Origin of the sequence: Pseudomonas sp. PDM24 (assembly GCF_019218905.1) — a bacterium.
Taxonomy (GTDB): domain Bacteria; phylum Pseudomonadota; class Gammaproteobacteria; order Pseudomonadales; family Pseudomonadaceae; genus Aquipseudomonas.
On the sequence record NZ_JAHUWR010000005.1, the window covers coordinates 456,478 to 513,738 of the forward strand.

Annotated in this window: 51 protein-coding genes and 2 pseudogenes (2 of these 53 cut by a window edge); 27 read left to right on the top strand and 26 right to left on the bottom strand. The window is 59.9% G+C overall.

The window, feature by feature from the left end; all coding sequences use genetic code 11:
• Positions 1–22, bottom strand: the 5' portion of a protein-coding gene (argJ, locus tag KW837_RS19160) for a bifunctional glutamate N-acetyltransferase/amino-acid acetyltransferase ArgJ (protein ID WP_008015216.1). Its footprint begins 1,196 nt before the window's first position; 22 of the gene's 1,218 nt are visible here — the first part of the coding sequence; its start codon is at positions 20–22; its stop codon lies beyond the left edge, outside the window.
• A gap of 120 nt (positions 23–142) precedes the next feature.
• Positions 143–2,878, bottom strand: a complete 2,736-nt coding sequence (gene secA, locus KW837_RS19165) for a preprotein translocase subunit SecA (protein ID WP_192343859.1) — start codon at positions 2,876–2,878, stop codon at positions 143–145.
• A 307-nt stretch (positions 2,879–3,185) separates the two neighbouring features.
• Between secA and KW837_RS19170 the strand changes: the two genes are divergently transcribed.
• Positions 3,186–3,641 (top strand): DUF721 domain-containing protein, encoded by a 456-nt coding sequence (locus KW837_RS19170; RefSeq protein ID WP_007906612.1) that lies wholly within the window; start codon positions 3,186–3,188, stop codon positions 3,639–3,641.
• Between the two features lie 113 nt (positions 3,642–3,754).
• Here the strand turns inward: KW837_RS19170 and KW837_RS19175 are convergent, their stop codons facing one another.
• Positions 3,755–5,242 carry a helicase HerA-like domain-containing protein gene (locus tag KW837_RS19175; RefSeq protein ID WP_218397938.1) on the bottom strand — a complete coding sequence of 496 codons (1,488 nt, stop codon included), beginning with the start codon at positions 5,240–5,242 and terminating at the stop codon, positions 3,755–3,757.
• A gap of 184 nt (positions 5,243–5,426) precedes the next feature.
• Between KW837_RS19175 and KW837_RS19180 the strand changes: the two genes are divergently transcribed.
• From KW837_RS19180 to KW837_RS19195, 4 genes are all read left to right on the top strand, one after another.
• On the top strand, positions 5,427–7,316 hold the full coding sequence (locus KW837_RS19180; RefSeq protein WP_218397940.1) for a methyl-accepting chemotaxis protein: 1,890 nt from the start codon (positions 5,427–5,429) through the stop codon (positions 7,314–7,316).
• A gap of 196 nt (positions 7,317–7,512) precedes the next feature.
• Positions 7,513–8,634: a glycosyltransferase family 1 protein gene (locus KW837_RS19185; protein ID WP_192343856.1), complete on the top strand. Its 1,122-nt coding sequence runs from the start codon at positions 7,513–7,515 to the stop codon at positions 8,632–8,634.
• Positions 8,627–9,403: a DUF2334 domain-containing protein gene (locus KW837_RS19190; RefSeq protein ID WP_218397942.1), complete on the top strand. Its 777-nt coding sequence runs from the start codon at positions 8,627–8,629 to the stop codon at positions 9,401–9,403. The genes KW837_RS19185 and KW837_RS19190 overlap by 8 nt, the downstream gene beginning before the upstream one ends.
• Entirely contained in the window at positions 9,400–10,395 is a 996-nt protein-coding gene (locus KW837_RS19195; protein WP_218397944.1) for a lysylphosphatidylglycerol synthase transmembrane domain-containing protein, read from the top strand. The genes KW837_RS19190 and KW837_RS19195 overlap by 4 nt, the downstream gene beginning before the upstream one ends.
• Before the next feature lie 79 nt (positions 10,396–10,474).
• On the opposite strand, the gene KW837_RS19200 is transcribed toward KW837_RS19195, so the two are convergent.
• A complete protein-coding gene (locus KW837_RS19200) occupies positions 10,475–10,651 on the bottom strand; it encodes a hypothetical protein (RefSeq protein ID WP_185022263.1) in 177 nt (58 codons plus the stop codon).
• 82 nt (positions 10,652–10,733) lie between these two features.
• Positions 10,734–11,582, bottom strand: a complete 849-nt coding sequence (purU, locus tag KW837_RS19205; protein WP_008072448.1) for a formyltetrahydrofolate deformylase — start codon at positions 11,580–11,582, stop codon at positions 10,734–10,736.
• A 326-nt stretch (positions 11,583–11,908) separates the two neighbouring features.
• Between purU and mvaT the strand changes: the two genes are divergently transcribed.
• Entirely contained in the window at positions 11,909–12,286 is a 378-nt protein-coding gene (gene mvaT, locus KW837_RS19210) for a histone-like nucleoid-structuring protein MvaT (RefSeq protein ID WP_007933316.1), read from the top strand.
• Between the two features lie 98 nt (positions 12,287–12,384).
• Here the strand turns inward: mvaT and sbcB are convergent, their stop codons facing one another.
• Entirely contained in the window at positions 12,385–13,815 is a 1,431-nt protein-coding gene (gene sbcB / locus KW837_RS19215) for an exodeoxyribonuclease I (RefSeq protein ID WP_218397945.1), read from the bottom strand.
• Between the two features lie 171 nt (positions 13,816–13,986).
• Between sbcB and KW837_RS19220 the strand changes: the two genes are divergently transcribed.
• The 8 genes from KW837_RS19220 (at position 13,987) to KW837_RS19255 (ending at position 21,949) form a co-directional block, all read left to right on the top strand.
• Positions 13,987–14,712, top strand: a complete 726-nt coding sequence (locus KW837_RS19220) for an RDD family protein (RefSeq protein ID WP_218397947.1) — start codon at positions 13,987–13,989, stop codon at positions 14,710–14,712.
• Positions 14,709–15,686, top strand: a complete 978-nt coding sequence (locus tag KW837_RS19225; RefSeq protein WP_218397949.1) for a stage II sporulation protein M — start codon at positions 14,709–14,711, stop codon at positions 15,684–15,686. The genes KW837_RS19220 and KW837_RS19225 overlap by 4 nt, the downstream gene beginning before the upstream one ends.
• Positions 15,673–17,217 carry a DUF4129 domain-containing protein gene (locus KW837_RS19230; RefSeq protein WP_218397952.1) on the top strand — a complete coding sequence of 515 codons (1,545 nt, stop codon included), beginning with the start codon at positions 15,673–15,675 and terminating at the stop codon, positions 17,215–17,217. The genes KW837_RS19225 and KW837_RS19230 overlap by 14 nt, the downstream gene beginning before the upstream one ends.
• Positions 17,214–18,377 carry a DUF4350 domain-containing protein gene (locus tag KW837_RS19235; protein ID WP_218397954.1) on the top strand — a complete coding sequence of 388 codons (1,164 nt, stop codon included), beginning with the start codon at positions 17,214–17,216 and terminating at the stop codon, positions 18,375–18,377. Before KW837_RS19230 ends, KW837_RS19235 begins: the two co-directional genes overlap by 4 nt.
• Positions 18,374–19,375 carry a MoxR family ATPase gene (locus tag KW837_RS19240; protein ID WP_218397956.1) on the top strand — a complete coding sequence of 334 codons (1,002 nt, stop codon included), beginning with the start codon at positions 18,374–18,376 and terminating at the stop codon, positions 19,373–19,375. Before KW837_RS19235 ends, KW837_RS19240 begins: the two co-directional genes overlap by 4 nt.
• 169 nt (positions 19,376–19,544) lie before the next feature.
• Complete coding sequence (locus KW837_RS19245) at positions 19,545–20,876, top strand: DUF58 domain-containing protein (protein ID WP_218397958.1); 1,332 nt, start codon at positions 19,545–19,547, stop codon at positions 20,874–20,876.
• A gap of 137 nt (positions 20,877–21,013) precedes the next feature.
• On the top strand, positions 21,014–21,262 hold the full coding sequence (locus tag KW837_RS19250) for a hypothetical protein (protein ID WP_218397960.1): 249 nt from the start codon (positions 21,014–21,016) through the stop codon (positions 21,260–21,262).
• A 300-nt stretch (positions 21,263–21,562) separates the two neighbouring features.
• Positions 21,563–21,949: a DUF6124 family protein gene (locus tag KW837_RS19255; RefSeq protein WP_218397962.1), complete on the top strand. Its 387-nt coding sequence runs from the start codon at positions 21,563–21,565 to the stop codon at positions 21,947–21,949.
• Positions 21,950–22,080: 131 nt separating this feature from the next.
• Here the strand turns inward: KW837_RS19255 and KW837_RS19260 are convergent, their stop codons facing one another.
• Complete coding sequence (locus KW837_RS19260; protein WP_218397964.1) at positions 22,081–22,440, bottom strand: PilZ domain-containing protein; 360 nt, start codon at positions 22,438–22,440, stop codon at positions 22,081–22,083.
• Between the two features lie 221 nt (positions 22,441–22,661).
• The gene (locus tag KW837_RS19265; protein ID WP_008069622.1) at positions 22,662–23,045 is read right to left on the bottom strand and encodes a tol-pal system YbgF family protein; all 384 of its coding nucleotides are present in this window, start codon (positions 23,043–23,045) and stop codon (positions 22,662–22,664) included.
• Between the two features lie 188 nt (positions 23,046–23,233).
• Here KW837_RS19265 and pyk point away from each other — a divergent pair, with 188 nt between their 5' ends.
• A complete protein-coding gene (pyk, locus tag KW837_RS19270) occupies positions 23,234–24,685 on the top strand; it encodes a pyruvate kinase (protein ID WP_218397966.1) in 1,452 nt (483 codons plus the stop codon).
• 209 nt (positions 24,686–24,894) lie between these two features.
• Here the strand turns inward: pyk and KW837_RS19275 are convergent, their stop codons facing one another.
• The 3 genes from KW837_RS19275 to KW837_RS19285 form a co-directional block, all read right to left on the bottom strand.
• Positions 24,895–25,644 carry an enoyl-CoA hydratase-related protein gene (locus KW837_RS19275; RefSeq protein WP_218397967.1) on the bottom strand — a complete coding sequence of 250 codons (750 nt, stop codon included), beginning with the start codon at positions 25,642–25,644 and terminating at the stop codon, positions 24,895–24,897.
• Positions 25,645–25,778: 134 nt separating this feature from the next.
• Positions 25,779–26,714, bottom strand: coding sequence for an iron-sulfur-binding ferredoxin reductase (locus KW837_RS19280; protein WP_218397969.1), 936 nt, complete (start codon positions 26,712–26,714; stop codon positions 25,779–25,781).
• On the bottom strand, positions 26,707–27,813 hold the full coding sequence (locus KW837_RS19285) for a diguanylate cyclase (RefSeq protein WP_218397972.1): 1,107 nt from the start codon (positions 27,811–27,813) through the stop codon (positions 26,707–26,709). The genes KW837_RS19280 and KW837_RS19285 overlap by 8 nt, the downstream gene beginning before the upstream one ends.
• A 550-nt stretch (positions 27,814–28,363) precedes the next feature.
• Between KW837_RS19285 and KW837_RS19290 the strand changes: the two genes are divergently transcribed.
• From KW837_RS19290 to KW837_RS19310, 5 genes are all read left to right on the top strand, one after another.
• Positions 28,364–29,887, top strand: coding sequence for a fumarate hydratase (locus KW837_RS19290; RefSeq protein WP_019693298.1), 1,524 nt, complete (start codon positions 28,364–28,366; stop codon positions 29,885–29,887).
• 239 nt (positions 29,888–30,126) lie between these two features.
• Positions 30,127–31,887, top strand: a complete 1,761-nt coding sequence (locus KW837_RS19295; protein WP_218398035.1) for an ATP-binding protein — start codon at positions 30,127–30,129, stop codon at positions 31,885–31,887.
• Complete coding sequence (locus tag KW837_RS19300) at positions 31,887–33,212, top strand: sigma-54 dependent transcriptional regulator (protein ID WP_218397975.1); 1,326 nt, start codon at positions 31,887–31,889, stop codon at positions 33,210–33,212. Before KW837_RS19295 ends, KW837_RS19300 begins: the two co-directional genes overlap by 1 nt.
• Positions 33,213–33,514: 302 nt before the next feature.
• Positions 33,515–34,834, top strand: a complete 1,320-nt coding sequence (locus tag KW837_RS19305) for an MFS transporter (protein WP_218397978.1) — start codon at positions 33,515–33,517, stop codon at positions 34,832–34,834.
• A gap of 260 nt (positions 34,835–35,094) precedes the next feature.
• Complete coding sequence (locus tag KW837_RS19310) at positions 35,095–35,724, top strand: flavin reductase family protein (protein WP_218397980.1); 630 nt, start codon at positions 35,095–35,097, stop codon at positions 35,722–35,724.
• On the opposite strand, the gene KW837_RS19315 is transcribed toward KW837_RS19310, so the two are convergent.
• Both KW837_RS19315 and KW837_RS19320 read right to left on the bottom strand, forming a co-directional pair.
• Positions 35,725–35,955 carry a hypothetical protein gene (locus tag KW837_RS19315; protein WP_008010028.1) on the bottom strand — a complete coding sequence of 77 codons (231 nt, stop codon included), beginning with the start codon at positions 35,953–35,955 and terminating at the stop codon, positions 35,725–35,727.
• Between the two features lie 41 nt (positions 35,956–35,996).
• On the bottom strand, positions 35,997–36,350 hold the full coding sequence (locus tag KW837_RS19320; protein ID WP_218397982.1) for a putative quinol monooxygenase: 354 nt from the start codon (positions 36,348–36,350) through the stop codon (positions 35,997–35,999).
• Positions 36,351–36,685: 335 nt separating this feature from the next.
• On the opposite strand from KW837_RS19320, the gene KW837_RS19325 reads away from it, so the two are divergent.
• The gene (locus KW837_RS19325) at positions 36,686–37,615 is read left to right on the top strand and encodes an AraC family transcriptional regulator (RefSeq protein WP_218397985.1); all 930 of its coding nucleotides are present in this window, start codon (positions 36,686–36,688) and stop codon (positions 37,613–37,615) included.
• A gap of 153 nt (positions 37,616–37,768) precedes the next feature.
• On the opposite strand, the gene KW837_RS19330 is transcribed toward KW837_RS19325, so the two are convergent.
• The 6 genes from KW837_RS19330 to KW837_RS19355 form a co-directional block, all read right to left on the bottom strand.
• Positions 37,769–38,824 (bottom strand): ABC transporter ATP-binding protein, encoded by a 1,056-nt coding sequence (locus KW837_RS19330; RefSeq protein WP_008069588.1) that lies wholly within the window; start codon positions 38,822–38,824, stop codon positions 37,769–37,771.
• Between the two features lie 15 nt (positions 38,825–38,839).
• Positions 38,840–39,688 carry an ABC transporter permease gene (locus tag KW837_RS19335; RefSeq protein ID WP_218397988.1) on the bottom strand — a complete coding sequence of 283 codons (849 nt, stop codon included), beginning with the start codon at positions 39,686–39,688 and terminating at the stop codon, positions 38,840–38,842.
• The gene (locus KW837_RS19340) at positions 39,685–40,593 is read right to left on the bottom strand and encodes an ABC transporter permease (protein ID WP_007898367.1); all 909 of its coding nucleotides are present in this window, start codon (positions 40,591–40,593) and stop codon (positions 39,685–39,687) included. The genes KW837_RS19335 and KW837_RS19340 overlap by 4 nt, the downstream gene beginning before the upstream one ends.
• A gap of 195 nt (positions 40,594–40,788) precedes the next feature.
• Entirely contained in the window at positions 40,789–41,892 is a 1,104-nt protein-coding gene (locus KW837_RS19345; RefSeq protein WP_008010017.1) for an ABC transporter substrate-binding protein, read from the bottom strand.
• Between the two features lie 218 nt (positions 41,893–42,110).
• The gene (locus KW837_RS19350; RefSeq protein ID WP_218397990.1) at positions 42,111–43,559 is read right to left on the bottom strand and encodes an aldehyde dehydrogenase family protein; all 1,449 of its coding nucleotides are present in this window, start codon (positions 43,557–43,559) and stop codon (positions 42,111–42,113) included.
• Positions 43,556–45,193: a 5-guanidino-2-oxopentanoate decarboxylase gene (locus tag KW837_RS19355; RefSeq protein ID WP_218397992.1), complete on the bottom strand. Its 1,638-nt coding sequence runs from the start codon at positions 45,191–45,193 to the stop codon at positions 43,556–43,558. The genes KW837_RS19350 and KW837_RS19355 overlap by 4 nt, the downstream gene beginning before the upstream one ends.
• 159 nt (positions 45,194–45,352) lie before the next feature.
• Here KW837_RS19355 and KW837_RS19360 point away from each other — a divergent pair, with 159 nt between their 5' ends.
• On the top strand, positions 45,353–46,234 hold the full coding sequence (locus KW837_RS19360) for a LysR substrate-binding domain-containing protein (protein ID WP_218397994.1): 882 nt from the start codon (positions 45,353–45,355) through the stop codon (positions 46,232–46,234).
• Positions 46,235–46,348: 114 nt separating this feature from the next.
• Here the strand turns inward: KW837_RS19360 and KW837_RS19365 are convergent, their stop codons facing one another.
• Positions 46,349–46,963 carry an NAD(P)-dependent oxidoreductase gene (locus tag KW837_RS19365; protein WP_218397996.1) on the bottom strand — a complete coding sequence of 205 codons (615 nt, stop codon included), beginning with the start codon at positions 46,961–46,963 and terminating at the stop codon, positions 46,349–46,351.
• A 213-nt stretch (positions 46,964–47,176) separates the two neighbouring features.
• Positions 47,177–48,058, bottom strand: coding sequence for an MBL fold metallo-hydrolase (locus tag KW837_RS19370; RefSeq protein WP_218397998.1), 882 nt, complete (start codon positions 48,056–48,058; stop codon positions 47,177–47,179).
• Between the two features lie 114 nt (positions 48,059–48,172).
• On the opposite strand from KW837_RS19370, the gene KW837_RS19375 reads away from it, so the two are divergent.
• Both KW837_RS19375 and KW837_RS29135 read left to right on the top strand, forming a co-directional pair.
• Entirely contained in the window at positions 48,173–49,078 is a 906-nt protein-coding gene (locus tag KW837_RS19375; protein ID WP_218398000.1) for a LysR family transcriptional regulator, read from the top strand.
• Between the two features lie 8 nt (positions 49,079–49,086).
• Positions 49,087–49,215: pseudogene (locus tag KW837_RS29135) on the top strand (metal ABC transporter ATP-binding protein); the annotation flags it as partial.
• 303 nt (positions 49,216–49,518) lie between these two features.
• Here KW837_RS29135 and KW837_RS19380 read toward each other — a convergent pair.
• Entirely contained in the window at positions 49,519–50,415 is an 897-nt protein-coding gene (locus KW837_RS19380; RefSeq protein ID WP_218398002.1) for a helix-turn-helix domain-containing protein, read from the bottom strand.
• A gap of 188 nt (positions 50,416–50,603) precedes the next feature.
• Here KW837_RS19380 and pobA point away from each other — a divergent pair, with 188 nt between their 5' ends.
• Positions 50,604–51,788 carry a 4-hydroxybenzoate 3-monooxygenase gene (gene pobA, locus KW837_RS19385; protein ID WP_218398037.1) on the top strand — a complete coding sequence of 395 codons (1,185 nt, stop codon included), beginning with the start codon at positions 50,604–50,606 and terminating at the stop codon, positions 51,786–51,788.
• A gap of 78 nt (positions 51,789–51,866) precedes the next feature.
• On the top strand, positions 51,867–53,384 hold the full coding sequence (locus KW837_RS19390; protein WP_218398004.1) for an MDR family MFS transporter: 1,518 nt from the start codon (positions 51,867–51,869) through the stop codon (positions 53,382–53,384).
• A gap of 102 nt (positions 53,385–53,486) precedes the next feature.
• Here KW837_RS19390 and KW837_RS19395 read toward each other — a convergent pair.
• From KW837_RS19395 to KW837_RS19410, 4 genes and pseudogenes are all read right to left on the bottom strand, one after another.
• Positions 53,487–53,714 (bottom strand): annotated as a pseudogene (locus tag KW837_RS19395) (cache domain-containing protein); the annotation flags it as partial.
• Between the two features lie 330 nt (positions 53,715–54,044).
• Complete coding sequence (locus tag KW837_RS19400; RefSeq protein ID WP_218398006.1) at positions 54,045–54,911, bottom strand: ATPase; 867 nt, start codon at positions 54,909–54,911, stop codon at positions 54,045–54,047.
• A gap of 116 nt (positions 54,912–55,027) precedes the next feature.
• Positions 55,028–56,020, bottom strand: coding sequence for an NAD(P)-dependent oxidoreductase (locus KW837_RS19405; protein ID WP_218398008.1), 993 nt, complete (start codon positions 56,018–56,020; stop codon positions 55,028–55,030).
• Positions 56,021–56,102: 82 nt separating this feature from the next.
• Entirely contained in the window at positions 56,103–56,996 is an 894-nt protein-coding gene (locus tag KW837_RS19410) for a LysR family transcriptional regulator ArgP (RefSeq protein ID WP_123500717.1), read from the bottom strand.
• Positions 56,997–57,092: 96 nt separating this feature from the next.
• Here KW837_RS19410 and KW837_RS19415 point away from each other — a divergent pair, with 96 nt between their 5' ends.
• Positions 57,093–57,261: the beginning of an ACT domain-containing protein gene (locus KW837_RS19415; RefSeq protein WP_218398011.1), read on the top strand. It continues 233 nt past the right edge of the window; only the first 169 of its 402 coding nucleotides appear in the window; its start codon is at positions 57,093–57,095; the stop codon falls past the right edge of the window.

The window sequence follows — 57,261 nt, forward strand, 5'->3', positions numbered from 1 at the left end:
AAGGACCAAGACCAACAGCCATGAATGCGCTCCTTAATAAATGATGTCTGCACCGCCGTCGGGGCGTCGGTGGTTTAAATGGCAAAACGCCGCGACGGCATAAGCCGGTCGCGGCGCGGGTATTTCAGCGTATGAAACGGGTTTACTGGATCTGCCCGTGGCAATGCTTGAACTTCTTGCCCGAACCGCAGTAGCACAGCTCGTTACGGCCCAGCTTCTGCTCGTTGCGCACCGGTGCGGTGGCGAGGGCTACGTCGACCTCTTCACCCAACACTTCCGGTTGCTCCAGGCCAGGTGCTTCGTCGTGCTGGAACTGCATGCGCGCAGCCAGTGCTTCGGCCTCCTGACGCAGGCGAGCTTCTTCTTCGATCGGATCTTCGCGGCGAACCTGAACGTGCGACAGCACACGGATCGAGTCGCGCTTGATCGAATCCAGCAACTCGGAGAACAAGGTGAAGGACTCGCGCTTGTATTCCTGCTTCGGGTTCTTCTGCGCATAACCACGCAGGTGGATGCCGTGACGCAGGTGATCCATGGTCGACAGGTGGTCTTTCCACAGGTCGTCCAGTACGCGCAGAACGATTTGCTTCTCGAAGGTGCGCAGTGCTTCGGCACCGGCCTGGTCTTCTTTCTCGTTGTACGCGGCGATCAGCTCGTTCATCAGCTTCTCGCGCAGGGTCTCTTCGTAGAGGTGATCGTCTTCGTCCAGCCATTGCTGGATCGGCAGCGCTACACCGAAGTCGCTCTGCAACGCCGCTTCCAGACCGGCCACGTCCCACTGCTCTGGCAGCGATTGCGGTGGAATGTGCGCGCTGACGGTTGCGTTGAGCACGTCCTGACGGAAATCGGCGATGGTTTCGCCGATGTTGTCGGCGGCCAACAAACTGTTACGCATGTGATAGATCACTTTACGTTGTTCGTTGTTGACGTCGTCGAACTCGAGCAGTTGCTTACGGATGTCGAAGTTGCGGCCTTCAACCTTGCGCTGAGCCTTCTCGATGGCGTTGGTCACCATGCGGTGCTCGATCGCTTCACCGGACTGCATGCCCAGCGCCTTCATGAAGTTCTTCACCCGGTCAGAGGCGAAGATGCGCATCAGGCTGTCTTCCAGCGACAGGTAGAAACGGCTGGAACCGGCGTCGCCCTGACGACCGGCACGACCGCGCAACTGGTTGTCGATACGGCGCGATTCGTGACGCTCGGAAGCGATCACCTGCAAACCGCCCGACTCCAGCACTTGCTGGTGACGTTTCTGCCAGTCGGCCTTGATCTGGGCAATCTGCTCAGGGGTCGGGTCTTCCAGCGAAGCGACTTCCACTTCCCAGTTACCGCCCAACAGGATGTCGGTACCACGACCGGCCATGTTGGTGGCGATGGTCAGTGCGCCCGGACGACCGGCCTGAGCAATGATTTCGGCTTCTTTTTCGTGGAACTTGGCGTTCAGAACCTTGTGTTCGATGCCTTCCTTCACGAGCAGGCTGGACATGTGCTCGGACGTTTCGATGGTGGCAGTACCCACCAACACCGGACGGCCCTGAGTCATGCACTCCTTGATGTCGTTGATGATCGCCGCGTATTTCTCTTCGGCGGTCAGGAACACCAGGTCGTTGTAGTCTTTACGCGCCAACGGTTTGTTTGGCGGAATCACCATGACTTGCAGGCCATAGATCTGGTGGAATTCGAACGCTTCGGTGTCTGCGGTACCGGTCATGCCGGACAGCTTGTTGTACAGACGGAAGTAGTTCTGGAACGTGGTCGACGCCAGGGTCTGGCTCTCGGCCTGGATGTTCAGGTGTTCCTTGGCCTCGATGGCCTGGTGCAGGCCTTCGGACAAACGGCGACCCGGCATGGTACGGCCGGTGTGTTCGTCGACCAGTACGACCTGACCGTCCTGCACGATGTATTCGACGTTGCGGTTGAACAGTTTGTGCGCACGCAGGCCAGCATAAACGTGGGTCAGCAGACCGAGGTTATGCGCCGAATACAGGCTCTCGCCTTCAGCCAGCAGGCCGACGCGGGTGAGCATGTCTTCGATGAACTGGTGACCGGCTTCGTTGAGTTCGACCTGACGGGTCTTCTCGTCCACGGTGTAGTGGCCAGCCTTGGTGACTTCGCCTTCGACTTCTTCGACGTGCAATTCCAGCTGCGGGATCAGTTTGTTGATCTCGATGTACAGCTTGGAGCTGTCCTCGGCCTGACCGGAGATGATCAGCGGGGTACGGGCTTCGTCGATGAGGATGGAGTCGACTTCGTCGATCACGGCAAAATTGAGTTCGCGCTGGAATTTTTCTTCCATGCTGAACGCCATGTTGTCGCGCAGGTAATCGAAACCGAATTCGTTGTTGGTGCCGTAGGTGATGTCGGCGGCGTAGGCGGCACGCTTCTCTTCCGGCGGCTGGAATGGGGTCACCACGCCGACCGTCATGCCGAGGAATTCGTAGAGCGGACGCATCCAGTTGGCGTCACGGCGGGCCAGGTAGTCGTTCACCGTCACAACGTGCACGCCCTTGCCGGACAGTGCGTTGAGGTAAACGCCCAGTGTCGCCACCAGGGTCTTGCCTTCACCGGTACGCATTTCCGCGATCATGCCTTCGTGCAAGGTCATGCCGCCGATCAGCTGGACATCGAAGTGGCGCATACCCATGACGCGCTTACCGGCTTCGCGGGCGACCGCAAAGGCTTCTGGCAGCAGCTTGTCGAGGGTTTCCCCTTTGGCGAGGCGGGCCTTGAACTCGTCTGTCTTGGCACGCAATTGATCGTCCGAAAGGGCCACCATTTGCTCTTCGAAGGCATTGACGAGCTGCACCGTCTTGAGCATGCGCTTGACTTCACGCTCGTTCTTGCTTCCAAAAAGTTTCTTTAACAAAGGCGCAAACATATCGGCAGGATCTTCCACACTAAAGGGATGGAGGGCGGCCCCGTGAGTCGCCCGTGCAGCCCTCATGGCCGCATGCGAACGAGTATTCTACCCGGAAACGATGGTGAGGAAAGTGGCGTTATTCCACGATGCATGCACTGCGCTATGACGGGGCTCACTTAAAATAAGGGCATTTTGCTGAACTTCAACCCATCAAGGGCACAAGTTACTTGTTGATTTAATGGGTAAAGCGCTCGCAAAGCAATGGGTCGGGGGCAGCGGGTGCTTTCTGTTACCATGGCCGCTCTGTTACTTCAGGTGTCTGATCATGGCATTTCGCCCTCTCACGGCCAGAGCACCCGCCGTTCTGCTTCGCGAAGCCAAACCGCTGAAAGCCATTTTTGGCCACGCTCAACGCCTGGGTCATTTACAACGTCTGGTGGAAAGTCAGTTGCAGCCAGCTGCCCGCGAGCATTGCCATGTGGCGTCGTGGCGCGAAGGCAGTTTATTGCTGATTGTCACCGACGGCCATTGGGCCACCCGCCTGCGTTATCAACAAAAGCGTCTGCAACGGCAGTTACAGCTGTTCGACGAGTTCGCCAGCCTGACGCGGATTCTGTTCAAGGTTCAACCGCCTACCGTTCAGCAAGGGGCTGCGGGGCATACGATAAATTTGTCGACCGATGCGGCGGCGACCATTCAGGCGACGGCTGACGGGATTACCGACCCGAACCTGCGGGCGGCCCTCGAACGGCTGGCGGCTCACGCCAAACCCAAAACCTGAAATTGACACATACCCCGTAGGAGCGAGGCTTGCCCGCGAAGAGGCCCTTGAGGCCGCCAAAAGCTTCGCGGGCAAGCCTCGCTCCTACGGGGGTTGTGTTCAATCAAAGGTTTTTAGCGGCGTTTGCTGCCACCGAGCAATGAGCCCATCAACCCGCGTACCAATTGTCGGCCCAATTGATTCGCCGCCTGTCGCATCGCTGATTTCAATTCCTGGCCTGCCGCTGTGCCGAGGAATTCCCCGGCCTGCTCGGTGAAACTCGGCTCTTCAGGTGCAGGTTTGCCCGGCACTGCTTCGGGCTCCGGCGCCAGGCCTTTGCGCCCCATCAGCACTTCATAAGCCGATTCGCGATCGACCGGTTTGTCGTAACGCCCCTTGAACGGCGAACCGGCAATCAGCACGGTGCGCTCGGTCTCGGTCAGCGGGCCGATCCGCGATTGTGGCGGTGCAACCAATACACGCTGGACCATCCCGGGTGTGCCCTTGTCCTGCAAGGTGCCGACCAGCGCCTCGCCGATCCCCAACTCGGTCAAGACCGACAAGGCGTCAAATGCCGGGTTCGGCCGAAAACCGTCAGCCACCGCACGCAGGGATTTCTGCTCTTTGGCGGTAAACGCGCGCAAACCGTGCTGAATGCGCAGGCCCAGTTGAGCCAGTACATCATCCGGCAAATCACCTGGCGATTGGGTGACGAAATACACCCCCACGCCTTTCGAGCGAATCAGTCGCACCACTTGTTCCAGACGCTCCTGCAACGCTTTGGGCGTACCGGCGAACAACAAGTGCGCTTCGTCGAAAAACAGCGCCAGCAGCGGTTTCTCGGCATCGCCACGCTCCGGCAGTTGCTCGAACAGTTCGGCCAGCAGCCAAAGCAGGAACGTCGCATAGACCTTCGGCGCTTCGTGCACCAGACGACTGGCATCGAGCAAGTGAATGCGCCCGCGACCATCCACGGCCGGTTGCAACATGTCTTCCAGTTGCAGCGCCGGTTCGCCGAACAACGCTTCAGCGCCTTGCTGTTCCAGCGTTGCCAAACGGCGCAACAGCGCCTGGCTGGAACCGGTGGTCATCAACGCGGCGTCATCCCCCAGCAGTTCGGGGCTGTCGCGCAGGTGATTGAGCAGCGCCTTCAAATCCTTCAAATCCAGCAGCAACAGCCCTTCGCGGTCGGCCACCTTGAATGCGGCATAGAGTGCCGACTGCTGACTGTCGGTCAGCTCCAGCAGACTGCCGAGCAGCAACGGGCCCATTTCGCTCAAGGTTGTACGCAGTGGATGACCGGACTGACCATTAATGTCCCACAGGGTCACCGGATACGCCTGAGGCTTATGGTTCAACCAAGGCATGCCGGCGATCCGCTCGGCGACTTTGCCTTGAGGGTTGCCGGCAGCGCCCAGGCCGCACAGGTCGCCTTTGATGTCCGCCGCGAACACCGCCACGCCGGCATCGCTGAAGGCTTCGGCCAGGCGCTGCAAGGTGACGGTTTTGCCAGTCCCGGTAGCGCCCGCTATCAGGCCGTGACGGTTGGCCAGGCGCATGGCCTGGGCGATGGACTGGCCCGCGAGATCGGCGCCGATAACGAGTTGCGATGAGTCAGGCATTTTGTCACCCATGGTTAATCTTTGATCCTTCATGGCCGATAACAAGCGAGAGACCAGACTGAAAATAGCGTCGGTAATTCCCTAAGGAGAGGTGGAAATATCAGCTTACTTTCAACACTGCCCATTTTGCGCGCCTTTATAAAAGCACGCCCTGGACATTAAGACTTTAGCGGACCCCCAAGCCATGAATAAAAATCTGCGCTTCAGCCATAAAATACTGCTTGCCGCCGCCCTCATCGTTATTGCTGCCTTCGCCTCGTTCACGTTGTACAACGACTATCTGCAGCGTAATGCGATACGCAACGACCTGGACAACTACCTGCAAGAAATGGGCAGTGTAACGGCCAACAATATCCAGACCTGGCTGGCCGGACGCAGCCTGCTGATCGAGAACCTGTCACAAAACGTCGCACTGAACGCCGACACCGACAACGTCTCCAAACTACTCGAACAGAAGGCGGTAACCTCGACCTTCATGGGCGCTTATCTGGGCAACAAGGATGGCACCTTCATCATCCGCCCTGACAGCAAGATGCCCGACGGCTATGACCCTCGCGCCCGGCCTTGGTACAAGAGCGCCCAAAGCACCGGCGGCTCGGCACTGACCGAACCGTACATCGACCTGGCGTCCGGTCAACTGGTCATTTCCATCGTCAACAGTGTGCTCAAGGACGGTCAAAGCATCGGCGTGGTCGGTGGCGACTTGAGCTTGCAGGTGATCGCCGACAGCCTCAACGCGCTGGACTTCGACGGCATGGGTTACGCCTTTCTGATCAGCGCCGATGGCAAGATCCTGGTTCACCCGGACAAATCCCTGGCGATGAAGTCCCTGAGCGAGGCGTACCCGAAAAACACCCCGCGCATCGGCAGCGAACTCAGTGAAATCGACGTCGACGGCAAGACCCGCATCGTCACGTTCACTCCGATCAAAGGCCTGTCCTCGGTCAATTGGTACATCGGCCTGTCGGTGGATAAAGACAAAGCCTTCTCGATGCTCAGCGAGTTCCGGACCTCGGCAGTCATCGCGACCATAATTGCCGTGGCGATCATCATCGCCTTGCTCGGCATGCTGATCCGCCTGCTGATCCAGCCGCTGCACGTCATGACCCGCGCCATGGAAGACATCGCCGACGGTGAAGGCGACCTGACCAAGCGCCTGACCATCCAGAATCAGGACGAATTCGGCATCCTCGGCACGGCGTTCAACCGTTTCGTGGAACGGGTTCATACCTCGATCCGCGAAGTGTCCTCGGCCACCGGCCAAGTCAACGAAGTAGCCCTGCGTGTGGTGGCAGCCTCGAACTCGTCGATGTTCAATTCCGACCAGCAAGCCTCGCGCACCAGCAGCGTTGCCGCGGCAATCAACCAACTCGGCGCCGCGGCCCAGGAAATCGCCCGCAACGCCGCACAAGCGTCAAGTCAGGCCAGCGACGCGCGCAGCCTGGCCGAAGATGGCCAGCAGGTGGTGGATCGCAGCATTGCCGCGATGAATCAGCTGTCGACCATGCTCAGTGCCTCGAGCACCAACATCGAATCGCTGAACAGCAAAACCGTGAACATCGGGCAAATTCTCGAAGTGATCACCAGCATCTCCCAGCAAACCAACCTGCTGGCGCTGAACGCCGCCATTGAAGCGGCACGGGCCGGTGAAGCCGGGCGCGGTTTTGCCGTGGTGGCCGACGAAGTGCGCAACCTGGCGCACCGCACACAAGAGTCGGCGCAACAGGTGCAAACCATGATCGAGGAGCTGCAAGTCGGCGCCCGGGAATCGGTCAGCACCATGAGCGACAGCCAGCGCCACAGCCAGGACAGCGTGGAAATCGCCAACCTGGCCGGCGAACGCTTGAACAGCGTGACGCTGCGCATCGGCGAAATCGACGGCATGAACCAGTCCGTGGCCACGGCGACCGAGGAACAGACGGCGGTGGTTGAATCGATCAACGTGGACATCACCGAGATCAATACGCTGAACCAGGAGGGCGTGGAAAACCTGCAATCGACGTTGCGGGCATGCTCGGACCTTGAACAGCAGGCTTCGCGATTGAAGCAGTTGGTGGGTAGTTTCCGGATTTAAGTCGCTCTTGAGGGCCCCTTCGCGGGCAAGCCTCGCTCCTACGGGATCATCACTGGCCCTGTAGGAGCGAGGCTTGCCCGCGAAGACGGTCTGCTAATCCCCGCAAAACCTCGCTGACACCCTCCGCCGCAAAACCCCAAACGAACATCTATCCTTCATATAGGTCAACCCAAGGGAGAACAAACGGACCGGAGGGATGTTCATCGTGCATATCGCTGACATAACCATGTTCTACGCCCCTGCCAGCGGTGGCGTGCGCACTTATCTGGATGCCAAACACCGTCGCCTGGGCAGCAAGCCAGGCATTCGTCACAGTCTGCTGATTCCTGGGGCTCATTTGAGTGAACAGGATGGTATTTACACGGTTCCGGCCCCTGCCCTGCCCTTTGGCAAGGGTTATCGCTTCCCCCTCCGTCTCGCGCCGTGGCGCAATGTCCTGCAGGATTTGCAGCCTGACCTGATAGAAGCCGGCGACCCTTACCTGACTGCCTGGGCCGCTTTGGACGCCAAGCGGCAGCTCGATGTGCCGGTGATCGGTTTTTATCACTCGGACCTGCCACTGCTGGTGAGCAATCGCATGGGCAATTGGGTTACACCCAATGTCGAAGCTTATGTCAGCAAGCTTTATAGCAACTTCGACCGGGTTCTGGCACCGAGTCAAATCATGGCCGATAAACTGATCGGGTTGGGCGTAAAAAACGTTTTCGTACAACCGCTGGGCGTCGACCTGCAAACGTTCACCCCCAATGCACGGGATCCAGATTTGCGGGCCGAATTGGGCATCGATGAAAATACACACCTGCTGATCTTCGCCGGCCGTGGGTCCAAGGAAAAAAACCTGCCGGTGCTGCTCAAATGCATGAAACGCCTGGGTCGTCGTTACCATCTATTACTGGTGGGCTCATCAATGCCGACCCTGGTACCGCGCAATGTCACCGTCCTCGATGAGTTCTACCCGGCGGCGCAAGTCGCGCGCTTGATGGCCAGTGCCGATGCGCTGGTGCATGCCGGTGATCAGGAAACTTTTGGCCTGGTGGTCCTTGAAGCCATGGCCAGTGGCATTCCGGTGGTGGCCGTGGCGGCTGGGGCTTTTCAGGAAATTGTCACCGATCAATGCGGCCTGCTTTGCGCGCCGAACAATCCAGCAGCGATGGCCAACGCGGTGCGCGAACTGTTCAGTCAGGGCAGCGCCGCGCTGGGCAAACAAGCCCGTAGCCATGTCGAGCAGCATTACTCTTGGGATATCGTGGTCGACAGCCTGCTGGGGCACTATCACGCGGTACTCGGCACTCAATGGCCACTGATCGCCAATGGTTGAGCCCATGAACGCGCCCAGCCTGATACTGGTATTGCACGACGTTGCGCCGCAAACCTGGCCCGATTACCAAGCCTTTGTCGAAGCCGTCGACGCATTGGGTAAGGTGCCGATCACCTGGCTGGTGGTGCCAAATTTCCACAAACATAACGACCTGGCTGCGTATCCGGCGTTTCGACGTTTGCTGACCCGCCGCGTCGCTCGCGGCGACGAACTGGCACTGCACGGTTATTTCCATTGCGATGAAGGGCCAATCCCCATCACGCCCCGAGACTGGTTCATGCGCCGAATCTACACCCATGAAGGCGAGTTCTACGACCTGCCTCTGGAAGCCGCCCTCTCCCGCCTGCGTGCCGGAATCGAGGTGTTTCACCGTTATAACTGGCCACTGGAAGGTTTCGTCGCCCCGGCCTGGCTGATGAGCGAAGGCACCCGCCAGGCCTTGCGCCAGGTACCGCTGCGCTACACCAGCGACTCGCAGCATCTGTATCGTTTGCCGGATTTCACCGCAATCGATGCCCCCGGTCTGGTCTGGAGCGCACGCAGCGCCTGGCGCCGCGGTCTGTCGAAAATCGTCAGCGATCAGCGCGAGCAACGTTGGCGCCAGGCGCCGGTGATTCGTCTCGGCCTGCACCCCGTGGACATGCGCCATGAGTTTTCGCGTCACTACTGGCTGCACACCCTCAAACGCTTGCTCGACGAGGGACGTGTGCCGATGACCAAGGCCAACTGGCTGACACAGCAACGCGACGTCGTCGGTCGCGCCGCATGAGCCGCGGGATTCTGCTGGTCGTCGCCCTGCTCGCTGCGGTGCTCATCCCGTCGTTGCTGGGCGGCGGCGAGACATGGTCGCGGTTGCAAAGCTTTCCGCTGAAATGGTTGCTGGTCATGTTCGGCATGATCCTGCTGTGCTGGATGCTCAACACCCTGCGCTTGCGCCTGTTGCTGGGAGATCAGCGCGGCAAGATCAGTCACGTCAAAAGCCTTGGGGTGGTGATGTCCGCCGAATTCGCTTACTGCGCCACTCCCGGTGGCAGTGGCGGACCGCTGACCATCATGGCCCTGCTGGCACGCCACGGCGTACGACCGGCCAGGGGCAGCGCCGTGTTCGCCATGGATCAGTTGAGCGATCTGCTGTTTTTTCTCTGCGCACTGAGCGGGATTCTGATTTATGCACTGTTCCAGCACCTCAGTCAGCGCATGGAATGGCTGCTGACCGTCAGCGCCATCTCGATGTTTGGCGGACTGTTTAGCTGCGTATTGGCGGCTCGCTACCACCGCTCGCTGATTCGTCTGAGCGGTCGGTTGCTCGCTCATATCAATGTCAAAGGCACCACCCGGATGCGCTGGGCACGAAAACTCCTGCACTTCCTGGCGGCGTTCACTGACACACTGAAGTTGCCCTTTCAGACATTGATCACGGTGTTTGCACTGACCTGCCTGCATTGGCTTTTGCGCTATAGCGTGTTGTATCTGGCGTTACGTGGGCTGGGCATGGACTTGCAGTGGGCCTGGTGTTTTCTGATCCAGATGCTGTCGCTGAGTGCAGGGCAGTTCAGCCTGTTGCCGGGCGGGGCCGGAGCGGCGGAATTGACATCGGCGGCGCTGCTGGCGCCTATGGTCGGGAAGTCCACCGCGGCGGCGGCGATTCTGATCTGGCGGACAGTGACTTATTACTTCTACCTGGTGGTCGGTGGTCCGGTGTTTTTGCTGATGCTCGGGCGGCCATTGCTCAGGAAGCTGATGAAGTTCAAACGGGCTTAAAAGATCGCAGCCTTCGGCAGCTCCTACATTAGGGTATACACCGCGCCCTTGTAGGAGCTGCCGAAGGCTGCGATCTTTTTCAGGCGCCCCCGACCGCATCGTCGCAATCGCCCTGCAACTGCTCCCACAACTCGGCGGCACCGGGAAACTCCGTGCCGTCTTCGGCGCTCAGGTCATCCGGGTCATAGCGACTCAAACAGCCCTCACCCAATGTGGCGGGTGCTTTGGAAGTGGCTTTGTCCAATGGATCGGCCATGGTCATGTTCTCAGTGCAAAAAACGGCGAAGGGCCTGCAGCGATTGAACGCTCAGGCCCTTCGAGTTTCAACCGTATCGCTATCAGAACACCACGGTTTTATTGCCATGCACCAGCACCCGGTCTTCCAGGTGATAACGCAGACCACGGGCCAGCACCATTTTCTCGACGTCACGACCGAAGCGCACCATGTCTTCAATACTGTCGCTGTGACTCACGCGTACGACGTCTTGCTCGATGATCGGACCGGCGTCCAGCTCTTCGGTGACATAGTGGCAAGTGGCGCCGATCAACTTCACACCGCGCATCGAAGCCTGGTGATACGGCTTGGCACCGACGAACGACGGCAAGAAGCTGTGGTGAATATTGATGACTTTATGAGCATATTCGCTGCACAACTCGGGCGGCAGAATCTGCATGTAACGGGCAAGTACCACCACTTCCGCTTCGTGCTGTTTGACCAGGCGCGAGACTTCGGCGAAGGCCGGTTCCTTGTTCTGTGGGTTGACCGGGACATGGTAGTAAGGAATACCGTGCCACTCGACCATGCTGCGCAAATCATCATGGTTGGAAATCACGCAAGTGATTTCACAGTCCAGTTCGTCGCTGTGCCAGCGGTGCAGCAAGTCGGCCAGACAGTGAGATTCACGGCTGGCCATCAACACCACGCGTTTCTTCTGCTCGGTGTCGGTGATGCGCCAATCCATCGAGAACTCTTCGGCGATCGGTGCAAACGCTTCACGAAAGGCTTCGATACCGAAAGGCAGCGAATCGGCACGAATTTCGTGACGCATGAAGAACCAGCCACTGAGATTATCCGAGTGATGGCTCGCTTCAGTGATCCAGCCATTATGTGACGCCAGAAAGTTACTGACTTTAGCAACGATGCCGACGCGGTCCGGGCAAGCAATCACCAGCCGAAAAGTGCGCATGAGGGGGAAACTCCAGAACTTCGCAAAGGCCGCCATTCTAGCGATTGCGCAGCAAAACTGCAGTATTGATGACGTATGGCCTTACCCGCAGGTCTGGTACAGGTTCTGCAAGCACACGCGGCCCCACGCGATGGTGTTCTTGCGGGCAATCTTCAAGAGGTCAACTGTGAATATTTGTGACGCTATTTAACTGTCCCTCCAATGTGTGTCTTGTTCCGCAACTAATTTAAATAAAACTCCGGTTAAATGTTTACTTGATGAAACACCCTGACTATTATTGTCGCACTGTCACCCTGCCATCCAGCGCCCAACATAAGGTAGTCCTCATGTCCTTGATCAACGAATATCGCGCCACCGAAGAAGCTATCAAAGAGCTGCAAGCCCGTTTGAAGAATCTGTCCCAAGACGACAAACTGCAAACCGAGCTGGAATTCGAAGGCAAACTGCGCACCCTGATGGGCGAATACTCCAAATCCCTGCGCGACATCATCGCGCTGTTGGATCCAGAGTCCAAAACCAAGGCTCCACGTGGCGGCGCAGTAAAAACTACTGGCACCAAGCGTGCTCGCAAAGTTAAACAATACAAAAACCCGCACAATGGCGAAGTCATCGAAACCAAAGGTGGCAACCACAAGACTCTGAAAGAGTGGAAAGCCAAGTGGGGCGGTGATGTGGTTGAAGGTTGGGCTACCCTGCTGGGCTAAGCCGCAAGCGTGTCGCAGACTGATCCGCGACCAAAAAAACGCCAGCAAATGCTGGCGTTTTTTTATGCCTGAAATTCAAGCGCAAATTATTTTCGTTTTCAAAGATTCAAACGTTTGCGTAATGACTGGACATGATTTTGCCATTCATCCAGAACCTCTCGCTGAAACGATGTAGCACTAGTCGTCAATTGAGCCGCCGCCTCCAGAAAACTATCCAGCGTATTTGGCGCGCCCCACTCAGGTGCACACAAACGTTTCTGACAGAATATTCGCCAGCGTTCTTGCTCTTCCAGGCTCAACGTATCGGGAAAGTTGCGTGCGCGATAACGAAACAATAATTCAGGCAAACGTTCATCATCGAAAGGCCACTGTTCTTGTGCTAATTGCGCAGGGTCGGCAGACCTGACTTGCTCACATAGGCGCCGGTCCCGATCACCGATAAAACCGTCGTATAACTGTTGCTCGGGGTCTTGGCTCGGAGAGAAATCGTCGCTGGCGTAAATGTCTGCCACTTTATCTCGCCAAACTTGTTGTGCGTCACTTAGCCGCAGCGCCCGCTCCTGATAAAGCGCCATATCCAGCCCCAGACGTTGCTGATCTACAGGACGGATTACCGATAACGGCGCCACTACCGGGCACTTGTTTATGTGTATGAGCTTGAGCGGCACCGGCAGTTCGCCTTCGGCCAAGTCATCGCGGCGGGTATAAAGCCGCTGACGCAAGGTTTCGGCATCCAGATCAAGCAGCCCCTGAGGGTCCAGGTGCAGGTCACAGACAATCAGCGCGTTGCGATTACGTGGATGCCAGGCCAATGGCAGTACCACACCCACATAGTTGCGGGCCGCCGAGAAGCGCCCGGAAATATGCACCATCGGCTGCAACAGCCGAATTTGATCCATGACCTTTTGTTTACTGCGCAGTTGAAACAGCCAGTCATATAACTTCGGCTGTTTTTCCCGAATCAGGCGTGCCAAAGCGATAGTGGCGCGCACATCCGACAGCGCCTCGTGCGCATGCCCATGATCGATACCATTGGCGGCAGTCAGACGTTCGAGTTTGAGCGTGACCCGCCCCTCGTCGTCCCTGGGCCAGACGAGGCCATCGGGACGCAAGGCATAAGCGGCGCGCACCACATCGATCAAGTCCCAGCGGCTGTTGCCGCCCTGCCACTCCCGTGCATAGGGGTCGAAAAAGTTTCGATACAGGCTGTAACGGGTCATCTCGTCATCGAAACGCAGCGTGTTGTATCCGGCCCCACAGGTGCCGGGCGCCGCGAGCTGGGCATGAACCCGAGTCATGAAATCGGCTTCGCTCAAACCTTGTTTGGCCAGACGCGTGGGCGTAATACCGGTGATAGCACAAGCCGCCGGATGAGGCAGGATGTCGTCACTGGGCTGGCAATAAAGGTTGACCGGTTCGTCTATTTCATTGAGATCGAAGTCGGTGCGAATCCCCGCCACTTGCAGCGGGCGGTCGCAACGGGGGTTGATGCCAGTGGTTTCATAGTCGTACCAGAAGATCGAGGTCACGGGCTGTTCCTGAACTGAAGACCGGCGAAGTCTAGGCGCACATAGGCCGCCCCGACCAGAAATCTTGTCATTCAATCACCTCTGACCACGCACCGTGCAATACATAGTTATGTCGTTTTCCCCCGAGAGGCTGCTAGCATCCGACGGACCAGGCCACATCAAGGTTTGCCCATGCTCGACACCACAGCACTGCCAGGGAAAGCGACGCTGTCCCGGCCACTGGACACGCGGTATCACGTCGAAACGCCCGAAGGCATCGACTTGCCGCTGCGCCCGGCCGGGTTGATGGTACGTGCGCTGGCGTTCGCCATCGACCTGGGCCTGCGCGGGATGATGCTGGGCCTGCTGTTCATTGTGTTGGCGTTTCTCGGAAAACTCGGCGCCGGGCTGGGTTCGATTCTGCTGTTCGTGGTGAGCTGGTGGTACATGGTGCTGTTCGAGGTGCTCAATCAGGGCCGCTCGCCGGGCAAGCAATGGATGGGATTGCGCGTGGTGCATGACGATGGCACGCCGATCGGCTGGTCCGCGTCCTTGCTGCGCAACCTGCTGCGATTTGTCGACATGTTGCCATTCGGCTACTTTCTCGGAGCAATCAGCTGCCTGCAACATCCCACCTTCAAACGCCTCGGCGACCTGGCCGCCGGTACGCTGGTGATCTACCGCGAACAACCGCTCACCCGACCGCAATTGCCCGACGTCCCGCCACGGCGCGCAGCCTTCACGCTGACGCTGACCGAGCAGCGCGCCATCCTCGGGTTTGCCGAGCGCCAGGGTGAACTCTCCGAGGCGCGGGTCAACGAGCTCGCCTCGATACTCGCGCAACCGTTGCAGGTATCGAAGCCGCAGGCGGTGGCCGAACTCAACGGCATCGCCCGCGGACTGTTGGGCCCCACATGAAGCAAAGCCTTTTCGAAAGTCGCCACAGTGCCGAATGGGAGCAGTTTGCACTCATGCTTGAACGGCTGGAACGCGGCAAGAACGCCTCAGGAGTCGCCAGTTTCCCCAGCGATTATCGACGGCTCTGCCAACACCTGGCCCTGGCTCAGGAACGCGGCTATAGCAGTTTCCTGATCGATTCATTGCAGCAACAGGTCCTGCGCGGGCATCAACAGCTTTATCGGCATCGCAGTCGACTGGGTGCCAACGTGTTGAGTTTCATCCTCGCCGATTTCCCGCGACTGGTGCGTGAGCAGTGGCGTTTCGTGCTTGCCGCCAGCCTGATGTTTTTTGGCAGCCTGATCGGCTTCGCGTTGCTGGTGTACCTGTTCCCCGACCTGATCTACAACCTGATCCCGGCCGAGCAAGTCAGTGAGATGCAAAGCATGTACGACCCCGTCGCCGGCCACCTGGGACGTTCGGCCGAACGGGCGGCCAGTGAAAACTGGGTGATGTTCGGTTACTACATCATGCACAACATCGGCATCGCCTTTCAGACCTTTGCCAGCGGTTTGCTGTTTGGCCTGGGCAGCGCGTTTTTCCTGTTCTTCAACGGGTTGATGATCGGTGCGGTGGCCGGGCACCTGACGTACATCGGCTATGGCCAAACGTTCTGGTCGTTCGTGATCGGCCATGGCGCCTTCGAACTGAGCGCCATTGCCCTGGCCGGCGCCGCAGGCCTGCAACTGGGCTGGGCCTTGATCGCGCCGGGGCGTTTGCCTCGCGCCGAAGCCCTGCAGTTGGCGGCGCGCAAGAGCGTGTTGCTGATTTGCGGGGTCATGCTGTTTCTGCTGATTGCGGCGTTTATCGAAGCCTACTGGTCGTCGAGGACCGGGCTCGCGCCGCTGACCAAATACCTGGTCGGCGCGGCGCTCTGGTTGTTGGTGGCGACTTATCTGCTGTTTGCCGGACGGACTCGCCATGCGCCTGAGTGATGCCAGTGTGGTGATCCGCCCGCGCACGACCTGGGAAGCCATGGACCTGGGAGTGCTGCTGAGTCAGCGCCATCGACGCCTGTTGATGACCAGTTGGGCCATCGTGACCTTGCCGATCTTCGCTCTGCTCACCTTGCTGTTGTGGGATTCACCCTCCCTCGCCGTATTCCTGTTCTGGTGGCTCAAACCAGCGTTCGATCGGCTGCCGCTGTACATCCTGTCCAAAGCCATGTTCGGCGAAACGCCCACACTGAAGCAGGCCCTGCGCCAATGGCCGCGCCTGCTCAAACCGCAATTGCTGGCCAGCCTGACCTGGCGTCGCCTGAGCCTGAGCCGCAGTTTTCTGATGCCGGTGGTGCAACTCGAAGGTCTGGCGGGCGAAGCACGCCAACAACGTTTGCGCGTACTGCTGCAGCGCAACGCGGGTGCCGCCCAATGGCTGACGATCATCGGCGTGCATTTGGAAACCGCGCTGTGGATCGGCTTGATGGTGCTGTTCTACATGCTCTTGCCGCAACAGGTCGAACTCGACTGGGGCTGGCAGACCTTGATTACCGCCGCCACCCAAGACTGGCGCTGGCTGGAACACCTGACCAATACCTTTTACGCTCTGGTGCTGATTGTCTGGGAACCGATCTATGTGGCCTGCGGTTTCAGCCTTTATCTGAACCGGCGCACGCGGCTGGAAGCCTGGGACATCGAGCTGATCTTTCGCCGATTGCGCCAACGCTTGACCAGCGCGGTCGTCCCGCTGCTGCTGGCCGCGATGCTGCTGGTGCCGACGGCGGAAAGCGTCTGGGCCACCGAACCGGTTATCTCACCGGACTCTGCGCGTCTGCTGGAACAACCTCTGACCAGCCAGGCATCCCGGGACAGCATCAAGGCCATCCTCGAGCAGCCGCCGTTCAAGAACAAGGAAACGGTCACGCGCTATCGTTTTGGCGAAGACAAACCCGCCCCCGACACTGCGGACAATGGTCAAACACCCGCCTGGCTGAAGGCGCTGTTTAGCTTGCTGGACAGCCAACGCTTTGGCGTATTGGCCAACCTGATCGAAGTGTTGCTGTGGGGCACAGTGATCGGCGCCATTGGGCTATTGATCTGGCGTTACCGCGACTGGCTGCAGGCCTTTGTCAGCCGTCGACCCACGTTAAATCGTAAAGTCGCGCGGCCGTTACCGCAGCAGGCGTTCGGCCTGGACCTCAATCGCGAAACCCTGCCCGCCGACATCGCCGCCAGCGCCGAAAGCCTCTGGCAGACCCATCCCCGTGAAGCCCTCGGGTTGCTCTATCGCGCCCTGCTTAGCCACTTGCTGCACGATTTCAACATGGCGCTCAAGCCCGCCGACACCGAAGGTGAAGTTCTTCAGCGGGTCGAACAACTGCAACAACCTGCCTTGCTGGCCTTCAGTAAAAACCTCACCGGGCACTGGCAGAACATGGCCTACGGGCATCGCCTGCCTCCGGCGCATTTGCAGCAGGAACTCTGTGACGGCTGGCGCGCGTTATTCGGTCCCGGAGCGGCCCGTTGAACCGGCGTTTGTGGCTTTCGGTCGGTGCGATCATCGCCCTGCTCGTGTGTGCGCTGAGTGTTTACCTGTATTTCAAGGCCATACCCTATCAGGCAGAAATCGATCACGGCCCGTCCCCCGAAGCACAGGCCAACCCCTACCTGGCGGCCGAGCATTTTCTGCGTAAACAGGGCCTGACTGTCAGCCACGCCAACAGCCTCGACATCTTGCCGACGCTCGAGCCTCACCAGCACAGTTTGTTGTTGCTCGGCGATCGGTCGAACATGTCGCCGCGACAGGTGGATCAGGTGTTGAACTGGACCCGGGCCGGCGGACGTCTTTTATTTGTCGCCGAAGCCCTGTGGGACGAGAAGACCGGTCAGAGCAATGACCTGCTGCTCGATCGGGTGCAGGTGCACCAGTCCCTGAGCAAAGACCTCAAGGAACTGCCGCCCGATCCTGAAGACGACCCCTACCCCAAACTGACCAAGCTGTACCTGGAAAACGAAGAGGCGCCGGCCTACGTCAGCTTCGATACCGCGTTCCATCTCGACGACCCGAAAAACCTCGCCCAGGCCTGGGCCAACAGCGGCAAGGCCACGCACATGATGCAACTGGCTCACGGGCTGGGTTCGATCACCGTGGTCACCGACGCCGACCTCTGGAAAACCCCGGTCATCGACCAGTACGATAACGCCTGGCTGCTGTGGTACCTGACGGCCGACACCGACGTGACCCTGCTGTTCAATACTGATCACGACAGTCTGCTGACCTTGCTGTGGCGCAACTTTCCACAAGCACTGGTGGCCCTGATTGCCTTGATTGCCTTGGGGTTCTGGCACGTCGGCGTGCGCAACGGCCCATTGCTCGAACCTGCCCCAAGGGCGCGTCGTCAACTTCAGGAACACCTGCGTGCCAGTGCCGATTTCATGCTCCGTCACAACGGTCAGCACAGCCTGTTGCAAGCCTTGCAACAAGACATCCTGCGTCGTGTCCGTCACCGTCATCCCGGTTTTGAACAACTCGGCGTTGCCGAACAATGGCTGGTGCTCGCACGCCTGACTGGCCAACCCACACGCGCCATCAGCCAGGCCATGAGCCCGCGACCGAAGCAGCGGCTGCCCAGCGCTGAATTCAGCCGTCAGGTCGCCCAGCTGCAAACCTTGAGGAACGCCTTATGAGTGAACAGATCGAGCCCGGCACACAGACCCACGCCGCCCAGCAGCGCCAGCGCGCCAGTCAGTTAGCCCAAGCGATAAGAACAGAATTGCAAAAAGCCGTGATCGGCCAGAACACTGTGATCGACGACGTGCTCACCGCCCTGATCGCCGGCGGCCATGTGCTGCTCGAAGGCGTGCCGGGGTTGGGCAAGACGTTGCTGGTGCGTGCCCTCGCTCGCTGCTTCGGCGGTGAATACGCACGCATCCAGTTCACCCCGGACCTGATGCCCAGCGATGTCACCGGGCACGCGGTGTACGACTTGCAAACCGAGCAATTCAAACTGCGCAAAGGCCCGCTGTTTACCAACCTGCTGCTGGCCGACGAGATCAACCGCGCCCCGGCGAAAACCCAGGCGGCGCTGCTCGAAGCCATGCAGGAACGCCAGGTCACCCTCGAAGGCCGCGCCCTGCCGATCGCGCAACCGTTCATGGTACTCGCCACGCAAAACCCCATCGAACAGGAAGGCACTTACCCGTTGCCGGAAGCCGAGCTCGACCGCTTCATGCTCAAGGTGCGCATGGACTACCCCGATGCCGATCAGGAACTGGACATGGTGCGCCAGGTCAGCCGCTCGACCCGCGCCGACATGCTCGACGTGCAACCGCTGCGCACCGTGTTGCAAGCCAAGGACGTGCTGGCCTTGCAACGCATTGCCAGTGATCTGCCCATGGACGATCAGGTACTCGATTACGCCGTGCGCCTGGCCCGCACCACCCGAACCTGGCCGGGGTTGACCCTCGGCGCCGGGCCACGCGCTTCAATCGCGCTGGTACGTTGCGCCCGCGCCCGGGCCTTGTTGCGCGGCGGCGAGTTTGTGATTCCGGATGACATCAAGGGTTGCGCGCTGTCGGTGTTGCGCCATCGGGTGCGGATTGCCCCGGAACTGGACATCGAAGGGCTGGAAGTCGATCAGGTACTCAAACAACTGCTCGATCAAGTGCCGGCGCCGCGCCTGTGACCACAGTCATGCGACGCCTCCTTGTGGCGAGGGAGCTTGCTCCCGCTGGGTTGCGCAGCAGCCCCAAAACCAGTCGACGCGTACTGTCAGGTAAAACGCGTCTACCGGTTCTACGACTGCTTCGCAGCCGAGCGGGAGCAAGCTCCCTCACCACAAAAGGTGTGCGCTGATGAAGCCTTCTCGCCTTCTCCTGATCTGGCTCGCGCTACTGTTGGCCATCGGCATCGTGCTAGGCACGTTGCGAGCCTTGGACATCGCCATTCCATCCAGCCTGTTATCGATCAACTGGGGATTGCTCCTGGCGCTGCTGGCCCTGGCGATACTCGATGCCATCCGCCTCAAACGACTGCCCTCGCCTCGTGTGCAACGGCATATGCCCGGCAGCCTGGCGCTCGGTCGATGGGGCGAAGTACGGCTGGAGGTCGAGCATGATCTTGCCCAGCCCTTGAGCATTCAGCTCTTCGACCACGTGCCGGACGGCCTGAGCTTCGAAAACCTGCCACTGCCAGTCGAGCTGCAACCCGGCCTGCGCAGCCACATCGGCTATCGGCTACGCCCCCTCAAACGCGGCCATTTCACCTTTGAACACTGCGAAATCCGCCTGCCAAGTCCGTTGGGTCTGTGGCTCGACAAACGCATTCTGAACCTGACCCACCACACCCGCGTCTACCCCGACTTCGCTCACCTCTACGGCGGCCAACTGTTGGCGGTAGACAACTGGCTCAGTCAACTCGGCGTGCGTCAACGTCAACGCCGTGGTCTGGGTCTGGAGTTTCACCAGTTACGGGAATTCAGAGAAGGCGACAGCCTGCGTCAGATCGACTGGAAAGCCACTGCGCGCCAACGCACGCCAATTGCCCGGGAGTACCAGGACGAACGCGATCAACAGATCATGTTCCTGCTTGACTGCGGCCGGCGCATGCGCAGCCAGGACGGTGAACTGTCGCATTTCGACCATGCACTCAACGCCTGCCTGCTGCTCAGTTACGTCGCGCTACGTCAAGGTGATGCGGTGGGCCTGTGTACCTTCGCCAGCGACTCGCCACGCTACCTCGCTCCGGTCAAGGGCACAGACCAGCTCAACGTGTTGCTCAACACCGTCTACGACCTGGCCAGCACGCAACGCCCTGCCGATTACCCAGCCGCCATCAACCAGCTGCTGGCCCGACAAAAACGCCGGGCACTGGTGGTACTGGTCACCAACCTGCGAGACGAAGACGACGAAGAACTGCTCACCGCCGTCAAACGCCTGGGCCGTCAACATCGAGTGCTGGTGGTCAGCCTGCGCGAAGAGGTGCTCGACAGTCTGCGGCACGCGCCGGTACAAACATTGCCCGAGGCGCTGGCCTATTGCGGGATAGTGGATTATATGAATGTACGGGCAGAGCTCCATGAGCAGTTGAGTGCTCATGGTGTTCCGGTGCTGGATGCTCGGCCCTCAGAACTGGGGGCCGAGATGGTGACGCGGTATATGGGATGGAAAAAAGCTGGAACGATGTAATGGCCAATCCCATACAAAATAGTCATGTCACGATATGAATATAATGTGCGAGCACGTATGACTAGCTCCCACCCCAGAGTAATTACGAGAAGCAGTCCCACCCAACAATCTGATAGCTCTATCACAAGGAATCAATCATGGACGAGGCAAAACTATTCGCTTCAGTGCTAACGCAGATCAATGAGAACCAACTGGCATTGTGTGCCGCTGTAGAGGAGCTATCGAATTGGGTGGCGCAGCAAGGGGCTGCCGAAACAGCGGATAACATCCGATGCGCCTTACAAACGCTAGATGCAAACCAAGATTTTATCTCTTTGGCACTTATTTCTATCTCCACCGATTTTAAAGATTCACAGATTCCCAAAAAGCCTGATCTTAATGACTAGCTAACCTTCAATATTTGTAGTTTCTCCTAGGCATTACCCGATATTCCTGATCGTGTAGTAACGAGGGGGCAATAAGCTCTGCCATGTAAAAACTGACGTTAATGGCCGGTAATCTGCTTGTTGTCCTCTCCCATCAGGCTTCGCGAATAACTGCGCTAATGACTACAGAATGAAGCGCCTCTGCCTACAAATATCAGCGACCCGTCTGATTGTGGGTGGTGTCCGTCCCGACATAAGGTTCTCCTGTCGCCGCCCTTTCGTTATTTCCGAATCGGTGGCAGCCCCAACAAGGAGTTAACCGTGATAACGCCCCGACCCAACCCACTCAAAACCACCTCCAGTTCGCCCTACAGCACCCTCGACTCGAGAAAACTCCACGAAGCTGCCGACAGGGCCCTCGATCACTATCTCAAACGGGAAAACACTAAACCGTGCTTTGCCGAAGAACGCACCACCGAGGAACGATCCATGAAGATGTTCACCGTCGTATCCGATGCAAACCCCGAAGCCCTCATCATCCAGACCTATGAAACCTTTTCTTCGGTGAGCCTTCTGCTGCTGGACCTGGCGGACAGCCTGGAAGACAAACAGCGGCATCTGGCGATGGCGATTTATCAGATGAGCGAGATGGGGTTGATGCTGGCGGAGCGGTCGCTGGATATCGAGCGGGCGATTAAGCCAGCCTAGCCTTTAAGTATTGGCCGTCTGGCCTGACGCCATCGCGGGCAAGCCCGCTCCCACAGGGATCTTCGGTGAACACCGCCGAAACTGTGGGAGCGGGCTTGCCCGCGATGGCAATAGTGAAAGCGCCGCAGCCTTCAAGCAGAGGCAGGCAATGGCTGAAAACTGAAGTACTGCCTCAACGCCTCCACCAATTGCCCATACTCCGGCGGTGCCCGTTGCAGGCTGAAGCCGGCGTCATAGTGGTGGGGGGTTGCGTCTTCGTGGCACCACAGACAGCAGGCATCGAGGTCGATCACCTGATGACAATGGCCATCCATGGGGATTTTCAGGCGCAGATTAAAATCGGCGCCCACCATCATCGGCAACTGGCTGATCAACATCAGCCCATCCTCGGACAGATTACCCAGAAAGCCGATGGGCTTGTCGGTGACGCTGTTGAACACTTTGAGAAAATACGGCAGTTGATGCCGCTCGATCCGGCGGTCAGTGAACATGCTGATTTCGCTACGCAAGGCCCTTAAGCAGGGCCGCACCAATACTTCGGAACGGGCCTGCTCTATTGTTTTATAGGCATCAGCCGCGCTCTCCCGATCCTGGTGCGACAGCCCTTCCAACCGCTGTCGCTTACTGCTGCCGATCACAGGTGTTACCTCGAATTAGAGGCAAGGCTCTAAACCGATCCATTGGACTATAGCTCACCGCTGTCGCATGACAATCAGAACCGGGTTGGACGCACCGCCGCTGCGCTGCGGGTCGGGTAATGGCCCAGGCTCTGCAAGGTTTCCAGGCGGGCACGGGCGCGGTAGGCGTATTCGCTTTGCGGGTAAGAGGCAATGATGAACTGGTAAGTCTGCGCCGCATCGATAAACAGCTTCTGCCGTTCCAGGCACTGGCCGCGCATCATCGACACTTCCGGCCACACATAAGGCCGCGCATGGCTGGCACGCTCGACCTTGGACAGTTCGAGCATCACCTGCTCGCAGTTGCCGCGCTCATAGGCGCTGTAGGCATTATTCAAATGATGGTTCATCGACCAACGGGTGCAGCCCGTGACACTGAGGGCACTAATGGCAAGGGCGGCAATGAGCACGAATCGCATGGGGGATCTCCTGTCTTGAGCTCTGTATCGACCCGTTGGCGGAAATCTTCAGGACGGTTTGTGCCGATTGTCGCGTTCAATAAAGAAACTAATAACCAAGTTCTTCAAAAAAAGTAGTGCAAACGAACAATGACTACACCTACGGACCATAGTAGCCTCTGCTAGCGCTTGAACTCAGGAGTCTATGCATGTCCGTCCGTCGCACCAAAATCGTCGCTACCCTTGGCCCGGCCAGTAACTCGCCGGAAGTTCTCGAACAGCTGATTCTGGCTGGCCTGGACGTCGCCCGTCTGAACTTCTCCCACGGCACCCCCGACGAGCACAAGGCTCGCGCGAAGCTGGTGCGTGACCTCGCTGCCAAGCACGGCCGCTTCGTCGCCCTGCTGGGTGACCTGCAAGGCCCGAAAATTCGTATCGCCAAATTCGCCAACAAGAAGATCGAGCTGAAGATCGGTGATCAATTCACCTTCTCTACCAGCCATCCGTTGACCGAAGGCAACCAACAAGTGGTCGGCATCGACTACCCGGACCTGGTGAAAGACTGCGGCGTGGGCGACGAGTTGCTGCTCGACGACGGCCGCGTGGTGATGCGCGTCGACACCGCCACCGCCACCGAGCTGCATTGCACCGTGACCATCGGCGGCCCGCTGTCGGACCACAAAGGCATCAACCGTCGCGGCGGCGGCCTGACCGCACCGGCCCTGACCGAAAAAGACAAGGCCGACATCAAGCTCGCAGCCGAAATGGAAGTCGACTACCTCGCGGTGTCCTTCCCGCGCGACGCCGCCGACATGGAATACGCCCGTCAACTGCGCGACGAAGCCGGCGGTACTGCCTGGCTGGTGGCGAAGATCGAACGCGCCGAAGCCGTAGCCGACGACGAAACCCTCGACGGCCTGATCAAAGCCTCCGACGCGGTGATGGTTGCCCGTGGTGACCTGGGTGTGGAAATCGGCGACGCCGAACTGGTGGGCATTCAGAAGAAAATCATTCTGCATGCACGCCGCCACAACAAAGCGGTGATCGTTGCGACCCAGATGATGGAGTCGATGATCCAGAACCCGATGCCGACCCGCGCCGAAGTCTCCGACGTAGCCAACGCCGTGCTCGACTACACCGACGCCGTGATGCTCTCGGCCGAAAGTGCTGCCGGTTTGTACCCGCTGGAAGCCGTGCAAGCCATGGCGCGCATCTGCATCGGCGCTGAAAAGCACCCGACCAGCAAGACCTCCAGCCACCGCATCGGCAAGGTCTTCGAAAGCTGCGACCAGAGCATCGCGCTGGCGGCCATGTACACCGCCAACCACTTCCCGGGCGTGAAGGCGATCATCGCGTTGACCGAAAGTGGCTACACGCCGTTGATCATGTCGCGCATCCGTTCCTCGGTGCCGATCTACGCGTTCTCCCCGCACCGCGAAACCCAGGCCCGCGCGGCCATGTTCCGTGGCGTCTACACCGTACCGTTCGACCCGGCGTCCTTGCCGCCTGAGCAAGTCAGCCAGGCTGCGATCGACGAGTTGCTCAAGTTGGGTGTGGTCGAGAAAGGCGACTGGGTCATCCTGACCAAGGGCGACAGCTACCACACCACCGGCGGCACCAACGGGATGAAAATCCTGCACGTTGGCGACCCGATGGTCTGAGTGATCGAGCGCTGAAAAACAAAAGCCCCGCCATGTGAATGGCGGGGCTTTTTGCATGCTGATCCGAAAGAGATGTAGTTCGGTCTGGCCTCTTCGCGAGCAAGCCCGCTCCCACAGGGGATTTGTGGGTGACACAAAACCTGTGAACACTGCAGATCCAATGTGGGAGCGGGCTTGCTCGCGAAGAGGCCCGCCCGGCCACCGCGGGTTTAATGCCTGTTGATAAACCCCGACAACGCCGCCATCGCTTCCGGCGAACGCAGCCGCTGGGTGAACAACGCGCCCTCTTCTTCTATCACCTTGCGTATCTGTTCCCGATCCGGCGCTTTCATCAATTGCTTGCTGATGCGCACCGCTTCCGCCGGCAACGACTCGAAACGCAACGCCATCTCCCGTGCCTTGGCCAACACCGCTTCGCCACTGCCTAAAGCTTCAGTCGCGATCCCCCAAACCGCCGCCTGTTCACCACTGAAACCCTCGCCCAGCAACAACAGCTCCGCCGCTTTGGCATGCCCGAGCATTCGCGGCAGGATCAGGCTGGAGCCGAACTCAGGGCATAACCCGAGGTTGACGAACGGCATGCGCAACCGGGCGTCGGTGCTGACGTAAACCAGATCGCAATGCAGCAGCATCGTCGTACCGATCCCCACCGCCGCGCCGGCCACGGCGGCGATCACCGGCTTGCGGCACTCGAGCAAATTGAGCATGAAGTGGAACACGGGGCTGTCGAGGTTGCTCGGGGGTTGCTGGAGGAAATCAAAGATGTCGTTGCCGGCGGTGAAACATTCGGCGCTGCCGGTGATCAGCACTGCGTTGATTTCGGGATCACTGTCGGCAAGCCGCAAACCCTCCGCCAGTTGGCTGTACATGGCACGCGTCAGGGCGTTTTTCTTCTCGGGGCGATTGATACGCAGGGTCAGCAGGCCGCGCTCGCGTTCAAACTGGATGGTATCGGGCATGGTGAGTCCTGATCTGAGAGGATCAACTGTGGCGAGCGAGCTTGCTCGCGCTTGAGTGCGCAGCGCTCACAAACTTTTGGGGCCGCTGCGCAGCCCAGCGCGAGCAAGCTCGCTCGCCACAGAGAAATCAGCGCTCAACCACGGGGTAGAAAGACATCCGCCAGCAGTTGATTGCGCGGCAATCCCGCCAGGTACAGGCGCCGGGCAAAGGCGTCGACGCTGTCGGGGGCCCCGCAGACTAAGGCCAGGGTTTGCCGCGAAACAAGGCGCAGTTGTGCCAAAGCCGCGGACAACTCGGCCGCGGTCCACAGCTCGATGCTAAGGTTTTCACGGCCGTCGGCCATGGCTTGCAGGGGTTTGGCCAGATAATGCTCACCCGCATCATGGGCCAGGTGAATGACGCGGATGGGGCCCTGGTGATCCTGACGCAAGGCTTCGCGCAAAATACCGAATAACGGCCCCAGACCGGTGCCGGCCGCCAATAACCACAGCGGTCGGGTATGCCAGTCCGGGTCGTAATGCAACGCTCCACCGCGCAACTCGCCGAGGCGGATCGGATCGCCGATTTTCAACTGGCGTGCCGAATCACTGAACTCCCCGGGCTGACGGCAATCGAGGTGAAACTCCAAAAAGCGATCTTCTTCCGGCAGACTGGCCAGGGAATACGGTCGCGCAATCTGGCCCGCCCACAACACCAGATGCTGCCCCGCCTGATAGCGCAACGGTCGCTCACTCGTCAGGCGTAAACGCAAAACGCTGGGGCTCAGCCAATCGCTGGCGGCCACTTGAGCGGCAAGTCCATCACGCAACGGGTCAAAGGTTTCGACTTGCAGATCATCGACCACCTGGCACTGACAGGCCAACCGCCAACCCTGCTGACGCTGCTCATGGCTCAAGGCATCGGGACGGCTGTCGCTGGGCAAGCCCTCGACACATTTAACCAGGCACGCATGGCAACTGCCGGCGCGGCAGCTATAGGGCACCGACACGCCGTTCTGATTCAAGGCATCGAGCAGGTTGCTCCCCGCCGCCACCGTCCATTGGCGTTCGCCGACCCGTAACTCAGGCATCGACATTCTCCCAGGCCGCCGCGCAACGGTTACGGCCATCACGCTTGGCGCGATACAGCGCCTGATCCGCGCGGTGCAAGGCATCATCCAGATCGTCGCCGAGCGTCAACAAAGTCATGCCCACCGACAGGCTGAGGTTGCGCACATCCAGGCCGACCAATTCGACATCCATGAACGCAATGCGCAACCGCTCACAACACGCCGTCAGGCGCTCGGCATCGCAATCGGGTAACAGCACCACGAACTCTTCACCGCCATAACGGGCCAGAACATCGCCATCGCGCAGGCAGGCGGTGGCCACTCCGGCAAACGCTTGCAGCACCTGATCGCCGGCGGCATGGCCATGAACATCGTTGATGCGTTTGAAGTGATCGAGGTCGATCAACGCCAGGCCATGCACCACATCGGCTTCCATGGCGTTCAACTCGCGTGAGGCCAGGCGCAGGAAATGCCGGCGGTTGAACAGCCCGGTGAGTTCGTCGGTCGCCACCAGGCCTTCGAGCTGGCGCATCATCCCGCGCAGGGTGTCTTGATGCGCCTGCAAGGCAAACCGCCGCTGACGCATACGCTGGCGCGACATCTGGACGTAACGGGCGTAAAGCACCAGCCACGCGAGTACCACCAACAGCACGCACACCTGCAACAGGGCCAGCGTCGGGTCGGGCAGCTGAAAGTGGTAGCCCTCCCACAAGGTGATGGCGCTGAAACTGAAAAACACCAGAAACGCGCAACGGGCGAAAGCCGTGCGCGAAAGATGAAACAGCCCGAACAACAGAATCAGCAGGTAAAACACCAGAAACGCGCCGCGCGCCTCGTCCAGGTGCGCTATCAGCCAGGTTTGCCAACCCAGCCCCAGCAGTATTTGCACTTCGGTCAGGCTCGGATCGGAAAAACGCAGGTTGCGACCGCTCGAGAACACCGCGAACAACACCGCCTGGCTGAGCACCACCAACGCGCTGCCGATCGCCATGCCGGTGACGGATTCCTGGTAGTGACCGGTGAAAAACGCCAGCCACAGCAGCAGCAAAGCCAAGGCGTAAGTGCCGGCTGCAAGGGCAAAGCGTTTAAGCAAAAGCCGCTGAATGGCGTTATGGGTCAATCGCTGATTCACCGTGGGAAAGGAGGCTGATCGAGTGTCCTACTCTACAGGCCGGATGCCACTTTAGTGGCGAGTCTGATAAATGACCATTCAATTTTCGGGGCAGAAAACTGGCGTCAAAGCCATGACCCTAACTCCATGTGAGCCGAGCCTTGCAGCATTCCTTATAGCAGCCGCCGAAGGCTGCGTTCGCTGTAGCAGCTGTCGAGCTTGCGAGGCTGCGTTCGGCTGCGAAGCAGTCGTGAATCCGGCTGACGCAGTCTGCCTGACATACCGCAATCTCAGATTTTACGACTGCTTCGCAGCCGAACGCAGCCTTCGGCAGCTGCTACAGGTTCTGCATTGGGGCGGGTTCATCAATATGGGCGGTATGCGACCAACGTTTGACTGTCAACGGATGTGCCCGCCTGCGAGGCGCGGTATACTGCCGCGCCTTTTTAGCGTCGCGCCAGCATGCCCGGCGTGCCTTGAAAGGTGCTTGCAACCGACCGATGCACCCAAGCTGCAAGCACCTTATTGAATGTTCCCGTCTTTTAGAGGAGCGCGACTCATGACCGTGATCAAGCAAGACGACCTGATTCAGAGCGTTGCCGACGCCCTGCAATTCATTTCCTACTACCACCCCGTGGATTTCATCCAGGCGATGCACGAGGCCTACCTGCGTGAAGAATCGCCGGCGGCTCGCGATTCCATGGCGCAGATCCTGATCAACTCGCGCATGTGCGCTACCGGCCACCGCCCGATCTGCCAGGACACCGGTATCGTTACCGTGTTCGTGCGCGTGGGCATGGACGTTCGTTGGGATGGCGCCACCATGGGCCTGGACGACATGATCAACGAAGGCGTACGCCGGGCTTACAACCTGCCGGAAAACGTCCTGCGTGCTTCGATCCTCGCCGACCCGGCGGGCGCTCGCAAAAACACCAAGGACAACACCCCGGCCGTTATTCACTACTCCATCGTTCCGGGTAACACCGTGGAAGTGGACGTGGCAGCCAAGGGTGGCGGTTCCGAGAACAAGTCGAAAATGGCCATGCTCAACCCGTCCGACTCGATCGTTGACTGGGTGCTCAAGACCGTTCCGGAAATGGGCGCCGGCTGGTGCCCACCGGGCATGCTCGGCATCGGCATCGGCGGCACCGCCGAGAAAGCCGCGGTAATGGCCAAGGAAGTGTTGATGGAATCCATCGACATTCACGAGCTGAAGAAGCGCGGCCCGTCCAACCGTATCGAAGAGATGCGTCTGGAGCTGTTCGAGAAGGTCAACCAACTGGGCATCGGCGCCCAGGGCCTGGGCGGCCTGACCACCGTGCTCGACGTGAAGATCATGGATTACCCGACCCACGCCGCGTCCCTGCCGGTGTGCATGATCCCGAACTGCGCCGCCACCCGTCACGCGCACTTCGTGCTCGACGGTTCCGGCCCGGCCTCGCTGGAAGCGCCACCGCTGGACGCTTACCCGGAAATCGTCTGGGAAGCCGGCCCATCGGCCCGTCGCGTCAACCTCGACACGCTGACCCCGGAAGAAGTGCAGAGCTGGAAGCCGGGCGAAACCGTCCTGCTCAACGGCAAAATGCTCACCGGTCGCGACGCGGCGCACAAGCGCATGGTCGAGATGCTGAACAAGGGTGAAACCCTGCCGGTGGACCTCAAGGGTCGCTTCATCTACTACGTTGGCCCGGTTGATCCGGTACGCGAAGAAGTGGTTGGCCCTGCCGGTCCTACCACCGCGACGCGGATGGACAAGTTCACCCGTCAGATCCTCGAGCAAACCGGCCTGTTGGGCATGATCGGCAAATCCGAGCGCGGGCCTACCGCGATCGAAGCGATCAAGGACCACAAAGCCGTTTACCTGATGGCTGTCGGCGGCGCGGCTTACCTGGTGGCGCAAGCCATCAAGAAATCCCGCGTGGTGGCGTTCGCCGAACTGGGCATGGAAGCGATCTACGAGTTCGACGTCAAAGACATGCCTGTGACCGTTGCGGTCGACAGCAAGGGCGAGTCGGTACACATCACCGGTCCTGCCATCTGGCAGAAAAAGATCAGTGAAAGCCTGGCGGTGGAAGTGCAGTAAGCGCTTCCCTCACTTGCTGAAAAGGCCGGGCCGTCTCCCCAGACGACCCGGCCTTTTTTTTGGATATCGATTTAACCCTTTGATCTAAGCAGAGGTGACTAACGAATTGGCGTATACCCAGACCATGTTGCGCTCTCGATCGAGTAAATTCACTACCGTCTGAACATGTCATGCTGGGACGAAGGATGTGCGGCCTCATGGTATGGTGCCAGCCCAACCTTCAACCTGTTTCCTACAGCATGCTGCCGACTTCCCGTACCTTGCGTCTGTCGTTGTACACCCTGTTGATCATCACCGGTGCAGCGCTCGCCGCGACCCTGGCCATCCGCCACGCCGAGCGTCAGGCGCAGGAAGAAGACGCCGCCCGCGCCAGTCAGCAATTGGCGTTGTACGCCAACTCCCTGCACACCCTGATTGAACGCTATCGCGCCCTGCCTGCCGTCTTGGCGCTGGACCCGGAGTTGCGCGCCGCGCTAAACGGTGAAGTGAGCCCCGAAGAGCAGCTTGCATTGAATCGCAAACTGGAAAAAATCAACGGCGCCGCACAGTCCTCGACCCTGGAACTGCTCGACCACACCGGCCTCGCCGTGGCCGCCAGCAACTGGCGCCTGCCCAGCAGTTACGTCGGCCACAACTACGGCTTTCGCCCCTACTTCAGCCAGACCCGCACTCAGGGCACCGGGCGTTTTTATGCGGTGGGCGTGACCAGCGGCATTCCCGGCTACTTCCTGTCCAGCGCGGTGACCAGCGACAGTGGTGAGTTTCTCGGTGCCATGGTGGTCAAACTCGAATTCCCGGAACTGGAGCGCGAATGGCGTCAGGGCAGCGACACGTTGCTGGTGAGCGATGCGCGCGGGATCATCTTCATCGCCAACCAGCCGGGCTGGCGTTATCGCCTGCTGCGGCCGCTGAGCGCCAGCGATCACACTGAGCTCAAGACCACCCGCCAATACGACAAGCAGCCGCTGACCCCGCTTGAATATCGTTCGGTGCGGCGCTTCGACGACAACAGTGATTTGACCCGGGTCAATGGCCCCGAGGGTACGGCGGATTACCTCTGGGAGTCCCTGCCGCTGGCCACCGAAGGCTGGACGCTGCACTTGCTGCGCCGCCCGCAGGTAGCCTTCGAAGACCTGCGCAACGCCGGGCTCGCGGCTGCCGGGGTGTGGCTGGCCGTGGTGTTTCTGTTGCTGTTTCTCAATCAGCGTTGGCGGCTGGCGAAATTGCGCCAGCGCAGCCGCGAAGAACTCGAACGACTCGTAGAAGAACGCACCCGGGATTTGCGCACCGCCCAGGATGGCTTGGTGCAATCGGCCAAACTCGCGGCGCTGGGGCAAATGTCGGCGGCGCTGGCCCATGAAATCAACCAGCCGCTGACTGCCCAGCGCATGCAACTGGCGACCTTGCGCCTGCTGCTCGATCATGGTCGGGTTGAAGACGCTTACAAGGCGCTGAAACCGGTGGACGATATGCTCACCCGCATGGCCGCGCTCACCGGCCACCTGAAAACCTTCGCCCGCAAAAGCCCCAGCGGCCTGCGTGAACGGCTGGACCTGGCAACGGTGGTCGATCAATCCTTGCAGTTGCTGGATACGCGCTTGCGGGACGAAAACGTCAGTCTGGTGCTGCACCTGACGCGCCCGGCCTGGGTGCGTGGCGATGCGATTCGCCTGGAACAGGTGCTGATCAACCTGCTGCGCAATGCCCTGGATGCGATGCACGACAAACCCTGCAAACGTCTGGAAATCCGCCTCGAAGCCGATGAACAATTGTGGCGCCTGACCGTCGCCGATAACGGTGGCGGCATTGCCGAAGAACATCTGGCACAAGTCTTCGATCCGTTCTTCACCACTAAACCGGTGGGCGATGGCCTGGGTCTGGGGCTGGCCGTATCCTTCGCTATCGTTCACGAAGCAGGCGGACGCTTGAGTGCTGACAATGGCGAAAACGGCGCGGTATTCACCTTGACGTTACCTATTGATCTGGAGGTCCCTGCCTGATGCTCAATTCGGTGATGGTGGTCGATGACGAAAGCAGCATCCGCAGCGCTGTCGAACAGTGGCTGAGCCTGTCAGGGTTCGAGGTGCAGCTGTTCAGTCGCGCCGACGAATGCCTGGCGCAACTGCCCAGACATTTCCCCGGAGTGATTCTCAGCGATGTGCGCATGCCCGGCATGACGGGGCTGGAGCTGCTGGCTGAAGTCCAGCGCCGCGATGCTGATTTGCCGGTGATCCTGCTGACCGGTCACGGTGATGTGCCGATGGCCGTCGAAGCCATGCGCGATGGCGCCTACGATTTCCTTGAGAAACCCTTCAGCCCGGAAGCCCTGATGAGCAGTCTGCGTCGGGCGCTGGACAAGCGTCGACTGGTGCTGGAAAACCGCGCGCTGCATGAGCAGGCGGACAATCGCGCCAAACTCGATGCCACGCTGCTGGGGGTGTCCCGTGGGTTGCAGACCCTGCGCCGCCAAGTGCTGGATTTGGCAATGCTGCCGGTCAATGTACTGATCCGTGGCGAAACCGGCAGCGGCAAGGAATTGGTCGCCCGTTGCCTGCACGACTTCGGTCCGCGCGCCGACAAAGCCTTCGTGGCGCTGAATTGCGCGGCGATTCCGGAGCAGTTGTTCGAGGCCGAACTGTTCGGTCATGAGAGCGGCGCGTTCACGGGCGCCCAGGGTAAACGCATTGGCAAGCTCGAATACGCCGACGGGGGCACGTTGTTTCTCGATGAAATCGAAAGCATGCCGCTGGCTCAGCAGGTGAAACTGCTGCGGGTGCTGCAGGAGCAGAAGCTTGAGCGCCTGGGTTCCAACCAGAGCATCCACGTGGACTTGCGGATCATCGCCGCGACCAAACCCGACTTGCTGGATGAAGCCCGGGCCGGACGCTTTCGCGAGGATCTGGCCTATCGATTGAACGTCGCCGAGTTGCGTCTGCCGCCATTGCGCGATCGGCGTGAAGACATTCCCCTGTTGTTCGAGTTCTTCGCTCAAAGCGCTGCCGAGCGTTTGGGTCGCACCTTTGCGCCCTTGAGCGGGCCGCAACTGAGCCATCTGCTGAGCCACGACTGGCCGGGCAATGTGCGTGAACTGGCGAACGTCGCCGAACGACAAGTGCTGGGCCTCGGCGAACCGGAACCGGCGGGGATCGACCCTGGCCAGTCACTGGCGGCGCAGCAAGAAGCCTTCGAAGCCCATTGCCTGCGCGCGGCATTGACCCGGCATAAAGGCGATGTGAAAGCGGTGCTGGAAGAGCTGCAACTGCCGCGCCGTACCTTTAATGAAAAGATGCAGCGGCATGGGTTGAGCCGGGAGATGTTCATCTGACCCGGGACACCTCCGGACTCCCCTGACAACCCGAACAACCCGGACCTGTAGGAGCGAGGCTTGCCCGCGAAGCTTTTGGCGATCTTGATGGCCTCTTCGCGGGCAAGCCTCGCTCCTACAGGGGGCCGGTTCGTGCGCGGAAATCCGCTCGTTACCTTGCGCGCAATAAGCGGATTTCCGCTCAACAAAACCTCCTACCCCCTCTAAAGCGGCCCTCCTCCTCTTGGCACAGCTCCTGCTATAGCCCTGGCAGGCTGCGTTTACACGCGCTCCACAAAAACAATTAAATGAAGGATCCTTCAATGGATAACTCCAACGCCCTGCCTCTTGGGTCGGCTGCCGCGCCGGCTAAAGAAAGAACCACCGCCAGCCGGATCAAATCGATCTTCAGCGGCTCTGTCGGCAACATGGTCGAGTGGTACGACTGGTACGTCTACGCCGCCTTCTCCCTGTACTTCGCCAAAACCTTCTTCCCCGCCGGTTCCTCCACCGCACAGCTGATGAACACCGCTGCGATCTTCGCCGTGGGCTTCCTGATGCGTCCGATCGGTGGCTGGCTGATGGGCCTCTACGCGGACCGCGCCGGTCGTAAACGTGCGTTGATGGCCTCTGTGTATCTGATGTGTTTCGGCTCGCTGCTGATCGCCTTGAGCCCCAATTATGAAACCATCGGTATCGGTGCGCCGATCCTGCTGGTGTTCGCTCGCCTGCTGCAGGGTTTGTCGGTTGGGGGTGAGTACGGCACCTCGGCGACGTATCTCAGCGAGATGGCGACCAAGGAGCGTCGCGGCTTCTATTCCAGCTTCCAGTACGTGACCCTGATCTCCGGCCAACTCATCGCCCTGGCGGTGCTGATTGTGTTGCAACAGACCCTGACCACCGAGCAACTCTACGCCTGGGGCTGGCGCATCCCGTTCGCCATCGGTGCGCTGTGTGCCGTGGTCGCGCTGTACCTGCGTCGTGGTATGGAAGAAACCGAGTCGTTCACCAAGAAAGAGAAGGCCAAGGAAAGCGCGATGCGCACCTTGATGCGCCACCCGAAGGAACTGATGACCGTGGTCGGCCTGACCATGGGCGGCACCCTGGCGTTCTACACCTACACCACCTACATGCAGAAATACCTGGTGAACACCGTCGGCATGAGCATCACCGACTCCACCAGCATCTCGGCAGCCACGCTGTTTCTGTTCATGTGCCTGCAACCGATCGTTGGCGGGCTGTCGGATAAAGTCGGTCGCCGGCCGATCCTGATTGCCTTCGGTATCCTCGGGACGTTGTTCACCGTGCCGATCCTGACCACCCTGCACACTGTCCAGAGCTGGTGGGGCGCATTCTTCCTGATCATGGCGGCGCTGATCATCGTCAGCGGCTATACCTCGATCAACGCGGTGGTCAAAGCTGAACTGTTCCCCACCGAGATCCGTGCGCTGGGCGTCGGTTTGCCCTACGCGCTGACCGTGTCGATCTTCGGCGGTACCGCTGAATACATCGCGCTGTGGTTCAAGAGCATCGGCATGGAAACCGGTTACTACTGGTATGTCACGGCGTGCATCGCGGTGTCGTTGCTGGTGTACATCACCATGAAAGACACCCGCAAACATTCGCGGATCGAGACGGACTGACCATTACATTGATGGAGGCTGTTATGGCCTCTTCGCGGGCAAGCCCGCTCCCACATTCGACCGCATTTTCTTCTGAAAGAACTCGGTCAACCTGTGGGAGCGGGCTTGCTCGCGAAAGCGGTTTAACATTCAACAAGGATGCTGACCGATACACCGCTTTCGCGAGCAAGCCCGCTCCCACATTAGATCTCATCGCTGGAAATAACCCGCTCGTCCTTGCACTATGATCGATTCCGAATCAACGCCTCAGGAACCCGTTCATGCCCGACGATATCCATTTCTACGAACCCGCCAACGGCCACGGCCTGCCGCATGACCCGTTCAATGCCATCGTCGGCCCGCGCCCTATCGGCTGGATTTCTTCCCAGGACGCCAACGGCTGCTTGAATCTGGCGCCCTACAGCTTTTTCAACGCCTTCAACTACATCCCGCCGATCATTGGGTTTTCCAGCGTCGGGCGTAAAGACAGCCTGAACAACATCGAGCAGACCGGCGAATTCGCCTGGAACCTGGCGACCCGGCCGCTGGCCGAGCAGATGAACCGGAGCTGCGCCATGGTCGGGCCTGAGGTCAACGAGTTCGAACTGTCCGGGCTGACCACTGCGGCGTCGAAAATCATTCAGGTGCCACGGGTTGCCGAAAGCCCGGTGTCCTTTGAATGCAAAGTCACGCAGATCATTCAGTTGCAGCGCGCCAACAAGGAAGTGGTGCCGAGCTGGCTGATTCTCGGCGAAGTGGTCGCCGTGCACATCGCCAAATGGCTGTTGAAGGATGGGGTGTACGACACCGCCGCGGCAGAACCGATTCTGCGCGGCGGCGGGCCGGCGGATTACTTTCAGCTGGGGCCAGAGGCATTGTTCAAAATGTTCCGCCCGGGGGCGGTCAAGTGATTACCAGAGCAGGTCGGCGTCTTCTTTAACGTCTTTGAGGCGGGTCAGCTCTTTGGCCGCGGCCTCGTCCGCTTCATGAGCGGTCTTGAAAGTCTGGCCTTCCAGCACTTTGTGAAAAGTCGGGGCACCGGAACCGCCGAGGGCTTTGACGGCAATTGCGGCGTGGTAACCGCCCTCGCCCGGTACTACTGCTGAAACGGCTTCGAAGTGTTCAAAGGCTTTGCGTGCCATGTCGCGGATCCTGGCTAATGGAGAATTGCGCCATTAAACCCTCAACCGACGAGTTTGTGTACCGCTGCCTGGGACTGGCCAAGGGCCTGGGCCACCGAGACATCCTTGAAGGTATGAAAATCCAGGCTATTGACCACCAGCTCCTGCACCAGCTCGGCAAAAATCTGCATCGCCGGGCTACCGAAGTAAGCGGTCATGGCCTGTTGGTTGTCCCAGAAACCGGACACCAGCCACAGCTCGGGATCGCATTGCGAGTGCTGCAGGGCAAAACTCAGGCAACCCGGCGCGTTGCGCGACGGCTCGATCAGCGCGCTCAGGCGCGCACCGAGTTCTGCCGAACGCCCGGCGCGGGCGCGAATGAAGGCCATATGACTGACGGGGATTTGCGTAGACATGTTCAACCCTCCCAGGTCATCCAGTGGCAGCCGGGGACGGGCTGCGACAGGATCCAAGATTAGGCGGCGTGTCGCAGTCGTCGTTAGTCGATTCCTGCCGACGCATTGCACAATCCTGCGCGGCTGCAAAAAACGTCTGTAACAGCATGTAAACCACTGTCACATCGCTGCAACACGACTTTCAAGCAAGTTTTCCCGACGCTGACCTGCCATAGCAGCCCCGCGTATTTACCTCGTGCAGAATCAGGCAAGCTTTTGGCAGGATGTGTCTACCGCTGTCCCTTGCACAAATTTAAGCTCAGCCCATTACCAACGCGTCACCGAGGATGCCCAGCATGTCGTCGCTCGATCACTTTCAAGCCCCGCTGGATGCCGACATGGAAAAACAGCGCGCGGAACTGGCCGCCCTCATCCGTCGTAACACGATGGAGGATGGCACGTATGCCACCGCCGTCGGTTCGCTGTTCATGTCGCGCCACAGTCAAAACCATGACTTCGCCCCGGTGCTGGCGCAACCGGCCCTGTGCATCATGGCCCAGGGGCGCAAGGAAGTGCGGCTGGCGGATGAATACTTCAACTACGACCCGCTGAATTACCTGGTGGTGTCGGTCTCGATGCCGTTGAGCGGGCGGGTGGTGAATGTCTCGCCCGAAGAACCGATCCTCGCCGTGCGGCTGGACATCGACCCCGCGGAAATCACCGCGCTGATTGCCGACGCCGGCCCCATCGGCGTCCCCACACGGCCTACTGGTCGCGGCCTGTATGTCGAGCAGATCGACACGGCAATGCTCGACGCCGTGCTGCGTCTGGCACGTTTGCTGGACACACCCAAAGACATCGCCATGCTGGCGCCGCTGATTTGTCGAGAGATTCTGTATCGGCTGTTGCGCAGCCCGCAGGGGCATCGGCTGTACGAGATTGCCATCGCCAACAGCCAGAGCCATCGCATCAGCCAGGCGATCAAATGGCTCAACGGCAATTATGAGCAACCGCTGCGCATCGATGATCTCGCGCGGGAAGTGAACCTGAGCGTGTCGACATTGCATCACCGGTTCAAGGCAATGACGGCGATGAGTCCGCTGCAATATCAGAAGCAGTTGCGCCTGCAAGAGGCGCGGCGGTTGATGCTGGCCGAAGGGCTGGAGGCTTCGGCGGCAGGTTATCGGGTGGGGTATGAAAGCCCTTCGCAATTCAGCCGGGAATACAGCCGATTGTTTGGCGCGCCGCCGCTGCGGGATTTGGCGCGGTTGCGGTTGTCGGTTTGATCTGACGTTTTCGGTGTGGCTGATGGCCCCTTCGCGAGCAAGCCCGCTCCCACATTGGATTTGTGGTGGACACAAAATAAGTGAACACCGCAGATCCCTTGTGGGAGCGGGCTTGCTCGCGAAGGGGCCGGCAAAGGCGACCCACCTCTAAAGTCAGGCGCTCAACACGCGGCAAGCCTCAGCCGGCAAGGTCACCGACACCGGATTGCCAATGCTCAACCCAACCCCCTGACACGGCGTACTCAATGCGGTAAACGACACCCCGGAACACTCGACGGTGGTTTCAATCGTCGCCCCGATATCCCGTACAAACGTCACCTTCCCGAGCAAGCGATTGCCCGCTGTGGCCTGAGGTTGCGACAGTTGCAGGTCTTCCGGGCGAATCAGCATCTTCACCTTCTCCCCCACCACAATGCTGCTGCAGATTGGCACTTGCAGCGCATCGCCACCGGGCAAGCTGACCTTGCCGTTGCCCAGCGCCGTGGCCGGGAAAATGTTTCCCGAACCAATAAAATCCGCGACGAATTCATTGGCTGGATGCCGGTAGATTTCAATCGGCGAGCCCACCTGCTGCACCCGATGTTCCCCCAGCACCACCACGATGTCGGCCATGGTCATGGCTTCGCGCTGGTCGTGGGTGACCATGATGGTGGTGATGTTCAAACGTTGTTGCAGCTGACGGATTTCCACCTGCATCGATTCGCGCAGCTTGGCGTCCAGCGCCGACAGCGGTTCATCGAGCAGGAGGATTTTTGGCCGCGAAGCAATCGCCCGGGCAATCGCCACGCGCTGACGCTGACCGCCAGAGAGTTTCGCCACCGGGCGATCAATCATTTCCTGCAGCTGGATCAGCTCCAGCAACTCCACCACCCGCGCCTGTTGATCAGCCTTGCTGACCCCGCGCAGTTTCAACGGATAGGCGATGTTCTCCCCCACCGTCATGTGTGGAAACAGCGCCAGCGATTGAAACACCATGCCGAAATTACGCTGATGCGCCGGCGTATGGCCGATGTCTTCGCCGTCCAGGCGAATCTCGCCACCGGTCAGGGTTTCCAGCCCGGCGATCATCCGCAGCAAGGTGGTTTTGCCGCAGCCCGAAGGGCCGAGGAAACACACCAGTTTGCCCTCGGGCAAATGCAGGTTCACATCCTTTACCGCGCAGGCCGAGCCGTAATGTTTCTCGACGTTTTCCAGAATCAGACCAGTCATGTTGCACCTCAAGAATCAGAACGAAACGCCGCCTTCGCCAACCAACTTTTCCAGCGCCCAAATGAGTACAAAGTCGATCAGCACGATCAGCACGGCAAACGAGAAAACGGTAGGGTCGAGCGAAGACACGGTGCGGCTGTACATCCAGATCGGCACGGTCATGACGTCGATGGTGTAGAGAAAATAGGTCACGGTGAATTCGTTGAACGAGACGATGAACGCCAGCAACATGCCCGCCAGAATCCCCGACTTCATCAGCGGCACCACCACATCGACAATCGCCCGAGTCGGTGAAGCGCCGAGCATTTGCGCGGCCTCTTCGACTTCGCTGCCGATGGAAAGCATCGCCGCGGTGCAGTTTTTCACCACGAACGGCAGCGCCAGAATCACGTGGGCAATCACCAGCCGCGAGGTGGTGATGTGGAACGGCAGGCTGTCGAACACCAGCAGCAAGGCCAGGCCCAACACCACCATCGGGAACACCAGTGGCAGCGACATCAATTGCAGCGCCACGGCCTTGCCGCGGAACTCGCAACGGGTCAGGGCATAGGCTGCCGGCACCGCGATAATCGTGGCGAAAATCATGGTCAGGCAGGCCACCATCAGGCTGGTGGTCATGGCTTTGCCGAGGCTCAGCACATCGCTGGCGTCCGGCGACACGAAGGTGTTCCAGGCGGCTTTGTACCATTGCAGGCTGTAGCTGCTGGGCGGGAAATCGAGGTTCGATGCACCGCTGAACGACATGACGATCATGGTCAAAATCGGCAGCACCGCCAGCAGCAAAATGAAGCCCGACAGGATGCCGGCAAACTTGCCGGTATCACCTGGCAGCAGCGAATGGCGCTTCTTGATCAGGGTGCTCATTGGGAAGCCTCCAGCATGCGCCGACGACGGCCAGTGATGTATTCGGACAAGGTCATGATCGCCAGGGTGGTAACGATCAGCACCACACCGGCAGCCGACGCGGCGGGCCAGTTCATCAGCGGGGCGATCTGGTCATGCACCATCACCGCCAGCATCGGCACGCGTCGACCACCAAGCAGCAGCGGCACCACGAAGCTGCTGGCGTTGTAGGCGAACACCAGCGTCGCGCCAGTGATGATCCCCGGCAAACTCATCGGCAACACCACCTGGCGGAACACCTGCAAGCGACTGGCGCCGAGGGTGGCAGCGGCTTCTTCGTAAGTGCGGGCGACACCGCGCATGGCGCTGGCAATCGGCAGCACGGCCAACGGGAACGCAGTTTGCACCAGGCCCATCAACACGCCGTTCTGGTTGTACAGCAGCATGATCGGCCGCTTGATCAGGCCCAGGCCCATCAGCGCCTGATTGAGCATGCCGCCGGGGCCGAGAATCACCAGCCAGCCGTAGCTTTGCAGCAGCAGGTTGACCAGCAAGGGCAGCAGCACCGCCGCGAGGAAGATCCGCCGCACAAACGGCGAGGTCAGCCGTGACATGGTGTAGGCCACCGGGATCGCCAGCAGCACCGCAATCACCGCGCTGATCAGTGCCAGGCGCAAGGTCAGCAGCAACGATTTGAGGTAATAGGGTTCCAGCAATTGGGCGTAACTGGCCAGGCTGAAGCCGGACCACTCCGCGCCTTTGGTGCCGACGCTCATGCGCAGTACCAAGAGGCTGGCGGCAATCAGCACGCCGAGAAACAGCATCGACGGCGAGAGAAAAAGCCACGCGCGCGCCGTCGGTGAGACACCCCGATTGATGCGCACGGGTGCGGCGCTTACCGGATGGGTCAGAGGTTGGTGTTCCATAGCAAGGGTCTCGTCAATGGAAAGCAGCTGAGCGAACACAAGACTTGAAACCACGTTGAACCCTGTGGGAGCGGGCTTGCTCGCGAAGAGGCCGTGTCAGTCGACATCAATGTTGAATGTCACACCGCATTCGCGAGCAAGCCCGCTCCCACATTGGATTTGTGGTGTCCCAGAAGGCTTGCGTAAGCCACTCGATCAGGAAGAAAAGATTTCCGTGTAACGACGAATCCATTGGTCATGCACGGTGGCCAGGAAGGCGTTGTCGTGCATGATCGCCTTCTCGGCAATCTGCTCCGGCGTGAGGATGTACGGGCTCTTGCGCGCTTCGGCGGAGATGATCGCCTTGGCGTTGACCGGGCCGTTGTAGATGTCTTCGGCCATCTTGCCCTGCACCAGCGGGTCCAGAGAGTGGTTGATGAAGGCGTAGGCCAGGTCGGTATCGCCCGGACGATTCTTCGGCATCACCGACAGCATCAGGTCGGTGTAGAAGCCTTCCTTCATGCCGAACGTGGCGCCCAGACCGTAGGCTGGATCGCGAATCTGTTTCGGGAAGAACGCCGGCGCGTACAAGCCACCCATGTCCAGGGAACCGGTGCGGAACAGCTCGGCGATCTGGTTCGGGTTTTCGCCCAGGGTCACGACGCGGTCTTTCAGCTCGGCGAGTTTCTTGAAGCCTGGCTCGATGTTGTGTTCGTCACCACCGGCCAGTTTGGCGGCGATGATGATCAGGTCCATGGCCTCGGTCCAGTTCGGCGGCGGCAGGAAGATGTTCGGCGACAGCTCCGCGTCCCACAGGGCGGCATAGCTGTCCGGCGCTTCCTTGATGGTGCGGGTGCTATAGACCAGGCTGTTGCACCACAGCAGGTAACCGATGCCGTGACCGTTGGCGCCAGTGCGGTATTGCTCCGGCACGTCGATCAGGTTAGGGATACGGTTGAGATCGGGTTTTTCCAGCAGGTTGGCGGCGGCCAGACCTTCGGCGCCGACGCCGGCCAGGGTGATGATGTCGTACTGCGGACGATCACCGCCGGCCTTGAGTTTGGCGACCATTTCCGAGGTGCTGCCGGTGCGGTCAGCGATGACCTTGCAGCCGTACTTGGCTTCGAACGTCGCGGCGATATTGCGCAGTGCCGCAAGGCCGGTGTCATCGGACCAGGTCAGCAAGCGCAAGGTCTTGCCCTGGAAGCGTGTGTCGCTGGCATTGGCCTTGATGAACGGCATGCTCATGGCCGCCGCAGCCACGGACGCCACGCCCACGGTTTTGATGAATTGACGTCTGTTCAGATCGTGCTCGCCCATGAAGGACTCCCTTTGTTTTTTTAAGTATGAGGTTGGTCGCAACCGTTGCATCCGCGCGGCCAGATCGGCTTACAGTCCCCGGTTTCAAAGGACTTGAGCTGCACCGGCGGGTTCATCCTGAGGTCGTGCAAAACACCTGACTATCGATAAAAACTCATTGAAGCCATGACGCTGGCGCATGCCTCATCGCGAGGCATGCGCTCACCTTTTTCGTGCTGTCAGACGGCCCGAATCACGTGTTTGATTTCCTGGAAAGCCTGCAAACCCCACGGCCCCAATTCGCGACCGATGCTGCTCTGTTTGTAGCCACCCCAGGCGGTCTGCGGGAAAATCACTTGCGGCGCGTTGATCCATACAAGCCCCGCCTGCAAAGCGTTGGCGACCCGATCCGCGACCTCGTTATCGCGAGTGACCACGCTGGCCACCAGGCCAAACTGGCTGTCGTTGGCCAGGGCAATCGCCTCGGCTTCAGAGCTGAAACTGCGTACGCAGATCACTGGACCGAAAATCTCTTCGCACCACAGCGCACTGTCGAGGGGCACGTCGATGAAAACGGTCGGCTGCAAAAAATAGCCGCGAGGCAGGTCCGCCGGGCGATTACCGCCGCAGATCAGCTTCGCCCCGGCACTCAAACCACGGTCGATGTGGCCCAGAACACGTTGGTATTGCGCCTGATTGACCAGTGCGCCCATTTCCACGTTCGGATCGAACGGGTCGGCCACGCGAATGGCTTCGGCGCGCACCTTCAATCGCGCTACAAATTCTTCCGCCAGCTCATCGGCAACCAGCACGCGGCTGGTGGCGGAACACATTTGCCCGGCGTTGAAGAAACCACCGCCACAGGCCACTTCCACGGCCAGTTCGATGTCGGCATCGGCGAGTACCAGCAGCGAAGATTTGCCGCCCAATTCCAGGCTCACACCCTTTACGGTTTCTGCCGCTCGCTGCATCACCTGCACGCCCACCGCGTTACTGCCGGTGAAGGAAATCTTGGCGATGCGCGGATCAGCCGACAGCGGTGCGCCAACCGCCAGGCCGGTGCCGCAGACCAGATTGAACACTCCGTTTGGCAGGCCCGCTTCGGCAATGATCGTCGCCAGCTCCAGCTCCGGCAGCGGCGTCACTTCCGACGGTTTAAGCACCACACAGCAACCGGCGGCCAGGGCCGGGGCGAGTTTCCAGGCGGTGGTGACCATCGGGAAATTCCACGGCACGATCAGCCCCACCACACCGCACGGTTCGCGGCGCAAACGGGCGCTGAAATCATCGCTCGGCAACGCCACGGCGCTGTCTTGCTTCGCGTCCAGGCCTTCGGCCAGCTCGGCGTAATACTCGAAGGTGGCGATCACGTCGTCGACGTCGATGGCCGCTTCGAACAGCGGTTTGCCGTTGTTGCTCGACTGCAATTTCATCAACTGCTCGCGACCGGCCTGCACGCCCGCGGCGATTCTGCGCAGGATCGCCCCGCGCTCGGCGCCGGTGGTTTTCGACCATGCTTTGAACGCATGGGTCGCGGCTGTGACGGCTTGATCGACAGCCTGTGCATCGCCACCATTAACGGTGGTCAACAGGGCTTCGGTCGCCGGGTTGATCACGCGCAAGTGTTCGTGGCCGGCGGCCCATTGGCCGTTGATGTACAGGCCATCCAAAGTAGTTGGAAAACTCATTGCGACACCGCCTTCATCCACTGGGTCTGATCGATTTCAATCAGGGTCGGGCCCTGGTGATCGGTGGCAAGGCGCAATGCATCACGCAATCCGTCAACACTGCTGACCGCCTCGGCCGCACAGCCCAGGGCCTTGGCCACTCCGATGAAATCGGGGGTGTAGATATCCACGCCCACCGGCTCGATGGCGCGGTTGACCATGTATTTCTTGATCTCTTCGTAGCCCTGGTTATTCCACAGCAGGACGATCACCGGGGTGCGTGCTTCCACCGCGCTGGCCAGTTCCGGCAGGGTGAATTGCAGGCCACCGTCGCCGATCAGGCACACCACCGGAGGGCGTGCGCCGCCTTCGATGCGGCCACCGAGCCAGGCGCCAATCGCCGCCGGCAAGGCATAACCGAGGGTGCCGTAACCGGTGGACGAGTTGAACCAGCGGCGCGGGCGCTCCGGGTTGAAGGTCAGGTTGCCGGTGTACACCGGTTGGGTCGAATCGCCGACGAATACCGCGTTCGGCAATTCATGCAAAACGGTTTCCAGGAAGCGAGTCTGGGCCAGCGTCGGGGCGTCCCAGGATGCGGCCAACTCATCGCGCAAATGCGCGGCACGCACCTGGCCCCAATCGTTGCGACGCTCGGCCAGTGACTTGTGGGACAGCGCACTCAGCAAGGCCTGAGCGGCGTTGCGCGAGTCGGCCACCAACGCGACTTTCGGCGGGTAATTACGCACAGTCTGGTCGGGGTCGATGTCCACGCGCAGCAGCACGCCAGGAATTTCGAAGCCGCCGGCGAAGGTGATGTCGTAATCGGTTTCAGCCAGTTCGGTGCCGATGGCCAGCACCACGTCGGCCTCGGCGACCAGCGCGCGAGTGGCTACCAGGCTTTGAGTCGAACCGATCAGCAGCGGGTGGCGGGATTCGAGCATGCCCTTGGCATTGATGGTCAGGGCCACTGGCGCGTCCAGCAGTTCGGCCAGTTCGGTCAATTCGGCCGCGGCATCGATGGCGCCGCCACCGGCGAGAATCAACGGGCGCTTGGCACCGGCCAGCAAGTCGGTCATGCGGCTGATCGCGCTGGGCGAAGCACCGGCGCGGTCGATGTTCACCGGCACGCTGGCGAGCAAGTCATCGGCCTCTTCGACCAATACGTCCAACGGGATTTCAATGTGCACCGGACGCGGACGACCAGCCTGGAACAGCGCGAAGGCGCGGGCCAACACGCCCGGCAACTCAGCCGCCGACATCAAGGTGTGGGAGAACGCTGCCACGCCGCCGACCAGTGCGCTCTGGTTCGGCAGCTCATGCAGCTTGCCGCGACCGCCGCCCAATTGGCTGCGCGATTGCACGCTGGAAATCACCAGCATCGGGATCGAGTCGGCATAAGCCTGGCCCATGGCGGTGGTGATGTTGGTCATGCCAGGGCCGGTGATGATGAAGCACACACCCGGTTTGCCGCTGGTGCGCGCATAACCGTCGGCCATGAAACCGGCGCCCTGTTCGTGACGCGGAGTGACGTGGTTGATGCTCGAACGGGCCAGCCCGCGATACAGCTCCACGGTGTGCACCCCGGGAATGCCGAACACCTGCTCGACCCCGTAATCTTCGAGTAACTTGACCAATACTTCGCCGCACGTCGCCATGTCTTTGCCCTTTTTGTTCGTTTGAGACGCCGGGCCTGCGCAGTGTTTATGATGGGTTGGCAGGTCCAGGGATGGCCTCATTGGAACGGGCGACACGTAGCCGCAACAATGGATAAAAAGTCATACTAGCCATGTCCTCACGTCATACCTTGGATCCCAATGAAACGATTGCCTCCCCTGCCGGCGCTGTACACTTTTCTGATCACCGCGCAGTGCTGCAACTTCACCCGGGCCGCCGAACAACTGCACATCACCCAAGGCGCGGTGAGCCGGCAGATCGCCGGGCTAGAAGATCATCTGGGTTATGAGCTGTTCATTCGCCAGGCGCGAGGCTTGAGCCTGACCGCCGAAGGACGGGAATGGCTGCCACGGGTGCAGCAGATTTTCGGGCTGATCGACGAGGCGGTGGAGCAGATCGGCGAGAAGCGCGAAACCCTGCAACTGAAAGCCCCGACCTGCGTGATGCGCTGGCTGTTACCGCGCCTGTTGCAGTGGCAAAAGGAACGCCCGGATGTACCGGTGGAATTGACCACCACGGTGAAGCACGGCGTGGATTTTCATCGCGAGCAGTTCGACGCGGCGGTGATGTATGGCCCGCCGCCAGACAGTTCACTGACCTCCCAGCATTTGTTCGATGAACAACTGACGCCCGTGTGTTCCCGACCGATGCTTGAAGGGCCGATGGCTTTGCACACACCGGCCGATCTGCAACAGCACTTGTTGCTGCACCCCACCCGCGATGAACGGGACTGGAACGCCTGGCTGAAGGCTGCGGATATTCGGCTGAGCAATGTCGGCAAAGGGCAGCATTTCGAAACCCTGGACCTGGCGATGTCGATGGCGTCTCAGGGGACAGGTGTAGCGATTGGCGATTGGTCGTTGATCGGCGATGACCTGAGTGCCGGACGGCTGGTCATGCCTTTTGATTTGAAGGTGAAAACCGGGTTGGCGTATTACCTGGTGTTCCCCGAGAAACCGGCGCCTTCGCCGAAGTTGCGCGAATTGATGGGGTGGTTGGTGGAGCAGGCTCAATCGCGTTGAGCCCTTCGCGAGCAAGCCCGCTCCCACATTGAATCTCCGGTGAACACCGTACTTGTGTACGACGTAGATCAAATGTGGGAGCGGGCTTGCTCGCGAATGATTTAAGCCGCGCCATCAATACCCGACAGTAAACCGCTGGCGGGAATGCTTCGGTGTTTGCACTTCATCAAGCAGCGCAATCGCGAAGTCTGCGAAGGTGATCCAGCTGCGGCCCTGCGCACTCACCAGCAAGTCATCCTTGCCGATTCGAAACGTACCCATGCGCTCACCTTCGACAAACTCTGCCGACGGCGACAGGAAGGTCCAGTCCAGGTCCTGTTCCTGACGCAAGGTATTCAGGAACGCGGCACCGGCGCTGGCCTCGGCCTTGTATTCCTCCGGGAAGCCTTCGCTGTCGATCACCCGGCCGCCGCCCGGCAGCAACAGCGAACCGGCACCGCCGACCACCAGCAGACGCTTGACCCCGGCCTTCTTCACCGGCTCGATGACGGCGCTGGCGGGGATGGTGGAGAAGTGCGCACCGCTGATCACCGCATCATGCCCGGCCACGGCGGCTTGCAATGCAGCAGCGTCGAGTACGTCTACGTTTTTGCTCACGACCCCGGCACGCGGGGCGATTTTCGAGGTGTCACGGGCGATGGCCGTGACGCTGTGACCGCGACGCAGGGCTTCTTCCAACAGTTGGCTACCGGCACGACCGGTGGCACCGATGATTGCGATGTTGCTCATGACGTTTCTCCAGTTGGCGTGGGTGAATCTGTATAGGTGTGACTCAGGGCTTTTTGTGGCGAGGGGGCAATTTAGACGCAGAACCTGTAGGAGCGAGGCTTGCCCGCGAAGAACGATGACGCGTAATACCTGAAAAACCGCGGTGCATTCTTCGCGGGCAAGCCTCGCTCCTACAGGGTCTGCGTCCCCCCCTCGCCTCAAAATCTCAGCGGATTACCACTTCATCTCGCCCTTGGCGACTTTGGCGCTCAGCTCGAGTGAGCTTTCTTCGCCCAGGGTCGGGTAGCGTTTTTTCATCGCGGCGATCAGTTCGGCAGCATCTTTCGCCTTGGCGGTTTCTTCGTCGAACGCCTTGATGTAATCGGCGGTGAACTGCACCGCCGCCAGAGAGCGAGCGCTCTCACCGAGGTAGTGACCTGGCACGATGGTGTTCGGCTTCAGCGCTTCAATCGCCTGCAGCGTCGTCAGCCAATCGGCATGGGATTGCGGGGTCTGGGTGTCAGCCATCCACACGTGAATGTTTTCGGCGACGACCACGCCACCGACCACAGCCTTGATCGACGGGATCCACACAAAGCTGCGATCCGGCTGCTTGCCGTCCAGGCCGATCACCTGCAATTTCTGCCCTTCCAGCATCAGGCTGTCGCCCTTGAGCACCTGCGGCACGATGGTTTTGTTCGGCACGTCAGCGCCCATTTTCGGGCCCCAGAACGCCAGTTTGCCGTCGACGGTTTTTTTGATGTGATCAACAGTCGGTTCCGAGGCCAGCACTTTGGCTTTCGGGAACGCCTGGGTCACGGTATCGAGGCCGAAGTAGTAATCCGGGTCACCGTGGCTGATGTAGATGCTGGTCAGCTGTTTGCCGCTGGCGCGGATTTTTTCCACCACCTGTTCGGCCTGGGCTTTGCCGAATTGCGCGTCCAGCAGAATCGCTTCCTTCTCGCCGCTGACCAGTACCGAGGTCACCGGGAAGATCGCATTGGTGCCAGGGTTGTAGACGTCCAGCGTCAAGGTGGACGCCGCCGCGGCATGGGCCGCGAAGCCGAGCGTGGCGGTTGCCAGAAGAATGCGTTTGATTGAAGTGAAGCCGATCATCTGTTGCTCCGTTGTCCGAATGCCATGCTTGGCGATGGGACAGAGCTTAGTTGCCTGACTCGATACAAAAAATGCGATGCTTGAACATAGTTTGTTTCTAAAAGCGGGCAAATCATGGATCGTCTACAAGCAATGCGGGTGTTCGTTACGGTGGTGGACCTGGGCAGCCAATCGGCCGCCGCGGATCACCTGGACCTGTCACGGCCGGTGGTTTCCCGGTATCTGGCGGAGCTGGAAGATTGGGTCGGCGCGCGCCTGATGCACCGCACCACGCGCAAATTGAGCCTGACCACCGCCGGCAGCGAGATCCTGCCGCGCTGTCGGCAGATGCTCGAGTTGTCCACCGACATGCAAGCCGCCGTCAGCGAGCCGGACGACGCACCACGAGGTCTGCTGCGGATCAGCGTCAGCACCTCGTTCGGCCAGGCCCAACTGGCAGACGCCATGGCGGCTTACGTCAAACGTTACCCCGGCGTCAGCATCGATATGCAAATGCTCGACCGCACGGTGAACCTGGTGGATGAACGCATCGACCTGGCCATCCGCACCAGCAATGACCTGGACCCGAACCTGATCGCCCGACGGCTGACGGTTTGCCGCTCGGTGATCTGCGCCTCCCCCGCGTACCTGCGCGAGCACCCGACGCCGCAACGGGTCGAGGACCTGAGCCTGCACAATTGCTTGACCCACTCCTACTTCGGCAAGAGCCTCTGGCATTTCGAACAGGACGGCGAGCCCGTCTCGGTGCCGGTGCAGGGCAACATCAGCGCCAACGAAGCCAGCACGCTGTTGCGCGCGGCGATGGCCGGGGCCGGCGTGGCGATGCTGCCCAGTTACCTGGCCGGCGTGCATATCCACAGCGGCGAACTGATCCGCCTGTTGCCCCAGGCCGAGCCCCGGCAGCTGAATATCTATGCGGTGTATGCCTCACGCAAACACATGCCGGCGGCGTTGCGCAGCATGCTGGATTTTTTGGTGCTCAGATTTCCCGAAGAACCTGAATGGGATCTAGGCCTGTAACCGGATCAATGGAGGGATTGCTTTCCCCTTCAACACACAGACCCCCTGTGGGAGCGGGCTTGCTCGCGAAAGCGGTGGATCAGTCGACATCATTGTTGAATGTCACACCGCATTCGCGAGCAAGCCCGCTCCCACAAGGGGGCATCAATGTTCTGAATATCGCGTTAAACGCGAAGGCCGCTTTGCTGGCAACTCATCACCGCTGACCTATGCTCAAAGCAGTACCGAAAGGTATTCGTTCAGAGGTCAACGCCATGAACATAAAAACAAGAAGATACCTCGCCATTTTCATCACTTGCGCGGCGACACTGGCGCTGTATGGCACAGCCGCCTGGCGTGTCGAGCAGTTGCGACAACAGCCCCGTGACTTTGCGAGCTGCAACTTCGAGCGCTGCATTCCCCACAACGCGACCCTCAACGCCCTCCGATGACGAAGGGGTTCAGGTCTCGTTGTCCTGATCGGCCTTCAAACGGTCGCGAAAGGCCTTGGGCGAAATCCCCACGCGACGCCTGAACAGGCGTGTGAAGTTGGTCGGATCGGAAAACCCCAACACGTCGGACATTTCATAAATGGTCATGCTGGTGTAGGTCAGCAAGCGCTTGGCCTCCAGCAATTGACGCTCATGCATGATCTGCAACGCCGGTTGCCCCGCCAGTTCACGGCACGTGCCGTTGAGGTGGGACACGGAAATCCCCAGCCGATGAGCCAGGTCCTCGACCTTGACGTGCTGGCGATAGGTTTCTTCCACCAGCTGAATAAAGCCGTTGAGGTATTCCCGAGCCCGCTGCGGACGCTGGGTGGCGGTTTGGCGCTGAATCACCTGGCGGCTGATCCACACCATAATCACGCTGACCAGCGAATGCATGAGCATTTCCCGCGCCGGTTGATGGCCGGTGTACTCGCTTTGCAGCGCTGAAAACAGGCTGTTGAGGTACTCGCTGTCCTTGCCCGCCGGGTAGCTTTCGGCCTGTGCCAGAGCGTTCACCGAATTGCCCAGTTGTGCTTGCAGGTGGGCGATCAGCGGCGCGGCCAGCGTGACGACGAAACCTTCGACGTCCTCGGAAAACCGATAACCATGCACCGATAACGGCGGCAGAATCAGGATGGCCGGCTCAGTCAATTGTGAGCGTTTGCCTTCGATCTCAAGCTCTGCCTGACCTTTGAAAACGAAGAGTAACTGACACAAATCGGCGTGGCGGTGGGGTTTGATTTCCCATTGATGTTCGCGGCTGCGTTTGGAAATGGTTTCACAGTGCAACAAGTCAGGGGTCGGCCAGTCCAGGCTTTCACCATAGAGTTTGAACACCGGAATCGATGGCAGGTCAGGCTTGTTCATCACTTCAATCCAGGCCTCGAGGGTAACGGGGCGATAATCGCACCGATTGGCAGAATGTACAGGTATCGGCTCAGTTTTCCCCTTCAATTGACAGACTCGCAAGTGAAAAATGCAAGTACTCGATCCATAAAAATCATTCACCGGCCTTGGCCGTGTGGAGCTTGCGAGTCATAAAAACAATGAAAACACTGAAAACCCAAGTCGCCATCATCGGTGCCGGCCCCTCTGGCTTGCTACTCGGCCAATTGCTGCATAACGCCGGCATCGACACCTTGATCCTCGAACGCCAGACCCCGGACTACGTGCTCGGACGCATCCGCGCCGGTGTCCTCGAACAAGGCATGGTAGAGCTGTTGCGTCAGGCCGGAGTGGGTCAGCGCATGGATGCCGAAGGGCTGGTCCATACAGGCTTCGAACTGGCCCTCGACGGGCGCCGGGTACATATCGATTTGCAGGCGCTGACGGGCGGCAAAACCGTAACGATCTATGGCCAGACCGAGGTCACCCGCGACCTGATGGCCGCTCGTCGGGACGCCGGTGCACAGACGATCTACGAAGCCAGCAATGTCGTCCCTCACGGCATGAAAACCGCTGAACCCTTTGTCACCTTCGACAAGGACGGCGAAACGTATCGACTCGATTGTGACTACATCGCCGGTTGCGACGGTTTTCATGGCGTGGCGCGGCAGTCGATCCCTGCCGACAGCCTGAAGGTGTTCGAGCGGGTTTATCCGTTCGGATGGTTGGGGATTCTCGCCGACACGCCGCCGGTGCACGAAGAGTTGGTCTATGCGCGGCATGAACGTGGTTTTGCGTTGTGCAGCATGCGTTCGCCGACACGTACCCGTTACTACCTCCAGGTACCGGCCCAGGACAAAGTCGAGGATTGGTCTGACCAACGCTTCTGGGATGAGCTCAAATCCCGTCTGCCTGCCGCCCTCGCCGACACGCTGGTGACCGGCCCGTCGATCGAAAAAAGCATCGCGCCGCTGCGCAGCTTCGTGGTCGAGCCGATGCAGTACGGGCGGATGTTCCTGGTCGGCGACGCCGCCCACATCGTCCCGCCCACCGGCGCCAAGGGCCTGAACCTGGCGGCCAGCGATGTCAGTACGCTGTTCAATATTCTGCTGAAGGTTTACCGCGAAGGGCGTGTGGATTTGCTGGAGAAGTATTCCGAGGTTTGCTTGCGGCGGGTATGGAAAGCCGAGCGGTTTTCCTGGTGGATGACCTCGATGTTGCATCGCTTCGACGAGCACGACGCGTTCAGCCAGCGCATCAGCGAATCGGAGCTGGCCTATTTCGTGGACTCCGAGGCGGGCCGAAAAACCATCGCCGAAAATTACGTTGGCCTTCCATACGAGGCTATCGAATAGCCTGCTACCGACTTACACTGGCGAGCATCCCGCTCGCCTTGCCTGCTGCGGGCCCATTACTGCCCGCAGGTTTTACCCGTGACCAATCTCAACCAGCCTGAAACGCCCAAACCGGCCATTCGCAGCGTGCTGATCGCCCTGATGCTGGCGATTTTTCTGGGCGCGCTGGACCAGACCATCGTCGCTGTATCAATGCCGGCCATCTCCGCGCAGTTCAAGGATGTCAGCCTGCTGGCCTGGGTGATTTCCGGGTACATGGTGGCGATGACCGTGGCGGTGCCGATCTACGGCAAACTCGGCGACCTGTATGGGCGCCGCAAGTTGATGCTGTTCGGCATGGGGGTGTTCACCCTGGCGTCGTTGTTCTGCGGCATGGCGCAGAGCATGGAGCAACTGGTGCTGGCGCGGATTCTTCAGGGCATCGGCGCCGGCGGGATGATTTCGGTGAGCCAGGCAATCATCGGCGACATCGTTCCCCCCCGCGAACGCGGACGCTATCAGGGTTACTTCAGCAGCATGTATGCGGTGGCCAGCGTGGCCGGCCCGGTTCTCGGTGGCTACATGACCGAATACCTGTCCTGGCGCTGGGTATTTCTGATCAACCTTCCATTGGGCCTGGGTGCCTTGTGGGTGGCCCACCGTACGCTGGTGGGTTTGCCCGTGCCGCAGCGCAAGCCGATCATCGATTACTTCGGCACATTGCTGATGATCATCGGCCTGACGGCGTTGTTGCTGGGCATCACTCAGGTCGGCCAGGGCCATTCGTGGCGCAGCGCCGAAGTATCGGCCTTGCTCGGTTGTGCGGTGGTGGTGCTGGCCGTGTTTGTCTGGCATGAACAGCGGGCGCGGGAACCGTTGCTGCCGATGCACTTGTTTGCCAACCGCAGTGCGATTCTTTGCTGGTGCACGATTTTCTTCACCAGTTTCCAGGCGATTTCCTTGATCGTGCTGATGCCGCTGCGCTTCCAGAGCGTCACCGGCGCCGGGGCTGACAGCGCCGCGCTGCACCTGTTGCCGCTGGCCATGGGTTTGCCAATAGGCGCGTACTTTGCCGGACGCCAGACCTCGGTGAGCGGTCGCTATAAACCGATGATCCTGACTGGCGCCCTGCTGATGCCGTTCTCGATTCTCGGCATGGCGTTCAGTGCGCCTCAGGCGTTTGTGCTGAGCAGTCTGTTCATGTTGCTCAGTGGTATCGCCAGCGGCATGCAGTTCCCCACATCGTTGGTGGGCACGCAAAACTCAGTGGAACAACGGGACATCGGCGTCGCCACCAGCACCACCAATCTGTTCCGCTCTCTGGGCGGCGCAATGGGTGTGGCGTTAATGTCGGCGCTGCTGCTGGCGTTGTTACAGGATTCGAGTTTTGCGCACCTGGCCGGCTCGTCGCTGATGGCCGAGGGGAGTTCGGGGAATGTCTTGCTGGATGGATTGAACGCCGCGCCGGGGGATGCGCAGGACGCCTTGCGCGCTGAGTTGCTGCTGACCTTCCGGCATTTGCTGATGGTCAGCGCGGCGGTGTCATTGCTGGGGCTGGCGGCGGCGATTGCCATGCCCAATAGAGTGTTGCGGGGGCGTGAGGACAAGGTTCGGTAGATAGACCGAGGTGCGGCCTTCGCGGGCGAGCCTCGCTCCTACAAGGGATCGTGAGTAGGAGCGAGGCTTGCCCGCGAAGACGTCAGCCCGGACACCACCGAATCAAGGGCTGTAATACCCCACCGCCACCAGAAAATGCCCGACCTTTTTCAGGTAGGCATGCTTGTCTTCGACCTTGCCGGTCACCGGATTTTTCCAGCGGTATTCGTATTCGCCGTCATCCTGTTTGGCCATCAGCGCCAGAATCGGCTCGCCCACCGGTTTGCCTTCCGGGTCCTTGATCTTGCCGAAGTCGGTATTGATCAGTCGCAGGTTGGTGCCATGGGCGGCGGCCTGGCTGTCAGCCTTTTCCGTCGTGGCGGCGTGAATCGGCGACAGGTACAGCAAAAACAACCCGCCCAGCAAGGCCAGCTTGTGAAGCCCCCCCATGGCGCATTCCCCCGTTCTTGTTAGTGTTTCAAGAGCGTAGACGGCTTGGGGCTATGTATGAATATTCAGGAAAACGCAGGTCTCTACCTGTAGCAGCTGGCGCAGCCTGCGTTCGGCTGCGAAGTAGTCGTAATCCAGACGCCGCGGTTTGTCTGATACAACTCGGTGCCTGTTTTCACGACTGCTGCGCAGCCGAACGCAGGCTGCGCCAGCTGCTACAGGTTGTGTGATCTAAGGCCGGGTGCGCAGCTGTTGCTGCAGATTCTGAATCTGCGCCTGCAGGGTGTTGATGTTGCGAGTGACCTGGCCGCGGAAGGCGTCGAACTCGGCGGTGTTGGTGCCACCTTGTGCGGCGGCCGGGCGGTTGTCCTGTTGGCTTTTGAGCACGATCATGTCTTGCTCCAGGCGCTCGATGGCGGCGCTCGGGTTGCCTTGCCTCTTCAGCGCGGTAATGTCGGCACCCAGGCTTTTGAGCTGGGCATCGATTTGGCTGCTATCGGCCGACGCGTTCTTCAACGCGGCCAGTTCGCCGCTCAAGGCTTTGACCTGGGCCTGCAACTGAGCATTGGCGGTTTGTTGTTCGGTGGCTTGCGCGGTCATTTGCGCCAGGCGCTTGTCCAGTTCGGAGGTCTGGCCGAGGACGCCTTGCTGCTGTTTGCTCTGGTCCTGAAGCTTACTTTCCAGCTGCTTGCTCTGGTCCTGGAGTTTGCCTTCAAGCTGTTTGATTTGCAGCTTCAACGCTTCACTGCCGGTGTTGACATTGGACTGACTGGCCACGACCTTGCCGGAAATGTCCTGCAAGCGCCCCGCCGCTTCCTCACTGATGCGCGCGAAACTTTCCTGGGTCGCCACCAGTTGCTGTTCCATCAGCGAGATCTGCTGAAAACTCCACCAGGCAAGGCCGGCGAAGGCAAAGAACAACGCGCCGACCAATGCCCACAAAGGGCCGGTGCTCGGGCCTTTGACCTTGACCACCGGTGCGGTGCGCGAATGCACGGAAGTGCGAGCGGTGGTCGGAAAATCATCGTCATCGAGGCTGCTGGCGCGCAGGCTCGGGACATCGTCGAAGTCGTCGTTGGCATCGTTACGCATGGGCATTAGGGTCAACCTTTGTGGAACGCGGTGATGGCTTGATGCGGCGAAGTATAACCCCCGCTGCCGCACCGGTTGACCCTGAACCCCGAACTCGGTTCAGTAAGGGCTGCCCTTGTGTGTCAGCGAATGTCCTGAACCTTCCACCAACCGCAGAACTCATCGAGGGCGGTCCAGAGGCTGACTTTCGGATCGTAGTCCAGATAATGCCGTGCGCGGCTGATATCCAGGGTGAAGTTTTTGTTCATGACCTGCATGCCCAGCCGCGATAGCGTCGGCTCGGGACGACCGGGCCACAGCTTGCACACGCCCTCGTTGAGCGCGGCAAGGCTGTAGGCCAAACCGTAGGAACGGTAGCGGGTAACCTGTGGGACATCCATTTGGCGCATCACGTAATTGACCACATCCCACAACGGAACCGGCGCTCCGTTGCTGATGTTGTAGGCCTTGCCCAAGGCCGAACCGCTGGCCAGCAAGCTGCTGAGCAACGCTTCATTGAGGTTTTGCACGCTGGTGAAATCAACCTTGTTCAGGCCGTTGCCGATAATCGCCAACCGCCCTTTGCGCTGCATTTTCAGCAATCTCGGGAAAATGCTCATATCGCCGGCGCCCGTCACGAAACGCGGGCGCAGGGCCAGGGTTTCGAGGCCGAATTCCTGCGCGCCGAAGACTTTTTGCTCGGCCAGGTATTTGGTCGCTGCGTAGGGATGCTTGAAGCGCTTGGGCACCTGCTCTTCGGTCAACCCCAGATGATCACGGCCATCGAAGTAGATCGACGGTGACGACAAGTGCACCAGGCGCCGAACCCGCTGTTTCAGACAGGCTTCGACCACGTTCTCGGTGACTTCGACGTTGCCTTGATGAAAGTCCTGATAGCGCCCCCACAAACCCACAGCGCCGGCGCAATGGACCACGGCTTCGACGTCTGAACACAGGTCGCGCGCCAGTTGCGGGTCGCTCAAGTCGCCCTGAATGAACTCGGCGCCACGACGCACCAGATGCTCGACACTCTCGGCCCGGCGACCGTTGACCCGCACGTCCAGGCCCTGCTCCAGGGCGAAACGCGCAAAGCGCCCGCCAATGAAGCCGCTTGCGCCGGTGACCAGAATTTTCATGAATTGCTCCGAATATTTCGTTTTACGTTTTGCGCTTTGCATATTGCGTAGGGCGTAGGGCGTGAGGTCTTGACGCTGCCCGTCAGTCCAACGGCACCAGCCATTGCTTCGACGAGTGCACCAATTGATCGGTGAGTAACCCCAACAGCTGACCGCCGTTGCGCCAATGATGCCAGTACAGCGGCACATCGATCGGCTTATCTGGCAAAAGCTCCTGCAATTGGCCGCGTTCCAGTTGCTCGCGCACCTGCAATTCAGGCACCAGGCCCCAGCCAAGCCCCGCTTCCGTAAGACGAAGAAACCCTTCGGACGATGGGCATAAATGGTGTTCGAAACCGCCATCCACACCGAGGGAGGCGAGGTAGCGATGCTGTAGGAAATCATCCGGGCCAAACACCAGGGCCGGGGTTTTGGCCAACTGGTCGGCGCGCACACCTTCGGGAAAATGCCGGGCAATGAACGCCGGGCTCGCCATCGCACGGTAACGCATCGCCCCCAACAGAACGCTGCGCGCACCGGCCACCGGCCGCTCACTTGCACAGACACACCCCGCCACTTCGCCTGCGCGCATGCGTTTAAGGCCGACGGTCTGGTCTTCCACCACCAAATCGAGCAGCAAATGTTGTTCCGCACAAAAGTCGCCCACCGCCTCTGCCCACCAAGTGGCAAGGCTGTCGGCATTCAGCGCGATACGCAGGCGTTCCGGCAGGCCTTCTTCGTCCAGCGCCGGGACCAACGTTTGTAGATCCCGCTCAAGCAATCGCACTTGCTGCACATGGTTGAGCAAGCGCCGGCCAATCTCCGTCGGCGCCGGGGGTGTAACCCGCACCAGCACCGGTTGGCCGACCCGTGCCTCCAGCAGTTTGATGCGCTGGGAGATCGCCGATTGGGACAAACCCAACACCTGCGCGGCGCGTTCGAATCCGGCCTGCTCGATGACGGCGGCGAGCGCAGACAGTAATTTGTAGTCGAACATCAGTTTTCCTAATGGGCGATCAGCACTATTGGTTTTTCTTATACAGCCTTCAACCGGAGAATGGCCAGCAAGAACTCTTGAACAAGGATCACCGACATGGCTGGCGAAACGTCATTGGCAACCCTGCTGCGCAGCATGAGCCCGCAACTCAACGACGGCGAATACGTGTTCTGCACGTTGCGCGACGGCAAGTTGCCCGCCGGCCTTGAGATTGTCGGCAGTTTTCGTGAACGGGAAGGCCTGACGGTGATTCTGCAACGTTCCC

Excerpts from the sequence above, each read along its gene's own strand:
- KW837_RS19185 (WP_192343856.1), top strand. The coding sequence starts at position 7,513 with ATGTTCATCGTGCATATCGCTGACATAACCATGTTCTACGCCCCTGCC.
- mvaT (WP_007933316.1), top strand. The coding sequence starts at position 11,909 with ATGTCCTTGATCAACGAATATCGCGCCACCGAAGAAGCTATCAAAGAG.
- KW837_RS19345 (WP_008010017.1), bottom strand. The coding sequence starts at position 41,892 with ATGGGCGAGCACGATCTGAACAGACGTCAATTCATCAAAACCGTGGGC.
- KW837_RS19225 (WP_218397949.1), top strand. The coding sequence starts at position 14,709 with ATGAAGCAAAGCCTTTTCGAAAGTCGCCACAGTGCCGAATGGGAGCAG.
- KW837_RS19230 (WP_218397952.1), top strand. The coding sequence starts at position 15,673 with ATGCGCCTGAGTGATGCCAGTGTGGTGATCCGCCCGCGCACGACCTGG.
- KW837_RS19290 (WP_019693298.1), top strand. The coding sequence starts at position 28,364 with ATGACCGTGATCAAGCAAGACGACCTGATTCAGAGCGTTGCCGACGCC.
- KW837_RS19265 (WP_008069622.1), bottom strand. The coding sequence starts at position 23,045 with ATGCGATTCGTGCTCATTGCCGCCCTTGCCATTAGTGCCCTCAGTGTC.
- KW837_RS19300 (WP_218397975.1), top strand. The coding sequence starts at position 31,887 with ATGCTCAATTCGGTGATGGTGGTCGATGACGAAAGCAGCATCCGCAGC.
- KW837_RS19195 (WP_218397944.1), top strand. The coding sequence starts at position 9,400 with ATGAGCCGCGGGATTCTGCTGGTCGTCGCCCTGCTCGCTGCGGTGCTC.
- KW837_RS19375 (WP_218398000.1), top strand. The coding sequence starts at position 48,173 with ATGGATCGTCTACAAGCAATGCGGGTGTTCGTTACGGTGGTGGACCTG.
- KW837_RS19340 (WP_007898367.1), bottom strand. The coding sequence starts at position 40,593 with ATGGAACACCAACCTCTGACCCATCCGGTAAGCGCCGCACCCGTGCGC.
- KW837_RS19320 (WP_218397982.1), bottom strand. The coding sequence starts at position 36,350 with ATGTCTACGCAAATCCCCGTCAGTCATATGGCCTTCATTCGCGCCCGC.
- KW837_RS19365 (WP_218397996.1), bottom strand. The coding sequence starts at position 46,963 with ATGAGCAACATCGCAATCATCGGTGCCACCGGTCGTGCCGGTAGCCAA.
- KW837_RS19310 (WP_218397980.1), top strand. The coding sequence starts at position 35,095 with ATGCCCGACGATATCCATTTCTACGAACCCGCCAACGGCCACGGCCTG.
- purU (WP_008072448.1), bottom strand. The coding sequence starts at position 11,582 with ATGCGCACTTTTCGGCTGGTGATTGCTTGCCCGGACCGCGTCGGCATC.
- KW837_RS19245 (WP_218397958.1), top strand. The coding sequence starts at position 19,545 with ATGAAGCCTTCTCGCCTTCTCCTGATCTGGCTCGCGCTACTGTTGGCC.
- KW837_RS19305 (WP_218397978.1), top strand. The coding sequence starts at position 33,515 with ATGGATAACTCCAACGCCCTGCCTCTTGGGTCGGCTGCCGCGCCGGCT.
- KW837_RS19325 (WP_218397985.1), top strand. The coding sequence starts at position 36,686 with ATGTCGTCGCTCGATCACTTTCAAGCCCCGCTGGATGCCGACATGGAA.
- KW837_RS19280 (WP_218397969.1), bottom strand. The coding sequence starts at position 26,714 with ATGCCTGAGTTACGGGTCGGCGAACGCCAATGGACGGTGGCGGCGGGG.
- KW837_RS19330 (WP_008069588.1), bottom strand. The coding sequence starts at position 38,824 with ATGACTGGTCTGATTCTGGAAAACGTCGAGAAACATTACGGCTCGGCC.
- KW837_RS19410 (WP_123500717.1), bottom strand. The coding sequence starts at position 56,996 with ATGTTCGACTACAAATTACTGTCTGCGCTCGCCGCCGTCATCGAGCAG.
- KW837_RS19405 (WP_218398008.1), bottom strand. The coding sequence starts at position 56,020 with ATGAAAATTCTGGTCACCGGCGCAAGCGGCTTCATTGGCGGGCGCTTT.
- KW837_RS19355 (WP_218397992.1), bottom strand. The coding sequence starts at position 45,193 with ATGGCGACGTGCGGCGAAGTATTGGTCAAGTTACTCGAAGATTACGGG.
- KW837_RS19190 (WP_218397942.1), top strand. The coding sequence starts at position 8,627 with ATGGTTGAGCCCATGAACGCGCCCAGCCTGATACTGGTATTGCACGAC.
- KW837_RS19220 (WP_218397947.1), top strand. The coding sequence starts at position 13,987 with ATGCTCGACACCACAGCACTGCCAGGGAAAGCGACGCTGTCCCGGCCA.
- KW837_RS19295 (WP_218398035.1), top strand. The coding sequence starts at position 30,127 with ATGCTGCCGACTTCCCGTACCTTGCGTCTGTCGTTGTACACCCTGTTG.
- KW837_RS19170 (WP_007906612.1), top strand. The coding sequence starts at position 3,186 with ATGGCATTTCGCCCTCTCACGGCCAGAGCACCCGCCGTTCTGCTTCGC.
- KW837_RS19240 (WP_218397956.1), top strand. The coding sequence starts at position 18,374 with ATGAGTGAACAGATCGAGCCCGGCACACAGACCCACGCCGCCCAGCAG.
- KW837_RS19180 (WP_218397940.1), top strand. The coding sequence starts at position 5,427 with ATGAATAAAAATCTGCGCTTCAGCCATAAAATACTGCTTGCCGCCGCC.
- KW837_RS19380 (WP_218398002.1), bottom strand. The coding sequence starts at position 50,415 with ATGAACAAGCCTGACCTGCCATCGATTCCGGTGTTCAAACTCTATGGT.
- KW837_RS19400 (WP_218398006.1), bottom strand. The coding sequence starts at position 54,911 with ATGCCCATGCGTAACGATGCCAACGACGACTTCGACGATGTCCCGAGC.
- KW837_RS19315 (WP_008010028.1), bottom strand. The coding sequence starts at position 35,955 with ATGGCACGCAAAGCCTTTGAACACTTCGAAGCCGTTTCAGCAGTAGTA.
- KW837_RS19370 (WP_218397998.1), bottom strand. The coding sequence starts at position 48,058 with ATGATCGGCTTCACTTCAATCAAACGCATTCTTCTGGCAACCGCCACG.
- pyk (WP_218397966.1), top strand. The coding sequence starts at position 23,234 with ATGTCCGTCCGTCGCACCAAAATCGTCGCTACCCTTGGCCCGGCCAGT.
- KW837_RS19175 (WP_218397938.1), bottom strand. The coding sequence starts at position 5,242 with ATGCCTGACTCATCGCAACTCGTTATCGGCGCCGATCTCGCGGGCCAG.
- KW837_RS19360 (WP_218397994.1), top strand. The coding sequence starts at position 45,353 with ATGAAACGATTGCCTCCCCTGCCGGCGCTGTACACTTTTCTGATCACC.
- KW837_RS19350 (WP_218397990.1), bottom strand. The coding sequence starts at position 43,559 with ATGAGTTTTCCAACTACTTTGGATGGCCTGTACATCAACGGCCAATGG.
- secA (WP_192343859.1), bottom strand. The coding sequence starts at position 2,878 with ATGTTTGCGCCTTTGTTAAAGAAACTTTTTGGAAGCAAGAACGAGCGT.
- KW837_RS19335 (WP_218397988.1), bottom strand. The coding sequence starts at position 39,688 with ATGAGCACCCTGATCAAGAAGCGCCATTCGCTGCTGCCAGGTGATACC.
- KW837_RS19260 (WP_218397964.1), bottom strand. The coding sequence starts at position 22,440 with ATGTTCACTGACCGCCGGATCGAGCGGCATCAACTGCCGTATTTTCTC.
- KW837_RS19275 (WP_218397967.1), bottom strand. The coding sequence starts at position 25,644 with ATGCCCGATACCATCCAGTTTGAACGCGAGCGCGGCCTGCTGACCCTG.
- KW837_RS19200 (WP_185022263.1), bottom strand. The coding sequence starts at position 10,651 with ATGGCCGATCCATTGGACAAAGCCACTTCCAAAGCACCCGCCACATTG.
- KW837_RS19250 (WP_218397960.1), top strand. The coding sequence starts at position 21,014 with ATGGACGAGGCAAAACTATTCGCTTCAGTGCTAACGCAGATCAATGAG.